This window comes from Rhodobacter calidifons (assembly GCF_011174775.1).
Lineage (GTDB): Bacteria > Pseudomonadota > Alphaproteobacteria > Rhodobacterales > Rhodobacteraceae > Tabrizicola > Tabrizicola calidifons.
On sequence record NZ_JAANHS010000005.1, the window covers coordinates 111,662 to 165,307 of the forward strand.

The following is a 53,646-nucleotide window of genomic DNA, read 5'->3' on the forward strand; positions in this document are numbered from 1 at the left end:
GCACCAGCGAGGACACCGCCAGAAGATAGGCCGCATTGATCCATTGCGCCTGCGCGAGGCTGGCCCCCAGCGCGGCGCGCATCGCGGGCATGGCGATCGAGGTCACGGAACTGTCGATGAAACCCATCGACGAGGCCAGGATCGCGGCCCAGAGGATGATCCTCCGGTCCCCCTCGGCACAGAAGGAAACGGGCACCGGAGTGCCCTCCGATGCCCGCAAGACGGTCATGTCGGATGCGGCTTACTCGGGGTCTTTGGCGGCGGCAGCCGCGTCCAGCCGCACGGTGCCGGCACCGGGGCGGCCGTTGGACAGCGGGTCTTCCTGCCGCTGGACCGAGCCTTCGAAATGCGCGCCGGATTCGATGGCGATGGTCTTGTGGATGATGTCGCCCTCGACCCGCGCGGTGGAGGTGAGCCGGACCTTCAGGCCGCGGACGCGCCCGATCACCCGGCCGTTGACGACGATGTCGTCGGCCACGATCTCGCCGCGGATGGTGGCGCTTTCGCCCACTGTCAGAAGATGCGCGCGGATGTCGCCCTCTACCGTGCCCTCGACCTGGATGTCCCCGGTGGTCCGCAGGTTGCCCACCACCGTCAGGTCCGAGGACAGGACAGAGGCCCCCGCCTTGCCCTTCGGCGCCGAAGGCGTGAAATCCATGGACGGCTTGGTCATCGGGGTCTCCGGGGCTTTGGGCTTCTCGGCCTCGGCCTTGGGGCCCGGCTCGTTGATGCGGCTCTTAGAAAACATTCTTCGCTGCCTTTATGAAGGTCATCGGGTTTACGGGGGTGCCGCCAAGGCGGACCTCGTAGTGAAGGTGGGTGCCGGTGGACCGGCCTGAATTGCCCATATCACCGATCCGGTCCCCGCGCGAGACCCTTTGGCCCACCTCGACCCGGATCTGGCTGAGATGCGCGTAGCGCGTCTCGACGCCGAAGTCATGGCGGATCGTCACCAGCCGGCCATAGCCGTTGTCCCAGCCGGCATGGACCACCACACCGTCCGCGGTGGCATAGATCGGTGTGCCGTAGCTGCCCGCCAAGTCGGTGCCCTCGTGCATCCTTATGCCCGCACCCTTGGGGTCGCGGCGATAGCCGAATCCGCTGGTCCAGCGGAACGCGCTCTTGACCGGCATCGCGAAGGGCAGCTTGAAGGCGGCGATGCGGTACATGTTCATCCGGTCCAGCCCGTTCAGGATCGCGTTGGCCCGGATTTCCTCGGGTGTCACGATCCCGCCCGAGGTCGAGAACGAGATCGGCGTCAGCGGGCCGCCCTGGCCGGAATAGCCCTTGCGCACGGCCTCGATCAGGTCGTCGGGGGACATGCCGGCCTCGCGGAACATCTTTTCCAGCGGCTCGACCGAAACGGTCAAGGCCTCTTCCAGTCGGGCGAAGATCGCCTCGTTACGCAGTTCCTGCGCCTCCTTCGCCTCGGCGATCAGGCGGGCTTCCTCGCGGGCGGCCTCGGCCTCGGCCAGTCCTTCGTTCCGCGCTTCGGCGGCGTCGCCCAGGGCGCCGGTCAGGAATTCCAGCGTGGCCATGGCATCCGCGACCCGTCCGGCCTCGGTCGCAACGCCGGACTGTTCGTTCAGCGCCAGCGTCACCCGCTCCACCTCGCCCCGGGCGATGTCGCGTTCCTTGATGACGTGGCGCAGCGTGTCCTGGATGGCCTCGATGCCGGTCTCCAGCTCGCGCCGGCGGTCTTCGGAGGCAAGCAGCTTTTCCTGCATCTCGGAGATCTGCGTCAGGGCGATGTTGAAGCGTTCCTGTGCCCGAGCGGCCTCTTCGGCGCGCAGGTCGCGGTCGGCGGACAGCGCGTTCAGCCGCTGTTCGTACAGCGCCTGCCGGCGCGCCGACTGTTCGCGCGCCGAACCGGCGCCGATCGAATCCATCATGATCAGGGCGGTGGCAACGATGGTCCAGGCCAGGGCCAGCGTGCCGCCCACCAGCGCCATGATCTGGGTGGCGGGCCGCAGGCGGATGAAGCGCGTCTCGGTGTCGGACTTCAGGAAAAGCCGCTGTTCGGGGAAATGCCGCTCGAGGATCTGGTGATAGCGATAGGCGAGACGATTCAGCACGTTGGGGTCATCCGTTCATAGCCCTGGCAGAGGCTTCGCTACGTTACCCCAAGGCGTAAAACCCCGGGCGTGGCCCTGCTTATCCACACCATTTCAGAGCCGCAACAATTTTGACCATATCACGGGACTTTCCGCGCGGGACAGGGTTTTCATCGGCAAGAAACCGCCGATCAGTCCGTCGCCTCGGCCAGGGGCCAGTAGAAGTCGGGCGGAAGCCCGGCATCGGCGCGCTTCTCCTCGTTGAACGGGGGTTTCAGGCTGCCGTGGAAATGCCGGCGGACAAGGGCGTGGAACACCTCCTTCGGGTCGGTCCCGTCGCGCCCGCACAGCCAGTTGAACCATTTGGAGCCATAGGCGACATGGGCGACTTCCTCGGCATAGATCACCTCCAGCGCGGCCAGCGCCCGGGTCTCGCCATGCTTGCGGAAGACCTCGATCATGCCCGGCGTCACATCCAGCCCGCGCGCCTCCAGCACCATAGGCACCACGGCCAGCCGGGCAAGCAGATCCCCGGCCGTGTCCTCGGCCGCGCGCCACATGCCGGCATGCGCGGGCAGGGCGCCGTAATGGCTGCCCATCGCCTCCAGACAGTCGCAGATCAGGTTGAAATGCCTGGCTTCCTCGTCGGCGGCCTTCACCCAGTCGTCGTAGAAGCCCAGCGGCATCGGCCGGTCGGCGAAGCGGGCGATGATGTCCCAGTGCAGATCCACCGCGTTCAGCTCGATATGCGCGACGGCATGCAGCAGCGCGATCCGCCCCTCGCGCGTGCCCGGGCGGCGGCGGGGCACGTCCTTCGGCGCCAGAAGCGCGGGCCGGTCGGGACGCGCCGGACGCAGGGGCGGCGTTGCCTGGCCGATGGGCAGGGGCTGACCGGCCTCGCGCGCGGCGAACCACCGCGCGGCATGGGCGCGTCCCAGTGCAGTCTTGGCGCGGCCATCGGCGGTGGTCAGCACCTCGACCGCCATTTCGGCAAGGGACAGGGGCATCAGGAGGCTCCCGCAAATCTTTTCGAAAAGATTTGCAAATTCCTTCGAAGGAATTTGCGCCCGGACTTATGTCACAGCGCCCTCGCCGCCGCCAGCACCTCGTCGGCATGGCCCTTGACGCTGACCTTGGGCCAGACCCGCGCCACCTTGCCCTCGCCGTCGATCAGCACCGTCGTCCTTTCGATCCCCATGTAGGTCTTGCCATACATGCTTTTCTCGACCCAGACCCCGTAGTCCTCGCAGGTCCGGCCCGCCTCGTCCGAGGCCAGGATGATCGACAGCCCGTGCTTCTTGCAGAACTTGTCGTGGCTTTTCACGCTGTCCTTCGACACCCCGATCACCGTGGTCCCGGCAGCGGCAAAATCCGCCAGGCGGGCGTTGAAATCCTGGGCCTCCAGCGTGCAGCCGGGGGTGTCGTCCTTGGGGTAGAAGTACAGCACCACCTTGCCCGGACGGAAGCCCGACAGCGTGACCGTGCCGCCGCCGTCGCGGGGCAGGGTGAAATCGGGGGCGGTCTGTCCTGCGGAAATCATGCGCTGCTCCTTGCCGAAAAGGAAAAGTGACTTCCCATCTAGTTGCCTTCGCGCAAAGATAAAGGCACCAGAGCAGCAATCGACAAGCCCCCGCACGGGGCGCGCGCACAGCACGGGCAGCGAGGCCCCAGCTCAGATGAACGACCAGAGGCCGGGACCGGAGGGCGGGACCATACCCGTCACCCCGCCCGAGCGCCAGAACCAGGCCACCCCCTCCCCCCGCCGCCCGCGGCGCGGGCGCGGAAGGTTCAGCCTGACCGTCGTGCTGAGCCTGGTCCTCATCGCGCTGGGCCTTGGCTATCTGACCCTGGCACACACGGGGCGGACGCTGCATCTGCCGACATGGGGGGTGGCCGAGATCGAGGCGCGGCTGAACAATAACCTGGCCGGGGCGCGGCTGCCGCCCGGGGCGGCGCTGTCGCTGGGCGAGGTCGAACTGGCGGTGGACCGCGATTTCTTTCCGCGCTTCCGGCTTAGGGACGTCCGGCTGATCGGAGCCAACGGCCGGTCCCTGCTGACCCTGCCCGAGGCCACGGTGGCCTTCGATCCGGCGGCGCTTCTGTCCGGGAGGGTCCGGCCCAGCCATCTGCGGCTGACCGGTGCCCGGCTGGCGGTGCGGCGGGACATGACCGGGGCCATCGACCTGCAACTGGACGAGCGCGACGCGGGCCCGGCACCGCGCGACCCGTCCGACCTGCTGACGGCGGCGGAGTCGCTGTTCTCCAGCCCCGCGCTGGCCTCGCTTCGGGTGATCGAGGCCGAGGGGCTGAGCCTGTCGCTGATCGACGAACGCGCGGGACGCAGCTGGCAGGTCGGCGACGGGCGACTGGTGATCGAGAACGCCGAAACGACGCTTCAGGCAGAGCTGGGGCTGACGCTTCTGGACGGGACCGATCCGGCGCAGGCGGTGCTGACGCTTGTCTCGGACAAGACCGCCGAAACCGCCCGGCTCAGCGCGAAGGTCGACAACATCGCCGCGACCGACCTTGCCGTCATGGCCCCGCCGCTGGCCTTCCTGGGCTTCGTGGACGCGCCGATCTCGGGCCAGCTTGCGGCGCGGCTGGACGAAGGCGGGCGCTTTGCCGGGCTGTCGGCGCGGCTGAGCCTGGCCGCGGGCAGCCTGGCGCCGGGGCAGGGCGCGCGGCCGGTGGCCTTCGACCGGGCGGCGCTCTCGCTGGGCTATGACCCCGCAGCCGCGCGCATCCGGCTGGACGGGCTGACGGTCGAAAGCGCCTCGCTTCGGCTGAAGGCCACGGGTCACGGCGACCTTCTGGGCCGCGAAGGCCAGCCGCTTGCGCCCGGTGCGCTGCCGGAAAGCATCCAGGCCCAGATCGCCTTCGAGGAGGTGATGGTCGATCCCGAAGGCCTGTTCGAGGCCCCGGTGCGGTTCGGCAAGGGGGCGCTGGACCTGCGGCTGAAGCTTGAGCCGTTCCGCGCCGACATCGGGCAGCTGGTGCTGGTCGAGGGGGAGGAGCGGCTCTTGCTGTCCGGCTCGGTCTCGGCCGCGGCCGAGGGCTGGAGCGGGGCGCTGGACCTGCACCTGAACCGGATCGCGACCGAACGGTTGTTGAAGGTCTGGCCGGTCTCGGCGGTGCCCAGAACCCGCGACTGGTTCGCCCGGAACGTCGGCGAGGGCCTGCTGACCGATGTGCAGGCGGCGCTGCGGCTGAAGCCGGGGGTGCAGCCGGTGTTCAACCTGGCCTACGAGTTCTCGGATACCGATGTCCGCTTTGTCCGCACCCTGCCGCCGATCCTGAACGGGCGCGGCCATGCCACGCTGGACAACCGCAGCTATGTCGTCGCGCTGGACCAGGGCCATGTCATCGCGCCCGAAGGCGGGCGGATCGAGGCGGACGGCACGGTGTTCCGGATCCCCGACATCACCCAGCGCCCGGCGACCGCGCAGGTCGATCTGGTCACCCGCGCCAGCCTGACCGCCACGCTGTCGCTGCTGGATCAGGAGCCGTTCAGCTTCTTCTCCAAGGCCGGGCAGCCCTACAACCTGGGCGACGGGCGGGCCGAGCTTCGGGCGCGCGTGGTGATGCCGCTGAAGCCGCAGATTCCCTTCGAAGAGGTCAGCTTTGCCGTTGCCGGCCGGATTCTCGACTTCACCTCTCCGGCGCTGGTGCCCGGTCGCATCCTCGCCGCGCCCGAGGTCGAGGTCGCGGTGGATACCGAGGGGCTGCGGCTGTCGGCGCAGGGCCGGCTGGACCGGATGCCCGTCGATCTGACCTATGTGCAGGGCTTCGGCCCCGAACAGAACGGGCGGGCGCGGGTCAACGGCACGGTGCTGCTGTCCGACCGGGTGCTGCGCGATTTCGGGCTGGAACTGCCCGCCGGCGCGGTCAAGGGCGAGGGGCCGGCGGCGATCGATCTGGCGCTGGTCAAGGGCGCGGCCCCGGAACTGACGCTGACCTCGAACCTGACCGGCCTTGCGCTGCGGCTGGATGCGCTTGGCTGGTCCAAGCCGGCACAGACGCGGGCCGCGCTGGACCTTGATGCGACGCTGTCGCGCCAGCCGGTGGTGACCCGCCTGTCGCTGAAGGGGCCGGGCCTGGAGGCGCGCGGCAAGGTCACCACGCGGGAAGGCGGCGGGCTGGACAAGGCGGTGTTCGACCGGGTGATCGCGGGCAACTGGCTGGATGCGGGCATCACGCTGACCGGACGCGGGCGGAATGCGGCGCCCGACGTTGCGATCACGAAGGGGACGCTGGACCTGCGCCGGATGCCGGACAGCGGCAGCGACACCGGGACCGGCGGGCCGGTGACGGTCCGGCTGGACGAACTGCGCATCTCGGACGGGATCCGGCTGACCGGCTTTCGCGGCGAATTCGCATCCAGGGGCGGGCTGAGCGGCCGCTTCACCGCCGGGGTGAACGGCGCGGCCGAGGTGGCGGGTACGGTCGGGCAGGTCAGGGGTGGCACCGCCGTCCGCATCACCTCGGAAAACGCGGGCGCGGTGATGGCGGCGGCGGGCATCTTCGACAAGGGGCGGGGCGGGTCGCTGGATCTGTCGCTGGTCCCGCGGGGGCCCAAGGGCGAATACAACGGCAAGGCCACCTTCTCGCGTCTGCGCGTCCAGGGGGCGCCAGCCCTGGCCGAGCTTCTGTCGGCGATCTCGGTCGTGGGGCTGCTGGAGCAGATGAACGGCGCAGGCCTTGCCTTCAACACCGGCGAGGTGACCTTCGTGATGACGCCGAAAGGGGTGGAGATCACCCAGGGCTCTGCCGTCGGCGCCTCGCTTGGCATTTCCTTCGCCGGGCTCTATCTGACCGGCAGCGGCAGGATCGACCTTCAGGGGGTGATCTCGCCGATCTATCTGGTCAACGGGGTGGGACAGATCCTGACACGGCGCGGCGAAGGGCTTTTCGGCTTCAACTACCGGCTGACCGGCACCGCCGAGGCGCCGAACGTCTCGGTCAACCCGCTGTCGGTGCTGACGCCGGGGATGTTCCGCGAGATCTTCCGCCAGCGTCCGCCAAGCCTGCGCGGCACGGAAGGGGCATCGGGCGGATGAAACTGTCCGATTTCGACTTCGACCTGCCCGAGCGGCTGATCGCCACCCGGCCCGCCCGGCCCCGCACCTCGGCGCGGCTTCTCCTGGCCGAGGGCGACCGGATCGCCGACCGGCATGTCTTCGACCTGGTGGACATCCTGCGCCCCGGCGACCGGCTGGTGCTGAACAACACCAGGGTCCTGCCCGCGCGCCTCTTCGGCACCCGCCAGCGGGGCGATGCGGTGGCGAAGGTCGAGGTGACGCTGCTGGATCCCCGCGCCGGTGGCGGCTGGCGCGCGCTGGCCAAGCCCTTGCGCAAGGTGCAACCGGGCGAGGTGATCCGCTTTTCCGATCGCCTTTCCGCGACGGTGGCCGACAAGTCGGACGCCGACCTGACGCTTGCCTTCGACCTGACAGGAGAGGATTTCGACGCCGCCCTGGCCGAAGCGGGGGTGATGCCGCTGCCGCCCTACATCGCGGCGAAGCGCGCGGCGGACGATCAGGATCGCACCGATTACCAGACGGTCTTTGCCCGTCATGCCGGGGCCGTGGCCGCCCCGACCGCCTCGTTGCATTTCGACGAAGATCTCCTGCGGCGGCTGGCGGCGAAGGGCGTGGCCTTCACCGAAGTCACCCTGCACGTCGGCGCGGGCACCTTCCTGCCGGTCAAGGTCGAGGACGTGACCACGCACCGGATGCACGCCGAATGGGGCCGGGTTTCGGCGGCGGCGGCGGCAGAGATCAACGCGACCAGACGGGCAGGGGGCCGGGTCATCCCCGTGGGCACCACGGCGCTGCGGCTGATCGAAAGTGCGGCCGATGCGGCGGGCGTCGTGCAGCCCTTCGAGGCCGAGACCGACATCTTCATCTACCCCGGCTATCGTTTCCGCGTCACCGATGCGCTGATGACCAATTTCCACCTGCCGAAATCGACGCTGATGATGCTGGTCGCTGCGCTGATGGGGCAGGACCGCATCCGCCGCATCTACGACCACGCGATCGACCGGGGCTACCGCTTCTTCTCTTACGGCGACAGCTCGCTGCTGGTGCCCGCGCCCTGATCCGCCCGGCGCAGGAAGCCCAGCCAACTGCCGTCGTCGCGTCCGCGCGGCGCAAGGCCAAGCTCGGCCCGGTCGCAGGCCCGGAACCCGCAGGCCTCCAGCAGCCGGACCGAGGCACGGTTCCCGGGGTGCACCCGCGCCGTGATCCGCCGGATCCCGGGCTGCTGCACGGCCAGCCGGTCCAGAAAGCGCCGCACCATCTGCCGCCCCAGCCCCCGGCCGCGCGCCGCAGCGCCCAGCCAATAGCTCAGCTCTCCCGCCGCGGGGTCGGCCCCGTACTCCAGCCGCACCTGACCCACCGGCCGCCCGCCCAGCGTGGCCACACGCACCTTGTGGTGCGTGCCTTCGGTGGACAGCGCGATCAGCGCGCGGCAGGTGTCGTCGTCCAGCCGCGCGGGCCGGTCCTCCAGCATCCAGGTCCAGAGCGAGGGGTCGCACAGAAGCGCGCGGTAGATCGGCAGGTCGTCCTCGACCCAGACGCGCAGTGTCAGGCTTTCCGGCCGGGGATGCACGGGGCGGCCCGGCACCTGCTTGAACAGGGGCAGCCGACCCACATGCCAGGACAGCGGCGGCGCAAGGTCGCCTTCCTCATCGGCGGCAAGCGGCACCCAGCCCTGTTGCAACGGGCAATAGGCAAGCTCGGTGCCCGCCGCACGGGCACGGGCCAGTTCCGCCGCGTCCAGCACGCCGTCAAATCGCTTGCGCAGAATCGTGTCGTCCTGTCGCGCCATGGCGTCCTCTCCGGAAAATGGTGAGGCAATCCTCAACAGATGGGGGCTGGGCGCCGGGATTCAACCGCCATTCAAGGAAACAATCCGTGCGCCCTCTCTGGGGGCGGTTCGTGGCCCGGCTCCGCGGTCCGGCTCTGGCGTCCGGCTTGCCTTGCGGGCGAAGTTCGGGCAGGCAGGGCGGGCAAGCGGCTGCGGAGATGCGAGGGGGCGATGCTGAAGGTTCTGACCCAGTCCTGGCCGCTTCTGATGGGTGTGATGCTGCTGATGGTCGGCAATGGCGTGCAGGGCACGCTTCTGGGCATCCGCGGCAATATCGAGGGCTTCTCGACCTATCAGCTGTCCTATGTGATGGCGGCCTATTTCCTGGGCTTCCTGTTCGGCTCCTGGGCCGCGCCCCGGATGATCCGGCGGGTCGGGCATGTGCGGGTCTTTGCCGCGCTCGGCTCGCTGATCTCGGCGGTGCTGGTGATCTACCCGGTCTATCCCGACTGGATGGCCTGGACGGCGCTGCGGGTGCTGGCGGGCTTCTGCTTTTCCGGCATCTACATCACCGCCGAAAGCTGGATCAACAACACCGCATCGAACGACACCCGGGGCCAGGCGCTGTCGGCCTACATGATCGTGCAGATGCTGGGCATCATCGCTAGCCAGGTGATCCTGAACCTGCCGGACCGCACGGGCTTTGCGCTGTTCATCATTCCCTCGGTGCTGGTCTCGCTGGCCTTCCTGCCGATCCTGCTGGCCCCCACGCCCGCCCCGGCCTTCGACGGCGCGCGCCGCCTTGCCTTCCGCGAACTGTTCCGCATCTCGCCGCTGGGCTGCGTGGGGATGCTGCTGACCGGCGGAGTCTTCTCCGCCATGTTCGGCATGGCGGCGGTCTGGGGCGCGCAGAAGGGGCTGTCGGTCGGGCAGATCTCGGTCTTTGTCGGCGCGATCTATGTCGGCGGCCTGGTCCTGCAATATCCGGTCGGCTGGGCTTCGGACCGGATGGACCGCCGCACGCTGATCATGGGCCTTTCGGCGGTTGCGGCGCTGGCCATGGCGGTGGCGGCCTTCGTATCCTTGCCCTTCCCGGCGCTGGTCGTGGTGGGCATGGTGCTGGGGGGCATCACCAACCCGGTCTATGCGCTGCTGATCGCCTATACCAACGACTTCCTCCCGCGCGAGCAGATGGCGGGCGCCTCTGCCGGCCTGATCTTCCTGAACGGCTTCGGCGCGGTCTTCGGCCCCACCGCGACCGGCTGGATGATGGAGACGACCGGCCCCTCGGGCTTCTTCCTGTTCATCGGCCTGCTCTATGTCGCCCTTGTCGGCTATGCCGTCTTCCGCATGACCCGCCGCGCCGCCCCCGCCGTCACCGGCGCCTACCGTTCGGTCACGCCGACCGCCTCGCCCCTGGCCGTCGAGGCAGTGCTGGACGAGGCCGCCAGGGACTGACGATCAGCGGTTGCGATATCCGCCGATCCCTGCAAGTCTCTGACCCAGCAGGGAGGCCGCCATGTCCGATCCGATCGCGCTTCTGGATTTCTGGCTGCACGAGGTCGGGCCGCAGGGCTGGTATGCGGGGGGCGACGAGATCGACACGCTCTGCCGCGACCGGTTCGCCGATCTCTGGCAGGCCGCGCAGGACGGCGGGCTGGATCACTGGGCCGAGGGCACGGTCGGCACTCTGGCCTATCTGATCCTGACCGACCAGATCCCGCGCAACATCCACCGCGGCACCGCGCTGGCCTTCGCCACCGATGCCCGCGCCCGCGCCGCCGCCCGCAGGGCGCTCGATGCCGGCTGGGACATGGGCGCGCCGGAACCCGAACGCCAGTTCTTCTACATGCCCTTCGAACATTCCGAGGACCCCGCCGATCAGGCCCTGTCGGTGCAGCTGATGACCGAGCGTCTGGCCTCCGACCCCGACATGGCGCTGCACGCCCGCGCCCATCGCTGGGTGATCGACCGCTTCGGCCGCTTCCCCACCCGCAACGCGGCATTGGGTCGGACCAGCAGCCCGAAAGAGCAGGCCTGGCTTGACGAAGGCGGTTATGCGGCAGTGGTGAACCGGCTGAAAAGCCATGCGCCGGACGCATAGGGCCACGGCAGCCCCGGCGTTGCCTGGGGTTTCCGGATAGTTTAATGGCAAACTACTTTTTCCAGGGAGGGAAGAATGGCTGCCCAGAACTTCGACGTGATCGTGATCGGTGCCGGACCGGGGGGCTATGTCGCCGCCATCCGGGCCAGCCAGCTGGGCCTGAAGGTCGCCATCGTCGAACGTGAACATCTGGGCGGCATCTGCCTGAACTGGGGCTGCATCCCGACGAAGGCGCTTCTGCGCAGTGCCGAGGTCTTCCACCTGATGCACCGCGCCAAGGAATTCGGCCTGAAAGCGGACGGCATCGGCTATGACCTGCCCGCTGTCGTCGCCCGGTCCCGCGCGGTGGCGAAACAGCTTTCGGGCGGCATCGGCCATCTGATGAAGAAGAACAAGGTCACGGTGTTCATGGGCACGGCGACCCTGCCGAAGAAGGGCACCGTTTCGGTGAAAACCGACAAGGGCACGGAAGAGCTCACCGCGAAATCGATCATCCTTGCCACCGGCGCCCGCGCGCGGGAACTGCCGGGGCTGGAGGCCGACGGCGATCTGGTCTGGTCCTACAGGCACGCCCTTGTCGCCAGCCGTATGCCCAGGAAGCTCCTCGTCATCGGCTCGGGCGCGATCGGCATCGAATTCGCCAGCTTCTTCAACACGCTGGGCGCGGATACCACCGTGGTCGAGGTGATGGACCGCATCCTGCCCGTCGAAGACGCCGAGATCAGCGCCTTCGCCAGGAAGCAATTCGTCAAGCAGGGGATGAAGATCCTGGAAAAGGCCGCGGTGAAGAAGCTGGACCGCAAGAAGGGCACAGGCGTCACCGCCCATATCGAACAGGCGGGCCAGGTCACCACGCAGGACTTCGACACCGTCATCTCTGCCGTGGGGATCGTCGGCAACGTGGAAAACCTCGGGCTTGAAGCCCTGGGCGTGAAGATCGACCGCACCCATGTCGTGACCGACGAATACTGCCGCACCGGGGTCGAGGGGCTTTATGCCATCGGCGACATCGCAGGCGCCCCCTGGCTGGCGCACAAGGCCAGCCACGAAGGCGTGATAGTGGCCGAACTGATTGCGGGCGGGCATCCGCATCCGATCAAGCCGAACTCCATCGCGGGCTGCACCTATTGCCACCCGCAGGTCGCCTCTGTCGGCCTGACCGAACAGAAGGCCAAGGACGCGGGCTATCAGGTGAAGGTCGGCCGTTTCCCCTTCATCGGCAACGGCAAGGCCATCGCGCTGGGCGAACCGGAAGGCATGGTGAAAACCGTTTTCGACGCCAGGACGGGGGAACTTCTGGGCGCCCATATGGTCGGCGCGGAAGTGACCGAACTGATCCAGGGCTATGTCGTCGGCCGCACGCTCGAGACGACCGAGGAAGACCTGATGAACACCGTCTTCCCGCATCCGACCCTGTCGGAGATGATGCACGAAGCCGTGCTCGACGCCTATGGGCGGGCACTCCACATCTGATGGCCTCCCTCAACCGGGTCGTCATGCAAAGGGAAAGCCGGGACTGGATCACCAGTCTTGGCCCCGAGAAGCTGGATGTGCTGGAACTGTCGGGAAAATGGGGGCAGGGCTTTCCGTTCCGCAGCTACCTTGCGCTGAACCGCTGGAAATTCGACCCCTGCAAGGGCCCGATGCTGGATGACCGCGGCAAGGTCGTCCGCTTCGATCTCATCCTGGCCAACCAGGTGTGGGAGCATCTGGACCGCCCCTATGCCGCCACCCGCAACATCTACCGGATGCTGCGTCCGGGCGGCTGGTTCTGGGTCGCGGTGCCGTTCCTTGCGCCCTTCCACGGCGCGCCGGTGGACTGCTCGCGCTGGACTGCGCGGGGTCTGAAGAACCTGCTGGTCGAGGCCGGCTTCGACCCCGACCGCGTGCAAGGCCACCAGTGGGGCAACCGCCATGTCGCGGCGCGCAACCTCGAGCTGCCCTGGCCGCCCGAATTGCGCGAGGACGACGACCTGAGCAACGACCCGGACTTTCCGGTCGTCGCCTGGGCCATGGCGCAGAAGGATGGCTCTCAGTAGTCGGTTGCCGCGCCGCAACGCCCCAACTGCTCGCCCAGCATCCGTGTGAACAGGGCATCCCGCGACAGTCCGGCAGCTTGAAGGAAGTCGGCCTGCACCCTGTAGGCTTCGGCCTCCAGCGCCGCCGGACAGCGCGCCGCCCGGTCCGCACCTTCGGCGAACTGTGCGGCATGGACCATCTCGTGCAGCAGGAAGCTCTGCCCATAGGCCGTGGTCAGGTCGAGGTCCGGGGCCAGCTCGATCCGGCCGCTGTCGGGGAAATAGGCCCCCGCCTGCGACCGCAGCCCCGGCTGGTCCTCCAGCAGCGCAAAGCCGATCTCGGGGCAGGCGACGGGCGCATGATCGGTGGTCCTGACCAGGGCAAGGTTGAGCTCGGCCACCAGCGGGCACAGGTCCCCGGCCTGCGCCGGGAGGGCACCGACAAACGCGGCAAGGGGCAGGGCGGCGCACAGGGCTTTCATGAAACCCATGCTGAACTGTCACGGAAAATTTGCAAGAGCGTCATGCACCTGTGACTGAAAGAGAAATCGCCCTCTGCTCCTTCGCGAATCGGAAGACGAGAGAGGTTAAGAAATCCTGAACGCCCGCAGCCAAGCCCTTGAAAACAAACGCCCCGCAAAACGCGCCACGCGCGGCGCCCCTCTGGCATCCCGCCGCCCTTCCCGCTACCACTGCCCCATGCGCCCGCTTCCCCCCATGCTGCTCGTCCTCCTCCTCTGGGCCGCCGGCCTCGGCGCGGCCGCCCAGTTCGGCAAGATCTCGATCCTGTACGATTCCCTCCGGGCGACCTATGGCGGGAACGGCGAGGTCGCCCTCGGCCTCGTCGTCTCCATCGTCGGCATGGTCGGCCTGATCTTCGGCACGACCGCCGGCCTCCTCGTCGCCCGCATCGGCCCCCGCCGCGCCATCGTGGTGGCCCTGGCCGCCGGGGCGGCGATGTCGGCGCTCCAGTCGCTGATGCCCGCCTACCCGCTGATGCTGGCCAGCCGGATCATCGAGGGCGCAAGCCACCTGGCCATCGTGGTTGTCGGCCCCACGATGATCGCCGCACTGGCGCCCGAACCGCGCAGGCCGCTGGCGATGACGCTGTGGTCCTCGTTCTTCGGCGTGACCTACACGATCCTGGCGCTGATCGGACCCCATGGCGGCCCGACCGCGCTGTTCCTGGGTCATGCCGCCTACATGGCCGCATTGGCCGCCGTCCTGGCGCTGACCCTGCCGCCCGATCCGCAAGGGCAGGCGCTGCCCCTCGGCAACCTTGCGCGCCAGCACGCCGACATCTACGCCTCACCACGCCTGGCCGCGCCGGCCATGGGGTTCTGCGGCTATACCTTCCTCTATGTCGCCGTCCTGACCCTGATCCCGCCCGAGACGCCCGAGTCCCACCGCGCCCTGATCGCCGCCGGGATGCCGCTGGTCTCGATTGCGGTGTCACTGACGCTGGGGGTCTGGCTGCTGGGCCGGATGAGCGCCGTCCGCCTGGTTCAGACCGGCTATGCGGTGGCGGTCCCCGGCTTCCTGATCCTGTGGCTGTTCTGGGGGCAGGGGGCGGGCATGGTGGCGGGAGGCTTCCTGCTGTCGGCCGCGTTGGGCATCGTGCAGGGGGCGAGCTTCGCCGCGATCCCCGAGCTCAACGCCACGGCCGAGGATCGCGCCCGCGCCGCCGGGGCGGTGGCCCAGCTGGGGAACCTGGGCACCACCACCGGCACGCCGGTGCTGGCAGTCCTGCTGGCCAGCGCCGGTCCGGCGGGACTTACGGTCGCCGCCGTCGTTCTATGTGCCTTCGGCATTGCGGTGCACGCCCTGCAAAAGGCCCGCCGCGCGCGTCAGGCCGCGTAGGGCACGACCGCACCGCCTCCCGCCACCCAGTCGCGCAGGCCCCCAAGGTTGGTGATCGGGCCATAGCCCAGCCGGGCCAGAGCATCGGCGGCCATCCCCGACCGCCCACCCGATGCGCAGTAGACCGCGATCGGCAAGCCTTGCGGAAGTTCACAGTTCGGCTGGTTCGGGTCGCATTTCAGGCCCAGAATCGACAGAGGGATCAGTTTCGCCCCCTTGGCCACGCCGGACGCCTTTGCCTCGGCCACTTCACGGACGTCCAGCAGCAGCATCTTGCCCTGGGCCACCTGGTCGGCGACCTCGGCCACGGTCAGGGGCGGAGCGGGGGCTTTGCGGAAAGCAGAGAACATGGGGCACCTCGGTTTGTTTTTCAGAAATATATATACATATTTGAAAGTGATAAATTAAAGCCCCCGTCGACGATTTTTGTGTTCATGGTCCGTTCACTTTTTCCGGTTGGAGACTCGGCAAAACCGTCCTATGTCTTGCCCCTGCACCTTTGGGGTCGGTCATGGCGGAACAGAAGTTCATCGAAGTGCGCGGCGCGCGCGAGCACAACCTCAAGGGCGTCGATGTCGCGATCCCGCGCGACAAGCTGGTGGTGATTACCGGGCTGTCGGGGTCGGGCAAGTCCAGTCTCGCCTTCGACACGATCTATGCGGAAGGCCAGCGGCGCTATGTCGAATCGTTGAGCGCCTACGCCCGCCAGTTCCTCGACATGATGGGAAAGCCGGATGTCGATCACATCTCGGGCCTCAGCCCCGCGATCAGCATCGAACAGAAGACCACCTCGAAGAACCCCCGCTCGACCGTCGGCACGGTGACGGAAATCTACGACTACCTGCGTCTGCTGTTCGCCCGTGTCGGCACACCCTATTCGCCCGCGACCGGCCTGCCGATCACCGCGATGCAGGTGCAGGACATGGTGGATGCGGTGATGGCCATGCCCGAAGGCACGCGCGCCTATCTGCTGGCCCCGATCATCCGGGACCGGAAGGGCGAGTACAAGAAAGAGTTTCTGGAGCTTAGGAAGCAGGGCTTCCAGCGGGTGAAGGTCAACGGCGCCTTCCACGAGCTGGAGGAACCCCCGACGCTGGACAAGAAATTCCGCCACAACATCGACGTGGTGGTGGACCGGATCGTGGTGCGCGAAGGTATCGAGACGCGCCTGGCCGACAGTTTCCGCACCGCGCTGAACCTGGCCGACGGGATCGCGGTGATCGAGCTGGCCGACGTGAAGGAAGGCGAGGAGCCCACCCGCATCACCTATTCCGAGAAATTCGCCTGTCCCGTCAGTGGCTTCACCATTGCCGAGATCGAACCGCGCCTGTTCAGCTTCAACGCCCCTTTCGGTGCCTGCCCGGTCTGCGACGGTCTGGGGGTGGAGCTGTTCTTCGACGAACGCCTTGTCGTACCCGACCAGAACCTGACCCTGCTGCAAGGCGCCATCGCGCCCTGGGCCAAGTCGAAATCGCCTTACCTGACGCAGACGATGGAGGCTTTGTCGAAGCACTACGGCTTCAACCTCAAGGCCAAGTGGAAGGATCTGCCCGACACTGTGAAGGACCTGTTCCTGCATGGCTCCAAGGGTGAGGAGATCGAGTTCCGCTATGACGAGGGCGGCCGGGTCTATCAGGTCAAGCGGGTCTATGAGGGGATCATCCCCAACATGGAACGCCGCTACCGCGAGACCGACAGCGCCTGGAGCCGCGAGGAGATGGAGCGCTACCAGTCCAACCGCGCCTGCGGGGCCTGCGGCGGTTATCGGCTGAAGCCCGAGGCGCTGGCGGTGAAGATCGCCGGGCTGCACATCGGCCAGGTGGTCGAAATGTCGATCACCGAGGCCCATGCCTGGATCGAAGGTGTCGCCGGAACTCTGACGAGACAGCAGAACGAAATCGCCAGGGCAATTCTGAAGGAAATCCGCGAACGTCTTGGATTCCTTGTGAATGTCGGGTTGAACTACCTGACGCTCAGCCGCGCGGCGGGCACGCTGTCGGGCGGGGAGTCGCAGCGGATCCGGCTGGCATCCCAGATCGGCTCTGGCCTGACGGGCGTCCTTTATGTGCTGGACGAACCGTCGATCGGCCTGCACCAGCGCGACAATGATCGGCTTCTGACCACGCTGAAGAACCTGCGCGATGCGGGGAACACGGTGCTTGTGGTGGAACATGACGAGGACGCGATCCGCGAGGCGGATTATGTCTTCGACATGGGGCCGGGGGCCGGGGTGCACGGCGGGAGGGTGGTCAGCCACGGCACGCCCCAACAGGTGGCTGCCGATCCCGCCAGCCTGACCGGACAGTATCTTTCCGGCGCGCGGGAGATCGCGGTGCCGAAGACCCGGCGCAAGGGGAACGGCAAGGTGCTGACCGTGGTCGGCGCGACGGGGAACAACCTGAAGAACGTGACGGCAGAGTTTCCGCTGGGCAAGTTCATCTGCGTGACGGGTGTCTCGGGCGGGGGCAAGTCCTCTCTCACCATCGAGACGCTGTTCAAGACCGCCGCCATGCGCCTGAACGGCGCGCATGAGACGCCCGCGCCTTGCGAGACGATCAAGGGCTTCGAGCATCTGGACAAGGTGATCGACATCGACCAGCGGCCCATCGGTCGGACGCCGCGTTCGAATCCAGCCACTTACACCGGGGCCTTCACCCCGATCCGCGACTGGTTCGCCGGTCTGCCGGAATCGAAGGCGCGCGGCTACGGGCCGGGGCGCTTCAGCTTCAACGTCAAGGGCGGGCGCTGCGAGGCCTGTCAGGGCGATGGTGTGCTGAAGATCGAGATGAACTTCCTGCCGGACGTCTATGTGACCTGCGAGACCTGCAAGGGCCAGCGCTACAACCGCGAGACCTTGGAAATCAAGTTCAAGAACAAGAGTATAGCCGATGTTCTTGACATGACATGTGAAGATGCGCGCGACTTCTTTCAGGCCGTCCCCGCGATCCGCGAGAAGATGGAGGCGCTGTGCGAGGTGGGCCTGGGCTACATCAAGGTCGGCCAGCAGGCGACGACGCTCTCGGGCGGCGAGGCGCAGAGGGTGAAGCTGTCCAAGGAACTGTCCCGCCGGGCGACGGGGCGGACGCTGTATATACTTGATGAACCGACCACGGGTCTGCACTTTGAGGATGTGAGGAAACTTCTGGAAGTCCTTCATTCCCTTGTCGATCAGGGGAATACGGTGGTGGTGATCGAACACAATCTGGACGTGGTGAAAACCGCCGACTGGGTCATCGACATCGGCCCCGAGGGCGGCGACGGCGGGGGCGAGATCGTGGCCACCGGCACACCCGAGGACATCGTGAAGGTCGAGGCGAGCCACACCGGCCGCTACCTGAAAGACCTGCTGCGGCCAAGGAAAATGGCGGCGGAGTGATCCGCCGCCGCACCGGTTAACCCACTCAGGCCTTCTTCATCGGGCAGGTCGAGATGCCGAGGATCGAGTAGAGCGGGCAGGTGCCGAACAGCCCCGTGGCAAGCGGCACGAGCCCGATCAGCTTGGCAAAGTGCCAGAAGCCCTGACCCTGATCGACGAAGAACCACACCAGAAGGGCAAGCCCCACCACGATCCGCAGCACGCGGTCGATACCGCCGACGTTGGTCTTGAACATGTCCGTTCTCCTTGGTTGACCGAATGTCGCCTTTATAGCGATTCGGGCGGTCGGGGTCTGTGACGTGGTCACACAGCCTGGTCGGCAAGGCGCTTCAATTCGGGCAGGTCGCGCAACCGGACATGGCCGCGTTCCACCGAGACCCAGCCCTGGCGCTCGAAGGCTTCCAGCCGCCGCGACACCACCTCGCGTGCCGAACCGATCCGGGCGGCCAGTTCGGCCTGGGTGGCGGCAACCGCGTCCCCCTCGGCCAGGTCGAGCAGGGCTGCGGCCAGACGCACCTCGATCCGCTCGAAGGCGACCCGCTCCAGCAACTGGGTCAGTTCGGCCATCCGCTGCCCGAAGGCGCGCAGGACAAAGCCGCGAAAGCCGGGGTCGCCGTCGATCAGGCGGCGGAACAGCGCGCGCGGGATGACCACGACACGAATGTCCGAGGCCGCGATCGCCTCGCCGGAATAGGGTTCGTCCCCCATCAGGCCCAGCGTGGTCTGCACGCAGCTTTCGCCGGGTTCGACTGCGTAAAGCAGGATCTCGCGGCCAGAAGCGGAGGTCAGGCGCACTTCGATCCGCCCCTCCAGCACCACGACGAAGCCTTGCGCCGCATCGCCGGGGCGGAACAGCACCTGACCCCTGGCGAGCTGCCGCGCAGGCAGGTCGGCCAGCAGGCGGCAGCTTTCGGGCAGAAGGCCGAGATCGTCGAACCACATGCCGCGATCATGGCGCAGGTGCGCCCGGGCGCAAGCGAAAAGGGGGGCCGAGGCCCCCCTTTCCCGTGGGGTAACGCAGATCAGTCCAGCGCCTTGAAATTCAGGCTGGCGCCTTCCTTGATGCCGCTGAACCAGCGCGCGGTGACGGTCTTGGTCCTGGTGTAGAACCGGAAGGCGTCCGGCCCATACTGGTTCAGGTCGCCAAAGGCCGACTTCTTCCAGCCGCCGAAGCTGAAATAGGACAGGGGCACCGGGATCGGGAAATTGATCCCGACCATACCCACGTTGACCCGGCTGGCAAAGTCGCGCGCGGTGTCGCCGTCGGCGGTGAAGATCGCGGTGCCGTTGCCGTATTCGTTGTCCATCACCAGCTTCAGCGCGTCGTCGTAGGACTTGGCGCGGACGGTGGACAGGACCGGGCCGAAGATCTCTTGCTTGTAGATCTCCATGTCCGGGGTGACATGATCGAAGAGCGACGGGCCGACGAAGAAACCGTTCTCGTAGCCTTGCAGCGTGAAGCCGCGGCCGTCCACCACCAGCTTCGCGCCCTGTGCGACGCCCGAGTCGATCAGGCCCAGAATCCGGTCCTTCGACGCCTTGGTGATGACGGGACCGAAATCCACATCGTTTCCAGCGGTATAGGGGCCGACCTTCAACTTCTCGATCCGCGGCACCAGCCGTTCGATCAGGGCATCGGCCGTCCTTTCGCCCACCGGCACCGCGACCGAGATCGCCATGCAGCGTTCGCCCGCCGCGCCATAGCCCGCGCCGACCAGCGCGTCGGCGGCCTTGTCGAGGTCGGCGTCCGGCATGATGATCATGTGGTTCTTGGCGCCGCCAAAGCACTGCGCGCGCTTGCCGTTCGAGGCTGCCCGCCCGTAGATGTATTGCGCGATGGGGGTGGACCCGACGAAGCCCACGCCCTGGATCACCGGATGGTCCAGGATGCCGTCCACCACTTCCTTGTCGCCGTTCACCACCTGCAAGACGCCATCCGGCAGGCCCGCCTGTTGCAGAAGCTCGGCCAGGAACAGCGAGGTCGAAGGCACGCGTTCCGAGGGTTTCAGGATCATCGCATTGCCCGAGGCGAGCGCCGGGCCGATCTTCCACAGGGGGATCATCGCGGGGAAGTTGAACGGCGTGATTCCGGCAACGACGCCAAGGGGTTGGCGGATGGCGTAAAGGTCGATGCCGGGGCCGGCCGAATCCATCGCCTCGCCCTTCAGCATGGCGGGGGCGCCCATGCAGACCTCGATCACCTCAAGGCCGCGCTGCACGTCGCCCCTGGCGTCGGGGATGGTCTTGCCGTGTTCGCGGGCCACCATCTCGGCCAGCTTGTCCATGTTCTGGTTGATGAGTGCCCCGAAGGCCATCATCACCCGCGCCCGGCGCTGCGGGTTGGTCGCGGCCCAGCCGACCTGGGCCTTGGCGGCCTCCTGGATCGCATGGTCGAGCTCTCGCGGTGTGGCCAGCGCAACCTTTGCCTGCACTTCGCCCGTGGCTGGGTTCATGACATCGGCAAAGCGGCCCGAGGTGCCGGCGACGCGCTTGCCGTTGATCCAGTGTCCGATCTCTTGCATGGAATTCTCCCGATTGTGCTGGCGGTCTTTTACCCTTGCACAATCGCCAGACAAAGCGGCAATCTTCCAAAAGCGTTTTGCAGAAATGCAGGGCTATGCGGCGCAGGTCCCGCGCCCGTCGGGGCGCCACGACGAGAAGCGCCAGCGCGGGAGGAGTGTTCGGTGGACTGGGACGATCTGCGCCTGTTCCTGGCCGTGGCGCGGACCGAAAGCCTGTCGGCGGCCGGGCGGCGGCTGAAGATCGACCCCGCCACGGTGGGCAGGCGGATCGCGCGGCTGGAAGAGGCGATGCGCGCGCGGCTTTTCACCAAGTCGCCGCAGGGCTATGCCCTGACCGAGGAAGGCGCGCGGCTGATCCCGCATGCCGAAGCGGCCGAACGCGCGGCCCTGGGCGCTGCGGAATGTCTGTCCGGCCCCGGCGGCCTGACCGGGCTGATCCGCCTCGGCGCGCCGGACGGCTGCGCGAACTACCTTCTGCCGCAGGTCCTGGCGCGCATCTGCGACGCGAACCCGGGGCTCGAGGTGCAGATCGTGGCGCTTCCCCGCGTCTTCAACCTGTCCAAGCGCGAGGCGGACATGGCCATCGCCGTCAGCCGACCCGAGGCCGGGCGTCTGACCGTGCAGAAGCTGACCGACTACCAGCTGCATCTGGCGGCCAGCCGCGCCTATCTGGCCAGGGTCGCGCCGATCCGCGACGTGCCGGACCTGGCCGGGCACCGCATCGTCGGCTACATCCCCGACATGATCTTCGACAAGGAACTGGACTATCTGGCCGAAATCGGGATCGGGCCGGCCACGCTCACCTCGAACTCGGTCTCGGTGCAATTGAACTGGCTGCGGTCCGGGGCAGGGGTGGGGGTGGTCCACGATTTCGCGCTGCCCTCTGCCCCCGGCCTGACCCGCATCCTGACCGACCGGATCAGCCTGACGCGCGCCTTCTGGCTGATCCGCCACGAAAGCGACGCGCGGCTTGACCGGCTGAACCGTTTTGCCGACCTGTTGACCCGCGAGACGCGGGCCGAGATGGCTCGGCTCGAGGCGGCGTTGCGGCTTGGCGAACGCCAGACTTGACAGAACACCCTTTCCGGACAGACCCTTGACCTCCGGTCAGAGGGAGGGGCCGTCCCATGCTCGTTCAGCAAATCCTCGCATCCAAGGGCGATCTCAAGGTGGTCACGGTGGCACCAGGCACCACGGTCCAGGAGGTCGCAGGGATCCTGTCGGCCAGGCGGATCGGGGCGGTGGTCGTCTCGGCCGACGGCAAGCATGCCCTTGGCATCGTCTCTGAACGCGACATCGTGCGCGAACTGGGCAAGCGTGGCGGGGCTTGCCTGACCGATCCGGTGGAATCGCTGATGACGACGAAGATCGTGTCCTGCACCCGCATCGAAGGGACCGATGCGGTGCTGGGTCGGATGACCGACGGCCGCTTCCGCCACATGCCGGTGATCGAGGACGGCGCGATGGTTGGCCTGATCTCCATCGGCGACGTGGTAAAGGCCCGGCTGATGGAACTGGCGGCGGAGAAGGAAGCGCTGGAAGGCATGATCAAGGGCTTCTGACGTCGGGAAACCGCTTGCGTCGGCGCGCGCAATATTGTTGCGTGCGCTGGTCATTGGGCCGCGGGGGGAGCCATGCGCATCGGTCTGTATCCTGGGACCTTCGATCCCATCACGCTTGGCCATATCGACATCATCCAGCGGGCGATGGCCCTGGTGGACCGGCTGGTGATCGGCGTCGCGATCAACCGCGACAAGGGTCCGATGTTCGGCCTTGAGGAACGGGTCGCGATGGTCGAGGCGGAATGTGCCGCGATCCAGGCCAGGACCGGGGGCGAGATCGTCGTCCACCCGTTCGAGAACCTGCTCATCGACTGCGCCCGCGATGTCGGCGCCGGGATCATCATTCGAGGGCTGCGGGCCGTGGCGGATTTCGAATACGAATTCCAGATGGTCGGCATGAACCGCGCGCTGGACGCCAGTATCGAGACGGTCTTCATGATGGCCGACGCGCGGCGGCAGGCGATCGCCTCGAAACTGGTCAAGGAAATCGCGCGGCTGGGCGGGGATGTCTCCAGTTTTGTCACACCCCCGGTGCAGAAGGCGCTGCGGTCCCGGCTGTCGGCGTCGGAATGATCTTTCCAGCCTTGGGTTCCCCGATCATTCATGCCAGATGATGCGGAATGTCAGGTGCAAGGGCGCGGGAGGACGGTCGTGACGCCTGTCCGGGGGATCAGCCAGTGGGATCCAGGCCTGCTGCCGATCTGGCTGCGCTGGTCATCTGCGGTCCTGACCTTTGCCCTGGCCTTCTGGCTTCGCCACAGGCTTGACGGCGCGCTGCCACCCGGCTTTCCCTATCTGACCTTCTTCCCGGCGGTTCTTCTGGGCGCCCATTTCCTGGGCACGCCGCAGGGCATCGCCATCGCGGTCGCGGGCCTGTTTGCTGCCTGGTATGCCTTTGTCCAGCCGGTCAACAGCTTTGCGCTGACCTGGGCCAGCGTCGTTGCGCTGCTGTTATACGTCTTCATCGTCACCACGATCATCCTGCTGATCCACATCATGCAGCGGGCGATGCGCGCGCTGGAGGCCGAGCGTCAGGCCAATGCCGCCCTGGCCGAGCAGCGCCGGCTGATGTTCCACGAGCTTCAGCACCGCGTGTCGAACAATCTGGCGACGGTCTCGGGTTTGCTGAAGTTGCAGCGCCGCACGGTCAGTGACGAGGCCGCAGGTGTCGCCCTGGACGATTCGGTGCGCCGTATCGATCTGGTCGCCCGGATCATGCGCAACCTGCACGACCCCTCCGGTCAGACCGTGGACATGGCGCGCTTCCTGGCGGATACCGGGCGCGACATCCTGGAAAGCGCCGGCGCCGGAGAGCGTATCCAGTTGCAGGTGCAGGCCGACCCGCTGCTGGTCGGCCCGGACGTCTCGGTTCCGCTGGGGCTGATCGCGACCGAACTGGTGTCGAACACGCTGGAACACGGCTTTCCCGGCAACAGCGCGGGGCGGATCGATGTCACGCTGGGGACAATATCCGATGCGGGAAGGGCGCTGCTGCGGATCCGCGACAATGGCAAGGGCCTGCCCGAGGGCTTCGACATCGAGAAGGCGCGCAGCCTTGGCCTGTCGATTGCCCGCCAGTTTGCCAGACAGTTGGGCGGCACCCTTGTCATGGAGCGCCGTCCGGAAGGCGGAACCGAGGCCCGCCTGGAATTCAGCTACAGAGCCTGACGGTCAGGCGGCCTTGCCGTAGACCGCCTCGCGCGCGATCCGGTCGGCGTCCGCCGGGAAGATCCCGAGGTCCAGCGCAATGTCGGCAGGCAGGTTTGCGATCTCGTCGCGGGTCTTGCGGTACAGCGCGTAATTGGTGGCTGCGGTCTTCAGCATTTCATAGACGGAAATCATCTTCATCATCCTTCCTCATCCGCGAGCGGTCTGCCTTTCCTGCTCGCATGATCGGAAGATAGGGGGCCCGTTAGCGCAAACAACGGATGATGCTGCGGTGCAGCTATGCAAAAATTGCATGGCTTCGGCATGAAAGAAGGCGCCCGAAGGCGCCTTTTCCACGGTATTTCAGAAGGTTCAGATCAGCTTGCCCATTGCCACGGCCGTATCCGCCATGCGGTTGGAGAAGCCCCATTCGTTGTCATACCAGCTCAGGATCGACACAAAGGTCCCGTCCATCACCTTGGTCTGGTCCATGTGGAACACGCTGGAATGCGGATCGTGGTTGAAGTCGGACGAGACCAGCTTTTCATAGGTGTAGCCGAGGATCCCCTTCAGCGGGCCATCGGCGGCGGCCTTGATCGCCTCGTTCACTTCCTCGACCGTGGTCGCGCGCCTGGCGATGAACTTAAGGTCCACCACGCTGACGTTCGGGGTCGGCACCCGCATCGCGAAACCGTCCAGCTTGCCCTTCAGCTCGGGCAGGACCAGCCCCACCGCCTTTGCCGCCCCGGTCGAGGTCGGGATCATCGACAAGGCCGCCGCGCGGGCGCGGTAGAGGTCCTTGTGCATCGTGTCCAGCGTCGGCTGGTCGCCGGTGTAGCTGTGGATCGTGGTCATCATGCCCTTCTCGATCCCGATGGCGTTGTGCAGCACATAGGCCACGGGCGACAGGCAGTTGGTGGTGCAGGAGGCGTTCGAGACCACGATGTCGTCCTTCGTCAGCGTGTGGTGGTTCACGCCATAGACGATGGTCTTGTCCGCGCCGTCGCCGGGGGCCGAGATCAGCACCCGCTTGGACCCGTTCTCCAGATGCGCCTGGCACTTCTCCTTCGAGGTGAAGATGCCGGTGCATTCCATCACGATGTCGACATCGCCCCAGGGCAGGTCGGCAGGGTTCCGCAGCGCCGTGACCCGGATCGGGCCGCGGCCCACGTCGATCGTGTCCGCGCCCGTCGTCACCGTGGCCGGGAACTTCCCATGCACCGAGTCATAGCGCAGAAGGTGGGCATTGGTCTCGACGGGTCCCAGATCGTTGATCGCGATGACCTCGATGTCGGTGCGGCCCGATTCGATGATGGAGCGCAGAATGTTGCGCCCGATGCGTCCAAATCCGTTGATGGCAACCTTGACGGCCATGTGTCTTCCTCCGAAGCAGGGACCCGTTCCCGATAGCGCTAACAATGCCATATCGCCGGGAAATGCAACCGCAGTTTGACGGTGTCAGTTCCAGAAATCCACCCATTCCACGAGGTCGAGGAACTTCCGCGCCAGAAACATCAGCGCCGACCCGCCGTTCAGGGCGATATCGGCGATGATGCCGGCGAGGATCACAAGGCCCAGCCAGAGCGCGATGGTATTGGTCACGGTCGGCCCCCTTCACGGGGGCCGACGCCCCCTTACTGCGCAAGCCGCCCCATGACCCCGGCCACATCGGCCATCCGGCAGGAGAAGCCCCATTCGTTGTCATACCACGCCAGCACGCGAACGGAACGGCCCGCAACCTTGGTCTGGTCAGGCGCGAAGATCGACGATTGCGGCGTGTGGTTGAAGTCGATGGACACCTTCGGTTCGGGGTCATAGGCCATGACCATGCCCATGTAGCCTGCGCAGGCTTCCCTTACGATTTCGTTGACGTCCGAGACCGTCACCGACTTCTGCGCGATGAAGGTCAGGTCCACCGCGCTGACGTTCGGGGTCGGCACCCGGATCGCGCTGCCTTCCAGCCGCCCCGCCAGTTCCGGCAGCACCTCGCCGATCGCCTTGCCCGCCCCGGTCGAGGTCGGGATCATCGCCATCGCCGCCGACCGCGCGCGATAGAGGTCCTTGTGCCGCCGGTCCAGCGTCGGCTGGTCGCCGGTATAGCTGTGGATCGTGGTCATGATGCCCGATTCGATCCCGATGGCGTCGTTCAGCACCTTGGCCAGCGGCGCCAGGCAATTCGTCGTGCAGGAGGCGTTCGAGACGACCTTGTGCTCGGGCAGCAGGCTGCGGTGATTGACGCCGTAGACCACCGTCAGGTCGGCGCGTTTCGCGGGGGCCGAGACCAGCACCCGCCTGGCCCCGCGCGTCAGATGCACGGCGGCCTTGTCGCGGTCGTTGAACTTGCCGGTGCATTCCAGCACCACGTCCACACCCTGCCAGTCCAGTTCTTCCGGGTTGTAGCTGGACATCACCCGGATCGGCCCGCGCCCCAGGTCCAGGCCGTCCTCCGTCACCTTCACGACGCCCGGAAACCGGCCGTGCACGCTGTCATAGCGCAGAAGATGGGCGTTGGTCTCTACCGGCCCTGTGGCGTTGATCGCCACCACCTGCACGTCATTGCGGTTCGATTCCGCGATATGCGCCAAGGTGCAGCGCCCGATGCGGCCAAAGCCGTTGATGCCGACAGTCACGGTCATGAAGAAAATCCCCCTCTGGTGCCTTGCCCCGCCTTAGCCGCTCCATCCCGGCGCGCAAGGCAGAAAACGACACCTTTTCAGCATGTTAGCGCAATCTTCGCCTGTTTGCGCTAACCTGATGCAGCGCTTTGCCGACTCCGGCGTTTCCGGCTACATCAGCGGTTGAACCGAACCGGGGCAGGGCATGAGCGGACTTCTCGCACTTCTCGACGACGTGGCGGCCATCGCCAAGGTGGCGGCAGCCTCGATCGACGACGTGGCCGCTGCGGCCGCCGAGGCCGGGACAAAGGCGGCGGGCGTGGTGATCGACGACGCCGCCGTCACGCCGAAATACGTCCACGGCTTTTCGGCCGACCGCGAATTGCCGATCATCTGGCGCATCGCTCTGGGGTCGCTGCGCAACAAGCTGGTGATCCTGCTGCCGGGGCTTCTGGCGCTGGATGCCTTCCTGCCGCAGGCGATCACGCCGCTTCTGATGCTGGGGGGGGCCTATCTCTGCTTCGAAGGTGCCGAGAAGCTGGTCCATGCCTTTGCCCCCCATGCCGATCATGAGATCGAGCAGGATTTCGACCCCAGGGACCCGACGCATCTGGAAGAGGAAAAGGTCGCCGGCGCGATCAAGACCGATTTCATCCTGTCGGCCGAGATCATGACCATCGCGCTGGCCACCATCGAAAGCCCCAGCTTCTGGCTTCAGGCGGTGACGCTGGCGGTCGTCGGCACGCTGATCACCGTCGCGGTCTATGGTGCCGTGGCGCTGATCGTGAAGATGGACGACGTGGGCCTGCACATGGCCGCCACGGGCCGCACCTCGGGGGGCAGGGCGCTGGGGCGGGGGCTGGTCAAGGCGATGCCGAAGCTGATGGCCTTCCTGTCCACGGTCGGGACGGCGGCGATGCTGTGGGTCGGCGGGAACATCGTAATCCACGGGCTTGAGGTGACGCATCTCTGGGAATGGCCCTACCAGACGATCCACCATGCCGCCGAGGTGGTGGCCCATGCCGTTCCCGTGGCGCAGGGTTTCGTCGCATGGCTGGTGACGGCGGCGCTGGACGGGGTGTTCGGGCTGATCCTGGGAGTGCTGCTGATCCCCGTGGCGACGCGCGCCATCGGGCCGCTCTGGGCCGCTGTCACCGGAAAGACGAAGGCCGCGCATTAGGCGCGGCCGGCCTTGGCTTGTCGAAGGGACCGGAGGTCAGAGCAGGGCCTTGGCCTTTGCCACGGTCGCCTCGGCGGTGATCCCGAACTCGGCATAAAGCCGCTCCATCGGGGCCGAGGCGCCGAAGGTGGACATGCCGACGAAATCCGCCTTCGCCTCGCGCCCGCGTTCGCCCAGAAGCCAGCGGTCCCAGCCCTGCCGGACGCCCGCCTCGATCGCCACGCGCACCGGGCCGGGGGGCAGGACCTTGCGGCGGTAAGCCTCGTCCTGCGCGGCGAACAGTTCCATCGACGGCATGGACACGACACGGGTGCCGATCCCCTCGGCCTCCAGCGCCTCGCGGGCCTTCAGCGCGATCTCCACCTCCGAACCCGTCGCCATCAGGATCACCTGACGCTTGCCCGTGGCTTCGGCCAGCACATAGGCGCCCCTGGCGACCATGTTCTGGTTGGTATGGGTCTTGCGTACGGCGGGCAGGTTCTGGCGGGAAAGGGCCAGCACGGTGGGCCGGGTCTTTTCGGTCAGGGCGATTTCCCAGGCCTCCGCGACCTCCACCAGATCGGCGGGGCGGATGACCAGCGTGTTGGGCGTCGCCCGGCTGATCGCCAGATGTTCGACCGGCTGGTGGGTCGGGCCATCCTCGCCCAGACCGATCGAGTCATGCGTCATCACATAGACCACCGGCACGCCCATCAGCGCCGACAGCCGCATCGAGGGGCGGGCATAGTCGGTGAAGCACATGAAGGTCCCGCCATAGGGGCGGATGCCGCCATGCAGCGCCATGCCGTTCATCGCGGCGGCCATGCCGTGTTCACGGATGCCGAAATAGACGTAGCGACCCTTGCGATCCTCGGGGGTGAACACGCCCAGGTCCGCCGTCTTGGTGTTGTTCGACCCGGTCAGGTCGGCCGAGCCGCCGATGGTTTCGGTCATCACCGGGTTCACCGCCGCCAGCACCTTTTCCGACGCCGCGCGGGTGGCAAGTTTCGGCAGGTCCGCCACCGCCTGCTTCTTCACCGCCCGGATGGCCGAGGCGAGCTTCGCGGGTGCCTCCAGCGCGAAGATGCGCCTGAACTCGGCCTGTTTCGCGGGCGAGAGCGCCGCCATCCGCGCCTCCCATTCGGCGCGGGCCTTTGCCCCACGGGCACCCAGCGATTCCCACCAGGCCTTGATCTCGGCCGGCACCTCGAACGGCCCGCCGGTCCAGCCATAGGCCTCTTTGGCGGCCTGCAATTGCGCCTTGTCGGTCAGCGCGCCGTGGCCCTTCGAGGTGTCCTGCGCCGCATGGCCAAGCGCGATATGCGTCTTGCAGGCCACCATCGCGGGCCGGGGGCTGGCCTTGGCCGCTGTCAGCGCCCGGTCGATGTCTGCCGGATCATGCCCGTCGCACTCGAACACATCCCAACCAGAGGCCGCAAACCGCGCCTTCTGGTCGGTGATGTCGGCGATGCTGACCTTGCCGTCGATGGTGATGCCGTTGTTGTCCCACAGCACGATCAGGCGGCTCAACTGCTGCTTGCCCGCCAGACCGATGGCTTCCTGAGACACCCCCTCCATCAGGCAGCCGTCGCCCGCGATGACCCAGGTGTAGTGGTCCTGCACCTTGGCCCCCCAGCGCGCGCGCAGGGATTCCTCGGCCATGGCAAAGCCCACGGCGTTGGAAATGCCCTGACCCAGCGGCCCCGTCGTCGTCTCCACCCCCGCGACATGGCCGTATTCCGGGTGGCCCGCGGTGATCGCGCCCCACTGGCGGAAATTCCTGATCTGGTCCAGCGTCATGTCCTCGTAGCCGGTCAGATAGAGAAGCGCATAGATCAGCATCGACCCATGGCCTGCCGACAGGATGAAGCGGTCGCGGTCCGGCCAGCGCGGCGCCTTGGGGTCGAACTTCAGGTGCTTCTCGAACAGGACCGTCGCCACATCGGCCATGCCCATCGGCATCCCCGAATGGCCCGAATTCGCCGCCGCCACCGCATCCAGCGTCAGAGTGCGGATCGCGGTCGCGCGCATCCAGTGGTCGGGGTTCTTCTGGCGCAGGGTCTGGATGTCCAAGGCGGCATTCCTTCGGGCTGAACAGGGCGGATGGCTTGGGCGTCGTCCTAACCAGCGCGGCCGGCAAGATCAAGCTTGGACCCCAAGGCCTTGGCAAGAAAGGCCGGTCGCCTTTCCCGGGTTTCGCGCTAAGATCGACGGAAGAATGGGGCGGGCGATTCGACTTGTCGTCGTCCGCCGGTGACCGGGTAGAGGGATGCTGCCCGGGGTCAGGGGGCAAGGGATGCAGGAAATCATCGAACTGGAAAAGCGGATCGCCGCGGCGCTGGACCGGATCGACAAGGGGCTCGACCGCCTGCCGGCACCGGGAAGGTCGGCGGCCTCTGGGGCGGGGGTCTCGGGGACGGATGCGCTGTTGCGCGCGCAGCTGGAAGAAGAGAAATCGCTGACCGCCCAGTTGCAGGCCCGGCTCCGCGCCGCCAGCGCCCGCGAGGCCCGGGGGGATCTTCAGGAAAAGATCGACCGGCTGACGCAAGAACTGGACGTGCAGGGGCTGGAACTGCAACGCATGCGCCGGCTGAACGCCGCACTGCGCGAACAGCTGGAAGCCCTGCGCTCGGCCCAGGTTGCCGGGGTCGCGGAACCCGGCCAGATCAACAAGGCGATGCAGGTCGAGCTGGAGGCCCTGCGCGCCCTGCGCCTGACCGAAATCGCCGAAATGGACGAGATTCTCACCGCGCTTGAACCCCATATCACGGAGGCCAGCCATGCCTGATCTTGAAGTCATCATCGGAGGACGACCGTTCCAGGTCGCCTGCCAGCCGGGAGAGGAACATTTCCTGCGAGCAGCCGCCGGGATGCTGGACGCCGAGGCGCAGCCCATCGTCGCCCAGCTGGGCCGGCTGCCCGAGTCGAAGATGCTGCTGATGGCCGGGTTGATGCTGGCCGACAAGACCGCCGCGATCGAAGACGAGCTGCGCAGCCTGCGCGCCCGCGTGGCCGAGCTGGAGGCGCGCCCCGTGGCGACGCGGGACGTGGCGGTGGTGCCCAAGCAGGTCTCGGACACCCTGGCCGAGATCGCGGCGCGCGCCGAAGCCATGGCTGCACGCATCGAAGAACAGGTGCGCGCATGATCCGCCCGGCCCTGATCGCTATGCTGATGCCCGGCGTAGCCCTTGCCGCGCCCGAGTTCCAGGCCGTCACCTATTACTGCGACCGCGGCGTGCAGGTCCCCGCGACCTATGTCAACACGCCCGAAGGCAGCCTTGTCGTGCTGATGGTGGACGGCCGCCAGATCACGCTTCTGGGCGAACAGGCCGCCTCCGGTGCGCGCTATGGCTGGCCCTCGGACGGGTCGACCTATGTCTGGTGGACCAAGGGACAGGAGGCGACGCTTTACTGGAAGACGCCCGAAGGCGAAAACCCGATCGCGACCTGTCTGGGCGACGGTTGACCGCACCGGGCCGGGCAGGGCAGGAGAACCCGCGCCCCGCCCGCTTTCGCACTGACCGGCACCGGATCAGGCGTTCGCTTCGCGGATCTTGTCCGCAGCGGCCTTGTCGAAGGCCACGCCCTTCGCTTCGAACAGCTGGTCCAGCTCGCCCGAAAGGGTCATCTCGGTAACGATGTCGCAGCCGCCGACGAATTCGCCCTTCACGTAAAGTTGCGGGATCGTCGGCCAGTCGCTGAAATCCTTGATGCCCTGGCGGATCTCCGGGTCGGCCAGGACGTTCACATCCTGATACTCGACCCCCATGAAGTTCAGCACCCCCGCCACGCGGGACGAGAACCCGCATTGCGGCATCATCTTGGTGCCCTTCATGAACAGGACCACATCATTCTTCTCGATCGTCTCGCGGATCGTCGCCTCGGCACTCATCGCCTGATCTCCTGTGCGTCATCCTCAAGGGCCTCATAGCCGCCCGACCGGCTTTGCGCCAGATAGGCCGCCATCCGGCGTTCGCTTTCCAGCGTTGCCGCGCGCCGCCGCTCGTAGGCCTCATCCGGTACCGGCGGATGTCCGTTCCGGCGCTGCCTGCGGGAGTGCAGCAGGCTGACGATCCCGATCAGCGGCAGAGCGGCGGTCAGCAGACCGCTCAGACCCGTCCCTCCCAGACCCGCCCCCATGGCCATCAGTCCGGAGCCTTTGTCGTCAGCGCCAGCGCGTGCAGCGCGCCGTTCGGGCCGTCCATCTTGCCTTTCAGCGCCGCATAGACCGCACGCTGCTGCTGGACGCGGTTCATCCCGCGAAAGCTTTCGTCGATCACCTCGGCCGCGAAATGCGCGCCGTCGTCACCCTGCACGCTGATCTTCGCGTTCGGAAAGGCCTCCCGGATCAGGGCTTCGATGTCGCGGGCTTCGATGGGCATGGGCGGTCTCCTTCTGGCCAGAACCTAGGCCCGCGCCGCCAGCGGTTCAAGGGCTTCCCATTCCGACCGCAGGATGCCGTAGAGCAGCCGATCGACCGTCCGGCCCAGCACCGGCACATAGTCGTGGTCCCGCTGCCGGGCCTCCAGCACGAAGCCCGCCCGGGCATAGACCTTCTGCGCGCGGAAATTCTCGCCGCTGCAATCCAGCCAGACGCGCCGCCCGCCCAGAGTGCCGAAGGCATGGTCCAGCAGCAGGCGCAGGAAGCGGTCGCCCTGGCCCTTGCCCGCCTCGTCCAGCGCAAGCCGCATCAGCTCGATCCGGCCCGAGGGGTCGCCGATCTCGCAGAAGATCGCGAACCCGGCGGGGCGGCCTTCCGGCTCCCAGATGCGGATCTCGCAGTCGGGGGCGTTCAGATAGGCCTGCAACCCGGCCTCATCCTCGTCAGTGATGAAGGGCCGGTATTCCGCCCGGCCCGCCAGCGCGCGGATGAAGGCAAAGTCGCCCGGTCCGCCCCGCCGCAGCATCAGAGCCCGACCTTGTCGGCAAAGGCCGTCCGGTAAAGCCGCGACAGCTCGGCCATCGGCGCGCTGTCGCCGCCCATGGACACGACCGCCCCCCCGAACTGCCCGACCCGCGTCAGGGGCACGCCCGCCGCCTGTGCCGCCGCCTGCAAGCCCGCCAGATCGCCCGGAGCCACTGCCAGCAGATAGCGCGCCTGATCCTCGCCGAAGAGGGCAGGGGTGCCGGTCACGTCAAGCGTCACGCCCAGCCCCGCGCCTTCCGCCATCTCGAAGGCCGCCAGCGCCAGCCCGCCGTCGCTGAGGTCGGTGCAGGCGCGGATCGCCTTGCGGTTCGCGCGGACAAACTCCCCATTCCGCCGCTCGGCCACCAGATCGACCGGCGGAGCATCGCCCGCCTCGATCCCAAAGGCCTCGGCCAGAAGCGCGGATTGCCCCAGATGGCCCCGCGTCTCGCCCACCAGCACCGCAAGGTCGCCCTCGGCAGGCCGGCCCGCGATCAGCTCGTCCATCGTCCGCAACAGCCCCACCGCGCCGATCGTGGGCGTCGGCAGGATGCCCTTGCCATCCGTCTCGTTGTAAAGGCTCACATTGCCCGACACGATGGGCATGTCGAGCGCCCGGCAGGCCTCGCCGATGCCTTGCAGGGCGCCGACGAACTGGCCCATGATCTCGGGCTTTTCCGGGTTGCCGAAGTTCAGGTTGTCGGTCGCGGCCAGGGGCAGGGCGCCCACCGCCGTCAGGTTGCGATAGGCCTCGGCCACCGCCTGCCTGCCGCCCTCGACCGGGTTCGCCTTCACATAGCGCGGCGTCACGTCGCTGGTGAAGGCCAAGGCCTTCCCCGTGCCATGCACCCGCACCACGCCCGCCGGCAGGCCCGGCGTCACCAGCGTATCGGCCCCCACCTGGCTGTCGTACTGTTCATAGACCCAGCCCTTGTGGGCATGGCTGGGCGAGCCGATCAGCGCACGCAGACCATCCATCGCCCCGATCTCGGGCACCTCGCCCAGAGGTGCCGGCGGAGGGGTCGGCACCCAGGGCCGGTCGTATTCCGGCGCAGAGGACGACAGTTTCGACAGCGGAATATCCGCCTTCACCTCGTTGCCGTGCAGGATCAGGAAGCGGTCCTCGGGGATCGTCTCGCCGACGATGGCAAAGTCGAGATCCCACTTCTCGAAAATCGCCCGCGCCTCGGCCTCCTTTTCCGGCTTCAGCACCATGAGCATCCGCTCCTGGCTTTCGGACAGCATCATCTCGTAGGCCGTCATCCCCGTCTCGCGCTGCGGCACGTCGTCGAGTTGCAGCTTGATGCCAAGCCCGCCCTTGTCGCCCATCTCCACCGCCGAACAGGTCAGCCCCGCCGCGCCCATGTCCTGGATGGAAATGACGGCACCCGACGCCATCAGCTCCAGACAGGCCTCCAGCAGGCGCTTTTCGGTGAAGGGGTCGCCCACCTGCACCGTGGGGCGCTTTTCCTCGATGGTGTCGTCGAATTCGGCGGATGCCATCGTCGCCCCGCCGACGCCATCGCGGCCCGTCTTGGCGCCGAGGTAGACCACCGGCATCCCCACGCCCGAGGCCGCCGAGTAGAAGATCTTGTCCGCATCCGCGAGACCGGCCGCAAAGGCGTTGACCAGACAGTTGCCGTTGTAGGCAGCGTGAAACCGCACCTCGCCGCCCACCGTGGGCACCCCGAACGCATTGCCGTAGCTGCCGATGCCTTCCACCACGCCCTTGACCAGATGCGCGGTCTTGGGGTGATCGGGCAGGCCGAAGGACAGCGCGTTCATCGCCGCGATGGGCCGCGCGCCCATGGTAAAGACGTCCCGCAGGATGCCGCCGACACCGGTCGCCGCGCCCTGATGCGGCTCGATGTAAGAGGGGTGGTTGTGGCTCTCCATCTTGAAGATCACCGCCTGCCCGTCGCCGATATCGACCACGCCCGCGTTTTCCCCCGGCCCGCAGATCACCTGCGGCCCGGTGGTCGGCAGCTTCTTGAGGTGGATCTTCGAGGATTTGTAGGAACAATGTTCGTTCCACATGGCGCTGAAGATGCCCAGTTCGGTGAAGGTCGGCTCGCGCCCCAGGATGTCCAGCAGACGCTCCCATTCATCGGGCTTGATGCCATGCGCGGCCACGACGTCGGCGGTGATGAGCGGTTCGGCCACGGCGGTCCTCCTGACGAATTGATCCGGCCCCGCTAGTAATCCAAGCGCGCAAGGGCCGAAAGGGGCCTTCCCGACTTTCCAGTGCCATGCTAGCCCTTGGGGCGGGAGGACATCATGCGGATTTCACGCAATACGCTCTGGCAGTCGCTGTCGGACCGCTTGCGCCCGGTCGTGGCCACGCTTTTTGCCCGCATCTGGCCGGGCCTCGACCAGAAGGGGGCCGAGGCGCGTTTGGCGGCCCTGTCTCCTCGCGACGAGGCGACGGTGATCCTGTCCGTGCTGCTGCTGCTTTTCCTCTGCGCCGTCCTTGCCGCACAGTTCGGCTGGCTGGGCATGGCCGTGTATTTCCTGGCCGTGATCCATCTCGCCAGGTGACGGTATGCCGCCGCATACGGTATGCGGCAGTATGCGATTGAAAATACTAGACTTTTTGTCGCACCTCTGATCCGGCCACGGTGACGCGGCGTAACCCCTTCACGACATCACGCAAGGAGAGGTACATGGACGGCGCACTTGGTTTCCTGACTTTCGGCACGCTCGGCTTCGTGGCGGCCTTTGCTTATCTTTCCGCCCGCGCGACCGAAAAGCGGCGCCGCGAGGGGGGGCCGAAATCGGCACTGGCCCGCGGAAAATACGCGAAGATCGAAGAAGAGGCGGCAGCCCGTCGCGTCTGACCGCCCGGCAGCACGTCAGAGGGGCCCGGCACGGGAACGTGCCGGGCCCTTCCTTGTGATGCCTGACGCGTCGCGTTGCGCGACCGACCATGGCGTGCCGACCTGCAACCGGGTGCTGGGGCGCGAACCGGACACCGCTCCCGGTCGGGGATCTTCGGGCAAGCCCGCCCCGGCCGCCATGCAGAAAAGCCGCGCGGCACCGTGACGAAAAAAAAGGCCGAGCGTTGCGCTCGGCCAAGTCCAACAGGGAGGTACGAAGGGGCAAGAGCCAAGCTCATCGCCACTTCGGATGTTCAAATAGTGCCCCATGCTTGCGCAAACAAGTCCGGAATGCCCGACGTTTGGGCAAGGCCGCTATGCAGATGCTGCATGGCAGCATTTCAGGCGGCGGCATCCTCGGACTGGCGGCGGCGGAAGGCCATGATCTCGTCGACCACGAAGTCGCGGAAGGCCGCGACGCGCTTGGAATGGCGCAGCTCTTCGGGATAGGCCAGGAACACCGGCACCTCGGCGCTTTCGACATCGGGCAAGACCCTGACAAGGTTCGGGAAATCCTCGGTCAGATAGTCCGGCAGCACCCCGATCCCAAGATGGTTCAGCACCGCCTGCAACACCCCGAAATAGTTGTTCACCGTCAGCGTCGAGGGGATGTCATGCGTCATCAGCTCTGCCACCAGCATCGCGCCCGCAGCGACCTGCGGCGTCCCGGCATGTTGCGCGATCAGCCGGTGGCTGCTGAAATCATCCATCGTCTCGGGCGTGCCGTGCGTGGCCAGATATTCGGGCGTCGCGAACAGCTGCATCCTGATGTTCATCAGCCGCTTGCGGATCAGGTCGGCCTGGGACGGCTCCTTCATCCGGATCGCCACATCCGCCTCGCGCATCGGCAGGTCCAGAACCCGCTCCTCCAGCATCAGGTCGATCTTCAGCGCCGGATACTTCTCGTACAGTCGCGCCAGCCGCGGGGCCAGCCACAGCGTGCCGAACCCCATTGTCGTCGTCACACGCAGCTCGCCGAAGACCTCGTCCTCGCTGTCGCGGATCCGCGCCGCCGTCGCATCCAGCCGCCGCACCATCTGCTGTGTGGCATCATAGAGCAGCTCGCCCTGTTCGGTCAGGATCAGCCCCCGCGCGTGGCGGTGGAACAGAGTGACCGACAGGCTTTCCTCCAGCGCGCGGATCTGGCGGCTGACGGCCGACTGCGACAGGTGCAGCACGTCGCCGGCATGGGTCAGGCTGCCCTTCTCCGCCACGGCGTGAAAGATCCTCAGCTTGTCCCAATCCATGCCAACCCTCGTCCCTGCCGCAATCGTCACCGTAACACGCCCTGCGTCAGATAGGGAAACTTCCACCGATGTAAAGCCACAGCTTCCGGTCCTGACCTCCGCGCTTGGCCCTTTCACCCCCTGCCGCTCCGCCCTATGATCCGCGGAAAGGCAACCTGCGCACGGGATGCGCCACAGGCGAAAGAGGCAGGCATGGCGGTTGGCGTCTTCGATTCGGGCCTTGGCGGGCTGACTGTTCTGGATGCGTTGACAAGGCGCCTTCCTGACGTCCCCTTTGTCTATTTCGGTGACAATGCCCATGCGCCTTACGGCGTCCGTGACGCCGACGACATCTTCCGCCTCACCTGTGCCGCCACCGAACGGCTCTGGGGCGAAGGCTGCGACCTGGTGATCCTTGCCTGCAACACCGCGTCCGCCGCTGCCCTTCGGCGCATGCAGGAAACCTGGCTGCCGCCCGACAAGCGGGTGCTTGGCGTCTTTGTTCCACTGATCGAGGCCTTGACGGAGCGCCAGTGGGGCGACAATTCCCCCCCCCGCGAGGTGGCCGTCAAGCATGTCGCGCTCTTCGCCACGCCCGCCACCGTCGCCAGCCGCGCCTTCCAGCGCGAGCTTGCCTTCCGCGCCATCGGCGTCGATGTCGAGGCCCAGCCCTGCGGCGGCGTGGTCGATGCCATCGAACAGGGCGACGAGATCCTGGCCGAGGCGCTTGTCCGTTCCCATGTCGAGGCGCTGAAGCGCCGGATGCCGAACCCCGAGGCCGCGATCCTGGGCTGCACGCATTACCCCCTGATGGAAAAGGTGTTTCAGGACGCGCTGGGGCCGGCGGTCAAGGTCTATTCCCAGGCGGATCTGGTGGCCGAGGCGCTGGCCGATTACCTGAACCGCCGCCCGCAGTTCCTGGGGACGGGCACGGAGTCGAAGTTCCTGACCACGGGCGATCCGGCCTCGGTCTCGAACAAGGCGACCCAGTTCCTGCGCCGGAAGATCGCCTTTCAGGCGGCCTGACCTCCGGAAACGAATTCGGGGTGGGCAAGGATGCCCACCCCACGCAAGAGGTCCGATCCGGGCGTGTCCTGACGGAAGTCAGTCCTTGGCGCGCTCGACGTAGGAGTCGTCGTCCGTGTTGATGACAATCCGCGTGCCCGGCCCGATATGCGGCGGCACCATGACGCGAAGGCCGTTCGAAGTCATCGCGGGCTTGTAGGACGAGGATGCCGTCTGCCCCTTCACCACGGGCTCGGTCTCGACGATCTCGACGGTGATCTTCTGCGGCACTTCGATTGCGATCGGCACGCCTTCGAAGGTCTTGAGGTAGCAGCGCATGCCTTCCTGAAGATAGGGCTTGTTGCCCCCCATCACGTCTTCGGTCACCACGACCTGCTCGTAGGTATTGGGCTCCATGAAGTGGAAACCCTCGCTGTCCTCGTAGAGGAAGTCATATTCCCGTTCGTCGACGGTGGCCTTCTCGACCATCTCGGTGGTCCGCCAGCGTTCCGACACCTTCACCCCGTCCGAGATCCGGCGCATGTCCACCGAGGTGGTGGGGGTGCCCTTGCCGGGGTGGAAGTTCGAGGCGGTCAGGACGACATAGAGCTTGCCGTCCATCTCGACGACGTTGCCCTTGCGAAGCGAGGAGGCGATGACTTTCAAAGGTCGGGTCCTTGTTGTAACGGGGACCGGTCCCCAAAGACCGGCATCTGCCCGGGCCCCTAACCGATCCGAACCGGAATTTCCAGATGAATCCCGCATCCCCCCCGTCCACCCCGTGGTGGAGCCCCTCCCGCCACGCCGACCGCCGCCCGATCCTTCTGGCGCGCAACCGGATTCAGGCGGCGATCCGGGCCTGGCTGGCGGGGGAGGGCTTCACCGAGGTCGATCCGGCGGCGCTGGCGGTCAGCCCGGGCAACGAGGCGCATCTGCACGGGTTCGCGACCCAGGCGATCGGGAACGACGGGGTGGGGCGGCAGATGTATCTCCACACCTCGCCCGAATTCGCGATGAAGAAGCTGCTGGCGGCGGGAGAGCGCCGGATTCACGCCTTCTCGCACGTCTGGCGGAACCGGGAGCGCGGGCCGCTGCACAGCCCCGAGTTCACGATGCTGGAATGGTATCGGGTGGGCGAGGGCTACGAGGTCCTGATGGACGACACGATGGCCTTTCTGCGGCTGGCGGCGCGCGAGGCGGGGGCTTCGGTGCTGCGGTTCCGGGAGCGGACCTGCGATCCTTTTCTGGAGCCGGAGCGGCTGTCGGTGGCAGATGCCTTCCGGGCGCATGCCGGGGTGGATCTGATGGCCTCGATCCGGGCGGATGGCACGACGGATGCCGGGCGGCTGGGGGCGGAGCTGGACCGGATCGGGGTCAGGCGCGCGGCGGATGACACCTGGTCGGACATGGCAAGCCGGGTCCTGTCGGAGAAGGTCGAGCCGAAACTGGGCGAGGGTCGGGTGACGATCCTCGATCTCTACCCTGCGGCGGAAGCGGCTCTGGCCCGGAAGGTGCCGGGGGATGCCCGGGTCGCGGAGCGGTTCGAGGTCTATGCCTGCGGGGTGGAGCTGGCGAACGGCTTCGGAGAGCTGACCGACGCGGGCGAGCAACGGCGGCGGTTCGAGGCGGAGATGGCGGAGAAGGCCCGGGTCTACGGGGAGAGCTACCCCCTGGACGAGGAGTTTCTGGCGGCGTTGGAGATCATGCCGGCGGCTGCCGGGATCGCGATGGGGTTCGACCGGGTGGTGATGCTGGCCACAGGCGCGCCACGGATCGAGGAGGTGATGTGGACTCCCGTTCCCTGATCTGTCTGCTCCGTCAGCCGTCCACGCGCGGGCAGAAGCCGGTAGCCGTTGATTTCAGGGGGTTGGCTGAGGGCGTTCAGGTATTCTTGACCTTTGGCCGCTTGCTTGCTGGGGGCGGTTTTCGAATTGGGCGCTGACGCGCGAAGCCCTTTTGTCTCGTCGTCGGGCTGCGCCTCCTCCTCGGGCACTGGGGGTTTTCCACCCCCAAACCGCCGGAGAGTATTTGGCACATGAGCAAGTTGCCTGGACCGGATTTGTGCCGGTTGCACGCTGTCGTCTTGCATTGAGCGCATGCACGGCGCAAAGAGGGCGCGTTTCTGTGCAGGAGCCGCGCCATGACCCATCGCATCGCCATCCTCGGGGCCTCGGGCTATACGGGGGCAGAGCTTGTCCGCCTGATCGCGACGCATCCGTCGATGCGAATCGTGGCGCTTTCGGCAGACCGCAAGGCGGGGATGAGCATGGCCGAGGTGTTTCCGTTCCTGCGGCATCTGGACCTGCCGAAGCTGGTGAAGATCGACGAGATCGATTTTGCCGATGTCGATCTGTGCTTCTGCGCGCTGCCTCATGCCACGACGCAGGAGGTGATCGCGGTTCTGCCCAGGTCCTTGCGGATCGTCGATCTGTCGGCGGACTTCCGGCTGCGGGATCCGGCAGAGTACGAGAAGTGGTATGGGCAGCCCCACGCGGCGGTCGAGATTCAGAAGGAGGCGGTCTATGGGCTGACCGAGTTCTACCGCGACGAGATCAGGGCGGCGCGGCTGGTGGCGGGGACGGGCTGCAACGCGGCAACCGGGCAGTACGCGCTGCGGCCCCTGATCGCGGCCGGGGTGATCGATCTGGACGATATCGTGATCGACCTGAAGGCGGGCGTTTCGGGGGCGGGGCGGTCGCTGAAGGAGAATCTGCTGCACGCGGAATTGTCCGGCGGCACGCACAGCTATTCGGCGGGCGGAAAGCATCGGCATCTGGGCGAGTTCGATCAGGAGTTCTCGAAGGTCGCGGGCCGCAAGGTCGAGGTGCAGTTCACACCGCATCTTCTGCCGATGAACCGGGGGATCCTGGCCACGGTCTATGTGAAGGGCGATGCGAAGATCGTCCACCAGACGCTTGAAAAGGCTTATGAAAACGAGCCTTTTCTGCAAGTGCTGCCCTTCGGGTCGCTGCCGTCCACGCGCGACATCGCGGGGTCGAACTTCTGCCATCTGGGGGTGATCGGCGACCGGAAACCGGGGCGCGCCGTGGTGGTGGCGGTGCTGGACAACCTGACCAAGGGGTCCAGTGGCCAGGCGATCCAGAACGCCAACCTGATGCTGGGCCTGCCCGAGACCGAAGGCTTGATGCTGGCGCCGGTCTTCCCCTGACGACTCGTCCTGCGCCTTCGGCTTGTCCTCGCGGGGGCGACGCGGGACGAAGGCACCGAGGAACGGGGGTTGACCAGGGTCAAGGCATACCCACCTTTGAGATGAGACAAGGCCGCGACGGCAAAGGGTGCAGGCAATGACGGGCAGGCAGGAATTCCGCGGGTTGAAGGGGCTGAAGAAGCAGCGGCGCATCCAGGTGATCCTGCTGGCCGTGGTGGCGCTGATCGCAGCGACGGGGCTGGTCGGTTATGCGATGCGGGACGGGATCAACTTCTTCCGCTCGCCGAGCCAGGTCGTGCAGGCGCCGCCACCGCCGGGCGAGGTCTTCCGCATCGGCGGGCTGGTGGTCGAAGGCTCGATCCGGCGGGGCGAAGGCACCGAGGTCAGCTTTGCGGTGACCGACACCAATGCGACGGTTCCGGTGCGCTATTCGGGCATCCTGCCGGACCTGTTCGGCGAAGGGCAGGGCATGGTGGCACTGGGGCGGATGGAGGGCGATACCTTCGTGGCAACCGAGGTGCTGGCCAAGCATGACGAGACCTACATGCCGAAGGAAGTGGTCGACGCGCTGAAGGAGCAGGGGGTCTATGTCGACCCCAAGGCCAGGCCCGAAAGCTGAGCGCACGGTCGGGCAGGGCGGCGTTAAGGCTGCCCGGGCAGGCTGTCCCCGTCAAAGGGGGTGCCCATGCCGAATGTCCGTCAGATTGCCGAAGAGATCGTTGCCCGCGAGGGCGGTTTCGTGAACGACCCGGACGATCCGGGCAGGGCGACCAACCACGGGGTGACGATCGGGACGCTGCGGCGTCTGGGGATCGACGTGAACCGCGACAGCCGGATCGACGTGGCGGATGTGAAGGCCTTGACCCGGGCGCAGGCGGTCGAGATCTATCTGGAGCATTACTACAGGCGGCCGGGGATCGCGGCCTTGCCGGAGGTTGTGCAGGCCAGCGTCTTCGACATGTATGTGAATGCGGGCGCCAATGCGGTGAAGATCCTGCAACGCCTGCTGACCGACATGGGGTTCCCCTGTGATCCCGACGGGGTGATCGGGCCGCAGACGATCCGGGCAGCGCAGATGGCCTGGGAGGCCGCGCCCGCGCATCTGGCGGATGCCTACGGGATCGCGCGGCGGAACTACTACTACGCGCTGGCCGACAGCCGCCCGGCAAGCCGCAAGTTCGCCCGCCGGAAGGATGGCGGCAAGGGCGGCTGGATCACGCGGGCCGAGGAGTTCATATCACCGAAATACCATCTGACCGAGGCGCAGCATCGGGCGAGGGTCGCCGCATGGGGCTGATGGGCAAGTTGGTCGGCGGCGCCGGGTCGGTTGCGGCTCTGGGCGAGGCTGCGAAGGGGGTGGCAGAGGTCTTCGTGCCAAGCGCCACCAGGCGGATGGAGTATTCCGCCGAGGCGCAGATGGCGGCGCTGCGGCAGTTGGGTGAGGAGTATCAGCATCCCGCGTTGTCCTGGTTCGACCGGCTGGTGAACGGGTTGAACCGGCTGCCGCGGCCGTTTCTGGCCTTCGGGACAATCGGGCTGTTCGTCTATGCGATGGTGGACCCCGAGGCTTTCGCCTTCCGCATGGTGGGCCTGAACGCGGTGCCGGAGCCCCTGTGGTGGCTGCTGGGGGCGATCGTCGCCTTCTACTTCGGGGCACGGGAGACGCATTACTTCCGCAACCGGACCGTCGTCTCGCCCTTCGCGGCATCGCCGGTTGCGCCAGAGGAGAACGCGGCGCTGGAGGAATGGCGGCGCGGCTGATGCCACTGGTGATCCTTGACCTCTGATCGGGCCTCTGGCATGGCCAAGGGCATCAGAGGATGTGATCAAATGAACCTGTTCGCCGATATCCGTGAGCTTGTGGTGGCCGAGCTGGAGGCGCTGATGGCCGAAGGCGTCCTGCCCTCGGGGCTGGACCTTTCTGCCGTGGCAGTCGAGCCGCCGCGCGATGCCGGGCACGGTCACATGGCGACCAATGCGGCGATGGTGCTGGCGAAACCGGCCGGGATGGCGCCGCGGGCGATCGCGGATGCGCTGGCGGTCAAGCTGATGGAGGATCCCCGGATCGCGGGGGCCGATGTGGCGGGGCCGGGGTTCCTGAACCTGCGGCTGGAACCGGCGGCCTGGCAGGGGCTGGTGCGCGAGGTGCTGGTGCAGGGGATCGGGTTTGGCCGGTCCCGGCTGGGCGCGGGGCGCAAGGTGAACGTGGAGTTCGTCAGCGCCAACCCCACGGGGCCGATGCATGTGGCCCATGCCCGGGGCGCGGTGGTGGGCGATGCGCTGGCCGCTTTGCTGGACTTTGCGGGCTATCAGGTCACGCGGGAATACTACATCAACGACGGCGGGGGCCAGGTCGATGTGCTGGCCCGGTCGGCCTATGAGCGCTATCGCGAGGCGCATGGCCTCAGCCCCGAGATCGCCGAGGGGCTGTATCCCGGCGACTATCTGATCCCGGTCGGCCAGGCGCTGAAGGACAGGTACGGCGACAGTCTTCTGGACCAGCCGGAAAGCGTCTGGCTGGCCGATGTTCGGACCTTTGCCACCGACATGATGATGGCGATGATCCGCGAGGATCTGGCGGCGCTGGGCGTCACGATGGATGTCTATTCCAGCGAGAAGGCGCTGTATGGCACGGGCCAGATCGAGGCGGCGATCGAGCGGCTGAAGGGGCTGGGGCTGATCTATCAGGGCGTGCTGGAGCCTCCGAAAGGCAAGGCGCCGGAAGACTGGGAGCCGCGCGAGCAGACGCTGTTCCGGTCAACCGCCTTCGGAGATGATCAGGATCGTCCGGTGCAGAAATCGGACGGCTCATGGACCTATTTCGCGCCGGATATTGCCTATCACTACAACAAGGTGCAGCGCGGCTTCGATGAGTTGATCAACATCTTCGGCGCCGACCATGCGGGCTATGTCAAGCGGCTGAAGGCGATCGTCAGCGCGCTGTCCGAGAACAGGGTCGCGCTGGACATCAAGCTGATCCAGCTGGTCAAGCTTCTGAAGGGCGGGCAGATCGTCAAGATGTCCAAGCGCGCGGGCACCTTCGTCACCCTGCGCGACCTGATCGACGAGGTGGGCCCCGATGTCGTCCGCTTTGTCATGCTGACGCGGAAGAACGACGTGCCGCTGGACTTCGACTTCGACAAGGTGACGGAACAGTCGAAGGACAACCCGGTCTTCTATGTCCAGTATGCCAATGCCCGCGTGAACTCGATCCTGCGGAAGGCGCGCGAGGCGGGGCTGGATGTGAGCGATGCCTCGCTTTCGGTCGCGCATCTGGCACATCTGGGCCACGAGGCGGAACTGGAGGTCATCCGCAAGCTGGGCGAATGGCCGCGGCTGGTGGAAATCGCCGCCAGAGGGCACGAGCCGCACCGGGTGGCCTTCTACCTGTATGAACTCGCCTCGGACTTCCACGGATTGTGGAACAAGGGCAATGACGACGACAGCTTGCGGTTCATCCAGGAGGATACCGCAAAATCTCTGGCGAAAATCGCCCTTGCTCGGGCCGTGGGCGTTGTTATTTGCGCAGGCCTTGGTATCCTTGGCGTGACTCCGGCCGAGGAAATGCGCTGACCACAGGCGCCCAGGCCGATGCAGGACGATGCGAGGGGCGGAACAACCACCCCGCAGGCAGGGGCAGCAGATGGCGGACGCGGATTATGATCTCGGCGGCGGCTTCCCACATGATGGGGCCGCGTCGTCGCGGTCCCTGCTTGACCCCGACCGCGCCGCGCGGGTGCAGCGCATCGTCAACATCGGTGGGGCGCTGACCTCTCTGGCGCTGGTCGTCGGCCTGGGGATCTGGGGCTACCGGCTGGCCGTGCGCGATGTGAACGGCGTTCCGGTGATCCAGGCGATGGAAGGGCCGATGCGGATCGCCCCGGCCGACCCGGGCGGCGCGATTGCCGACCATCAGGGCCTTGCGGTCAACGAACTGGCCGAGACCGGCGCCGCGACGCCGCCGCCCGAGCGGCTGGTTCTGGCGCCGCGTCCGATCGATCTGTTGCCCGAGGATGCTGCGGGTCTGGCGGGGATGCTGCAACCGGGGCTGACCGAGGCTTCGGCGCCGACCGGGGCGCTCCCCGCAGGGCAGGATCTTGCGCTGGCCGCGGCGCCGCCCACCGAAAGCGCCGATCCGACCGAGATCGCCATTGACGCCGCCCTGGCCGAGGCGCTGGGCGAAATCCCCGATGCGGCCCTTTACGATCCGTCCGTCGAGCTTGCGCTGGACCTGGACGCGCCGGAACCGGCCCCGGCGGGGGCAATGGTCGTCTCGATCCGTCCGAAGGCGCGGCCCGGGGCGCGTGCGGCGGTGGCACCGGCGCCCGTCGCGGCGCTGCCTGCGGCCAGCGAGGTCGATCCCGCCACGATCCGGCCCGGCACGCGCCTGGTGCAGTTCGGGACCTTCGACACCGCCGAAGAGGCGCGGGCAGCCTGGGCGCGGTTGCAGGGCCGCTTCGGCGAGGTGATGGCGGGCAAGTCGCCGGTCGTCCAGCCGGCCGAAAGCGGCGGGCGGACCTTCTACCGTCTGCGCGGCCATGGCTTCGAGGGCGAGGACGACGCGCGCCGGTTCTGTTCGGCCTTCGTGGCGGAGGGCGCGACCTGCATCCCCGTTCCGCACAAATGACCCTTGGGGCAGGTGTCGGAACCGGGGCGGCGATCTTCGGCTGTGCGGGGCCGGAACTCTTGCCCGACGAACGCCGCTTCTTTCGCGAGGCCGATCCGTTCGGCTTCATCCTCTTTGCCCGCAATGTCGAGGATCCCGCGCAGCTGCGCCGCCTGACCGATGACCTGCGCGCGGCGGTGGGCCGTGCGGCGCCGATCCTGGTTGATCAGGAAGGCGGCCGCGTCCAGCGCCTGCGCGCGCCGCACTGGCGCGAATGGGCCCCGCCTCTGGATACGGTGGCGGCTGCGGGCTCGGTCGCGGCGGCCGAACGGCAGATGCGGCTGCGGGCCATGGTCATCGCGGCGGAACTGGCGGCGGTGGGGATCGATGCCGACTGCATCCCGACGCTGGACGTGGCGCGGCCCGGGACGCATCCCTTCCTGCTGAACCGCTGCTATGGGCGCGACCCGGAGACCGTGACGCGGATCGGGCGCGCGGTGGCCGAGGGGCTGATGGCGGGCGGCGTCCTGCCGGTGATGAAGCACATGCCGGGGCACGGACTGAGCCAGGTCGATACCCACCACGATCTGCCCAGGGTCACGGTGTCGCGGGCAGAGCTGGAATCCGTCGATTTCGCGCCGTTCCGCGCCTTGTCCGACCTGCCGATGGCCATGACTGCGCATCTGGTCTTTGCCGCGCTGGACCCGGATCGGCCGGCGACGCAATCTCCGGAAATGGTCCGGGTGATCCGCGAGGAGATCGGGTTCCAGGGGCTTCTGATGTCGGACGACCTGAACATGCAGGCCCTGTCGGGCAAGCTGGCCGAGCGCACGGCGCGGACCATCGCTGCGGGGGTTGACATCGCGCTGCATTGCAAGGGCGACCTGGACGAGATGATTGCGGTTGCCGGGGCCGCCGGGACCATGGGTCCGCAGACCCGCGCCCGGGCCGAGGCGGCCCTGGCCGCGCGCCGGTTGGCTAAGGTCGATCTGAAGGCGGCGCTGGCGGAACTGGCGCATGGCTGAGGCAGACTGGGACCAGCCCGAACGCATCGCGCCCGAGGACCGGCTGGCCTCCGAGGCGCTGATCGTCGATGTCGACGGATTCGAGGGGCCACTGGACCTGCTGCTGACGCTGAGCCGCACGCAGAAGGTGGATCTGCGCAGGATTTCCGTTCTGAAGCTGGCCGAGCAGTATCTGGGCTTTGTCGAACGGGCGCGGTCGCTGCGGATCGAACTGGCGGCGGACTATCTGGTGATGGCGGCCTGGCTGGCCTTCCTGAAATCGCGGCTGCTGCTGCCGCCGGAACCGGGAGACGAGGGGCCAAGCGCAGAGGATCTGGCGGCGCATCTGGCCTTTCAGCTGGAACGCTTGCAGGCGATGCGCGATGCGGCGGCGCGGCTGATGGGGCGCGACCAGCTGGGGCGCGACTTCTTCGCCCGCGGCATCCCCGAGGACATGACGCATCATCGCAAGGTCGTCTGGACGGCCACGCTTCTGGACCTGATGCGCGCCTATGCCCGGATCCGCACCAGGGACGAGTTCCGCCCCTTTGTGCTGGACCGCGAACATGTCTACACCATGGAACAGGCGCTGGAGCGGATGCGCGGGCTGATCGGCTATGCCGGCGACTGGGCGACGCTGGTCAGCTTCCTGCCCGAGGGCTGGGATGTCAGCCCGATGGCGCGGCGTTCGGCTCTGGCAGCGCATTTCGCCGCGGTGCTGGAACTGGCGAAAAGCGGGCAGGTGCGCCTGCGCCAGAGCGAGACCTTCGCGCCCATCGAACTGCGGCTGAAGGACGGCAGATGACCTCGGACCCGACGACCCCGGCAGACAGCCTTTTCGACGCCCCGCCCATGGGCGAGCAGGAGCGGATGGTCGAGGCGATCCTCTTTGCCAGTGCCGAGCCGGTGCCGCTGGCCGAACTGGTGGCGCGGATGCCGCATGGCTCGGACCCGGCCGAGGCGCTGGCGCATCTGCGCCGCCGCTACGAGGGGCGCGGGGTGAACCTGGTCCGGGTGGGCGATGCCTGGGCCTTCCGCACCGCGCCGGACCTGGGGTTCCTGATGCGGCGCGAGACGGTCGAGACGCGCAAACTGTCGCGCGCGGCGATCGAGACCCTGGCGATCATCGCCTATCACCAGCCGGTGACGCGGGCGGAAATCGAGGAGATCCGTGGGGTTGCGGTCAGCCGCGGCACGGTGGACCAGCTCTTGGAGCTGAACTGGATCCGCCTGGGCCGGCGCCGGATGACCCCCGGCCGCCCGGTGACCTTTGTCGTCACCGAAACCTTTCTCGATCATTTCGGCCTGGAATCCGCCCGCGATCTTCCGGGGCTGAAGGAGCTTCGCGCCGCCGGGCTTCTGGACAACCGGCCCGCGCCCGGCCAGTCCTTGCCCGGCGACGACGAGGACGAGGCCACGACCGGCCAGAGCGAACTCTTCGAGGACTGAACGGAGGCAGGCATGGACCTGAACCGGCTTTTCAACATGCTGACCCGGATGTTCATTCGCAGCGCGACCAAGGCGGGCGTCGATCATGCCGCGCGCAAGGGCAAGCCCGAGGCTGGGATGACGCCCGAAGAGCGCCAGCAGGCCCGGCGGGCGCGCGATCTGGCGACACGGGCGCAAAAGGCGCAGCAGCTGGTGCGCCGGCTGTGGCGCTAGCCCTGCCGCGCCGACTGGGCCGCCGTCAGCCCGACCGGAACTGCTTGGCAAGCTTCAGCCCCTGGCCCTGATAGTTCGAGGCGATGCCCGCGCCGTAAAGGGTCTCGGGCCGTTCGGCCATGCGTTCATAGACCAGCCGGCCCACGACCTGCCCGTGTTCCAGCACAAAGGGCGCCTCATGGCAGCGCACTTCCAGCACCCCGCGCGAACCCGCACCCCCCGCAGCCGCATGGCCGAAACCGGGGTCGAAGAAGCCCGCGTAATGCACGCGGAATTCGCCCACCATCGCCAGATAGGGCGCCATTTCGGCGGCATAGTCGGGGGGGATCGTCACCGCCTCGCGGCTGACCAGGATGTAGAAGGCGCCGGGATCCAGGATGATGCGGCCTTCGCTTGTGTGCAGCTCCTCCCAGAAATCCTGCGCCGGGTAATGGCCGATCCGGTCCAGATCGACGACCCCGGTATGCGGCTTGGCCCGGTAGCCGACCAGCGTGCCGGTGGCGGGTTTCAGATCGACGGAAAAGCCCAGGCCTTCGGAAATCACCGCCGCGCCCGAGACCAGCGGATCGGCGGCATGCAGCGCCGTCAGCTCGGCATCCGAAAGTACCGCATGACCCCGGCGGAAGCGGATCTGGTTCAGGCGCTGACCTTCGCGCACCAGGACCGAAAAGCTGCGCGGGCAGACCTCGGCATAAAGCGGGCCGGTGTAACCTTCGGGAATCCGGTCGAATTCGCTGCCGCCATCGGTGATGGTGCGGGTCAGAAGGTCCAACCGGCCGGACGAGCTTTTGGCATTGGCAACCGCTGTCACGCCCGGGGGCAGGGCCAGGCTTTCGGCCAGCGGGATGACATAGACGCAGTTCTTTTCCAGCACCGCGCCCTCGGCAAGGTTCACCCGGTGCATGGTGAATTCCGCCAGCCGGTCCTGCACCCGGCGACCGTGACCGGCCAGGAACGAGGCCCGCACGCGGTAGGCCACCGGGCCGAGCCGCAGGTCAAGGCTGGCGGGCTGGATCTGGTCGTCGCGGATCGCGGGGCTGGCGGACAGCGCGCCCCGACTGATCAGCTGGCGCAGCGCCTGGGCGGGCAGGACTCCGGATGTCATGACGCCCTCCCACAGGCCGGATGTGAAACCGCCCGCGCTGCCGGATGGCAGGCGGGCGGGTTTTCGATGGTCGGGCCGGAGAGATTCGAACTCTCGACCTCCCGCCCCCCAGACGGACGCGCTAACCAGGCTGCGCTACGGCCCGACACGGGGGGATACATACCCGTATTCCGGGCCGGTGCAAGCGGGAAAGCGCATCGGCGGGTCAGTCGGCGCTGCCTTCGGCACGGGCGGCCAGACGCGCGCGCAGGGCGCGGATCCGCAGCGCGATCCCGGCGATCTCGGGCGTCCGCGGTTGCAGGGCGCCGGGTTTCAGCGACCGGATCAGGCCGGCGAAAGTGACGTCATCGCGCCGGCTGGGCTTGCGCGCGGCGGCGGTGGCTGCGGTGGCTGCTCCAAAGGCGGGCGGGGCGTCGAACAGCGGCAGGCCGGTTGGGGCCGGGGCAGCCGGCTGGGCGGGCGATCGCGCGGGCGGCTCGGCCACAGCCTCGGGTTCGGGGACTGTTTCGGGGGCCGTTGCAGGGGCCGTCGCGGGGGCCGTTGCGGGGGCCATGTCCCTGACAGCGACGACGCCGGCTTCGGCGACCGGATCGGCAGCCGGGGCGGGCGCGGCAGGGGTGACGGACAGATCGCCCAGCGTCACGCTGTCGTCGGTCAGCCCGGCGACCTGGCGTACGCCGTGATCGCGCAGGATCTTCTGCACACCGCGAATCGTCAGGCCCTCGTCATGCAGAAGCCGCTTTATCCCGGTCAGGAGCGCGACATCCGAGGGACGATAATAACGCCGCCCGCCCGCGCGCTTGACCGGCTTGATCTGCGGAAATCGGCTTTCCCAGAACCGCAGCACATGCGCAGGCGTGTCGAGATGCTCGGCAACCTCGCTGATGGTGCGGAAAGCCTCTGGCGACTTGTCCACCCGTCAGCCCCCCTTTCAGCGCTTCTTCCCGGCTGCCACGCGGTCCTTCATCAGATGCGAGGGACGGAAGGTCAGCACGCGGCGGGGGGAAATCGGGACTTCCTCGCCGGTTTTCGGGTTGCGGCCGATGCGCGCGGTCTTGGAGCGGACCGAGAAGGTGCCGAAGGATGAGATCTTCACCGTCTCGCCCGCCACCAGCGCGTCGGACATGTGTCGCAGCACGGATTCGACCAGGTTGGCGGATTCGTTGCGGCTAAGACCGACTTCGCGAAAGACGGCTTCGCTGAGGTCCATCCGGGTCAGTGTCTTCTCGCTCATCTCATCCCCCCGACTGTGATCGCGTGAGGATGCGGCGGATGGATTTACGAGTCAATATCAACCACTTGGGAAGCGGTGTTAAAGGCGCCTACCAGCGCAGGACGACCGAGCCCCAGGCCAGGCCGCCACCTATGGCCTCCATCACCAGAAGGTCGCCGGGCTTGATCTGGCCGCGCTGCTTGCCCACCGACAGCGCCAGCGGGATCGAGGCGGCCGAGGTGTTGCCGTGGTCCTGCACGGTGACGACCACGCGCTCCATCGGCACCTGCATGCGTTTCGCGGTGCCCTCGATGATGCGGATATTGGCCTGATGCGGCACGATCCAGTCCACATCCTCGGGCGTAAGGCCCGCCCTGTCCAGCGCGGTGCGCGCGGTTTCGGCAAGCTTTTCAATGGCATGGCGAAAGACTTCCTTGCCTTCCATCACCAGATGCCCGGTGGTCCCGGTCGAGGTGCCGCCATCGACGTAAAGAATGTCCTTGTAGCGCCCGTCCGAATTCAGGTCGGTCGCCAGGATGCCGCGGTCCGCGGTGGTGCCGGTGCCCTCCACCGCCTCCAGCACCACCGCACCGGCGCCGTCGCCGAAAAGGACGCAGGTCGTGCGGTCCTGCCAGTTCATCAGCCGGCTGAAGGTCTCGGCACCGATCACCAGCACCCGGGTCGCCTGGCCCGAGACGATCAGCGCATTGGCATTGGCCAGCGCATAGACGAATCCCGCGCAGACGGCCTGGATGTCGAAGGCGAAGCCCCTGGTGATCCCAAGTGCGGCCTGCACCATGGTGGCGACCGAGGGAAAGGTCAGGTCCGGAGTCGAGGTGGCGACGATGATCGCGTCGATCTGGGAGCCGTCGATCCCGGCATCGGCAAGCGCTGCCTGGGCGGCGCGGGTGGCAAGGTCGCTGGTCGTCTGGCCATCGGCGGCGAAATGGCGCCGTTCGATCCCGGAACGCGAGCGGATCCATTCATCCGAGGTATCGACAATGGCCTCGAACTCGGAGTTGGGGACGACACGTTCGGGCAGATAATGCCCGACGCCCCTGACTGCGGCGCGTATCGTCATTCGGTCGGATAGCCTCCGGTCGCTGGCCCCGCGGCGTCACGGTCGGCCTCCTCACGTGCGGCATCCTGCCCCGCGGCCTCGGCGGATGCAACCCGCGCGGCGAGACGTTCGAGGAAACGCACCTGCGCCAGCTGATAGGCCAAGCCGATCGCGGCCGCGATCCCGGTGGCATCGGCCGAGCCGTGCGACTTGACCACGGTGCCGTTCAGACCCAGGAACACGCCCCCGTTCACCCGGCGCGGGTCGATCCGCATCTGAAGCCGCCGGAAGGCGCCCGAGGCCAGCACCGCGCCAAGCTTGGCCATCAGCGTCGAGGTCAGCGTCTGGCGCAGCAGATCGCCGACCAGCCGCGCCGTGCCCTCGATGGCCTTCAGCGCGACATTGCCGGTGAAACCGTCGGTGACGATCACGTCCACCCGGTCGGAGAGAATGTCGGTGCCCTCGACAAAGCCGATATAGGCAAAGCTTCCCGCATCCGCGCTGCGCGAGAGAAGCGCATGCGCCTCGTGCAGTTCGGCACGGCCCTTGTGTTCCTCGGTGCCGACGTTCAACAGGCCGACCCGCGGCCGCACGATGGCCAGGCCGTTGCGGGCGTAAGAGGCGCCCATGAAGGCATATTGCAGCAGGTCGGCGGCGTCGGCCTTCACATCTGCCCCCATGTCCAGCATCACGTTCATCTTGCCGGGGGTGGGCGTCGGAAAGAGGCTGGCGATGGCGGGGCGGTTCAGGCCGGGCAGCTTGCGCAGCCGCAGCATCGACACCGCCATCAGCGCGCCGGTATTGCCGCAAGAGACGGCCGCGGCCGCCTCGCCGTCCTTCACCGCGTCGATGGTGGCGAACATCGAGGTGCCCTGGCCGTGGCGCATGACCTGGGCGGGCTTGTCCTCCATCTTCACCACGCGCTCGGCATGGCGCAGCGTGATCCGCGACGAGAGCGCGGGATGGCGGTTCACCAGCGGGCGCAGCACGGCCTCGTCGCCGTGCAGGATCACATCCATCCGCGGATGCCGGGCCAGGGAATCGGCAAGGCCGGCAACAACGGCTGCCGGCCCGCGATCGCCACCCATGGCGTCAACCGAAATGACGACGCGCTCGGTGGCCGGGGCAGACGCAGACTCGGGTCCGAGTGCCATCGGGGCGCGGGCGCGATAGGCGCGGCTTACGCCGCGTCTTCGTCCAGATCGACTTCCCGCGCCATCGAGACGACTTCGCGCGAATCGTAATGGCCGCAGGCGCTGCACACATGGTGCGGGCGCTTCAGCTCGCCGCAGTTCGGGCATTCGTTCGGGTTGGCGGCAACCAGGGCGTCATGCGCACGGCGCATGTTGCGGCGGGAGCGGGTGGTGCGGTTCTGCGGGACAGCCATGTCTCAACCTTCGGTCAGTGGGGACATGCGCCCCGGTTTTCCTTTTCGTCGCAGCACCGTCCACCGGATTCGGCATCGGGAACCTGTGCTGCAGAGCAGCTTGAACGAGGCGCGGAACATACTCGGATTTCGGGGCGGTGCAAGCCCCTTTTCGCGCCCCCGACGCAAGGTCCGGGCGGTGGGCTGCCTAGCCTTCCTCCGGCCCCGGATCGGCCTTCGCGGCAAGCTTCGCGGCCAGGTCCTGAAGGCCGGCAAAAGGCTTCAGATCGCGGTCCGACAGGGGCGTGACGCCTTCGGCGGCGTGCAGGGCCTGGCCGAAGTCGGCCCCCGGCGCGCGCGGATAAAGCGGCAGGGAAAGGGCCAGCGCCTCGGCGGCGATCTCGGCCAGGTCGATCACTTCGGGCATGGGCTCGGTCGTGTCGTCCTCGGGCATCTCGACCTCATCGCCCTCGGGCGCGGCCAGGCCGGCGACATAGCGCCGCTGCACGGGTTCGTCGATCAGCGCGGGCACCGGCGCGAGGGTGATCCCGCAGGGCTGATCGGCGCGCGCGGTCAGTTGCGCCACAAGCAGAAGTTCGTCCCGCCCGACAGGCCGGATTTCCCCGGTCAGCTCCAGCGCATGAAGCGCGAGAAGGTCGAGGTCCGCCGCCAGCGCCGCCCGCGCCTCGGCCTCGGGACGAAAGCGGAAGCGGGTGGGCTTGCG

The 53,646-nt window shown here is 67.2% G+C and carries 60 protein-coding genes and 1 tRNA gene (2 of these 61 only partly in view); 30 read left to right on the plus strand and 31 right to left on the minus strand.

Annotation, left to right across the window (positions count from 1 at the left end):
• The 5 genes from G8O29_RS08535 to G8O29_RS08555 form a co-directional block, all read right to left on the minus strand.
• A protein-coding gene (locus G8O29_RS08535; RefSeq protein WP_367890153.1) for an MFS transporter crosses the window boundary here: on the minus strand, nt 1-196 show its 5' portion. Its footprint begins 1,211 nt before the window's first position; only the first 196 of its 1,407 coding nucleotides appear in the window; it begins with the start codon at nt 194-196; its stop codon lies off the left edge, out of view.
• Between the two features lie 45 nt (nt 197-241).
• On the minus strand, nt 242-748 hold the full coding sequence (locus G8O29_RS08540) for a bactofilin family protein (RefSeq protein ID WP_166402822.1): 507 nt from the start codon (nt 746-748) through the stop codon (nt 242-244).
• Nucleotides 738-2,075 carry a DUF5930 domain-containing protein gene (locus G8O29_RS08545; protein WP_166402823.1) on the minus strand — a complete coding sequence of 446 codons (1,338 nt, stop codon included), beginning with the start codon at nt 2,073-2,075 and terminating at the stop codon, nt 738-740. The genes G8O29_RS08540 and G8O29_RS08545 overlap by 11 nt, the downstream gene beginning before the upstream one ends.
• A 170-nt stretch (nt 2,076-2,245) precedes the next feature.
• Nucleotides 2,246-3,061, minus strand: coding sequence for a ferritin-like domain-containing protein (locus G8O29_RS08550; RefSeq protein ID WP_242678999.1), 816 nt, complete (start codon nt 3,059-3,061; stop codon nt 2,246-2,248).
• 71 nt (nt 3,062-3,132) lie between these two features.
• On the minus strand, nt 3,133-3,594 hold the full coding sequence (locus G8O29_RS08555) for a peroxiredoxin (protein ID WP_166402824.1): 462 nt from the start codon (nt 3,592-3,594) through the stop codon (nt 3,133-3,135).
• A gap of 136 nt (nt 3,595-3,730) precedes the next feature.
• Between G8O29_RS08555 and G8O29_RS08560 the strand changes: the two genes are divergently transcribed.
• Both G8O29_RS08560 and queA read left to right on the plus strand, forming a co-directional pair.
• A complete protein-coding gene (locus tag G8O29_RS08560; RefSeq protein ID WP_207623732.1) occupies nt 3,731-7,111 on the plus strand; it encodes a hypothetical protein in 3,381 nt (1,126 codons plus the stop codon).
• On the plus strand, nt 7,108-8,151 hold the full coding sequence (gene queA / locus G8O29_RS08565; protein WP_166402825.1) for a tRNA preQ1(34) S-adenosylmethionine ribosyltransferase-isomerase QueA: 1,044 nt from the start codon (nt 7,108-7,110) through the stop codon (nt 8,149-8,151). Before G8O29_RS08560 ends, queA begins: the two co-directional genes overlap by 4 nt.
• Here queA and G8O29_RS08570 read toward each other — a convergent pair.
• Nucleotides 8,115-8,882, minus strand: a complete 768-nt coding sequence (locus G8O29_RS08570; protein WP_166402826.1) for a GNAT family N-acetyltransferase — start codon at nt 8,880-8,882, stop codon at nt 8,115-8,117. The genes queA and G8O29_RS08570 overlap by 37 nt on opposite strands.
• Before the next feature lie 210 nt (nt 8,883-9,092).
• Here G8O29_RS08570 and G8O29_RS08575 point away from each other — a divergent pair, with 210 nt between their 5' ends.
• The 4 genes from G8O29_RS08575 to G8O29_RS08590 all read left to right on the plus strand — a co-directional run bounded on the left by G8O29_RS08575 (nt 9,093) and on the right by G8O29_RS08590 (nt 13,004).
• On the plus strand, nt 9,093-10,319 hold the full coding sequence (locus tag G8O29_RS08575) for an MFS transporter (RefSeq protein WP_166402827.1): 1,227 nt from the start codon (nt 9,093-9,095) through the stop codon (nt 10,317-10,319).
• Nucleotides 10,320-10,380: 61 nt separating this feature from the next.
• A complete protein-coding gene (locus G8O29_RS08580) occupies nt 10,381-10,965 on the plus strand; it encodes a DUF924 family protein (RefSeq protein WP_166402828.1) in 585 nt (194 codons plus the stop codon).
• Between the two features lie 75 nt (nt 10,966-11,040).
• Nucleotides 11,041-12,438, plus strand: coding sequence for a dihydrolipoyl dehydrogenase (gene lpdA, locus G8O29_RS08585; protein ID WP_166402829.1), 1,398 nt, complete (start codon nt 11,041-11,043; stop codon nt 12,436-12,438).
• Nucleotides 12,439-12,461: 23 nt separating this feature from the next.
• Nucleotides 12,462-13,004, plus strand: a complete 543-nt coding sequence (locus G8O29_RS08590) for a class I SAM-dependent methyltransferase (protein ID WP_242679000.1) — start codon at nt 12,462-12,464, stop codon at nt 13,002-13,004.
• Here G8O29_RS08590 and G8O29_RS08595 read toward each other — a convergent pair.
• On the minus strand, nt 12,998-13,474 hold the full coding sequence (locus G8O29_RS08595; protein WP_207623733.1) for a DUF6647 family protein: 477 nt from the start codon (nt 13,472-13,474) through the stop codon (nt 12,998-13,000). The genes G8O29_RS08590 and G8O29_RS08595 overlap by 7 nt on opposite strands.
• Before the next feature lie 208 nt (nt 13,475-13,682).
• Between G8O29_RS08595 and G8O29_RS08600 the strand changes: the two genes are divergently transcribed.
• The gene (locus G8O29_RS08600) at nt 13,683-14,843 is read left to right on the plus strand and encodes an MFS transporter (protein ID WP_166402832.1); all 1,161 of its coding nucleotides are present in this window, start codon (nt 13,683-13,685) and stop codon (nt 14,841-14,843) included.
• Here G8O29_RS08600 and G8O29_RS08605 read toward each other — a convergent pair.
• The gene (locus G8O29_RS08605; protein WP_128514316.1) at nt 14,831-15,193 is read right to left on the minus strand and encodes a rhodanese-like domain-containing protein; all 363 of its coding nucleotides are present in this window, start codon (nt 15,191-15,193) and stop codon (nt 14,831-14,833) included. The two genes, G8O29_RS08600 and G8O29_RS08605, sit on opposite strands and share 13 nt — an antisense overlap.
• 161 nt (nt 15,194-15,354) lie before the next feature.
• Here G8O29_RS08605 and uvrA point away from each other — a divergent pair, with 161 nt between their 5' ends.
• Entirely contained in the window at nt 15,355-18,219 is a 2,865-nt protein-coding gene (gene uvrA, locus G8O29_RS08610) for an excinuclease ABC subunit UvrA (RefSeq protein ID WP_166402833.1), read from the plus strand.
• Nucleotides 18,220-18,244: 25 nt separating this feature from the next.
• Here uvrA and G8O29_RS08615 read toward each other — a convergent pair whose 3' ends face one another.
• From G8O29_RS08615 to G8O29_RS08625, 3 genes are all read right to left on the minus strand, one after another.
• Nucleotides 18,245-18,454: a YgaP family membrane protein gene (locus G8O29_RS08615; protein ID WP_166402834.1), complete on the minus strand. Its 210-nt coding sequence runs from the start codon at nt 18,452-18,454 to the stop codon at nt 18,245-18,247.
• A 68-nt stretch (nt 18,455-18,522) separates the two neighbouring features.
• The gene (locus G8O29_RS08620) at nt 18,523-19,161 is read right to left on the minus strand and encodes a Crp/Fnr family transcriptional regulator (protein WP_166402835.1); all 639 of its coding nucleotides are present in this window, start codon (nt 19,159-19,161) and stop codon (nt 18,523-18,525) included.
• An 80-nt stretch (nt 19,162-19,241) separates the two neighbouring features.
• Nucleotides 19,242-20,741, minus strand: a complete 1,500-nt coding sequence (locus tag G8O29_RS08625; RefSeq protein ID WP_166402836.1) for a CoA-acylating methylmalonate-semialdehyde dehydrogenase — start codon at nt 20,739-20,741, stop codon at nt 19,242-19,244.
• 162 nt (nt 20,742-20,903) lie between these two features.
• Here G8O29_RS08625 and G8O29_RS08630 point away from each other — a divergent pair, with 162 nt between their 5' ends.
• The 4 genes from G8O29_RS08630 (at nt 20,904) to G8O29_RS08645 (ending at nt 23,971) form a co-directional block, all read left to right on the plus strand.
• Complete coding sequence (locus G8O29_RS08630) at nt 20,904-21,812, plus strand: LysR family transcriptional regulator (RefSeq protein WP_166402837.1); 909 nt, start codon at nt 20,904-20,906, stop codon at nt 21,810-21,812.
• A 56-nt stretch (nt 21,813-21,868) separates the two neighbouring features.
• Complete coding sequence (locus G8O29_RS08635; RefSeq protein WP_166402838.1) at nt 21,869-22,303, plus strand: CBS domain-containing protein; 435 nt, start codon at nt 21,869-21,871, stop codon at nt 22,301-22,303.
• Between the two features lie 72 nt (nt 22,304-22,375).
• The gene (coaD, locus tag G8O29_RS08640; protein ID WP_166402839.1) at nt 22,376-22,876 is read left to right on the plus strand and encodes a pantetheine-phosphate adenylyltransferase; all 501 of its coding nucleotides are present in this window, start codon (nt 22,376-22,378) and stop codon (nt 22,874-22,876) included.
• Nucleotides 22,877-22,954: 78 nt separating this feature from the next.
• Nucleotides 22,955-23,971 (plus strand): sensor histidine kinase, encoded by a 1,017-nt coding sequence (locus G8O29_RS08645; protein WP_166402840.1) that lies wholly within the window; start codon nt 22,955-22,957, stop codon nt 23,969-23,971.
• 3 nt (nt 23,972-23,974) lie between these two features.
• Here the strand turns inward: G8O29_RS08645 and G8O29_RS08650 are convergent, their stop codons facing one another.
• The 4 genes from G8O29_RS08650 to gap (G8O29_RS08665) form a co-directional block, all read right to left on the minus strand.
• Nucleotides 23,975-24,151 (minus strand): hypothetical protein, encoded by a 177-nt coding sequence (locus tag G8O29_RS08650; RefSeq protein ID WP_166402729.1) that lies wholly within the window; start codon nt 24,149-24,151, stop codon nt 23,975-23,977.
• A gap of 171 nt (nt 24,152-24,322) precedes the next feature.
• On the minus strand, nt 24,323-25,324 hold the full coding sequence (gap, locus tag G8O29_RS08655) for a type I glyceraldehyde-3-phosphate dehydrogenase (protein ID WP_166402841.1): 1,002 nt from the start codon (nt 25,322-25,324) through the stop codon (nt 24,323-24,325).
• 84 nt (nt 25,325-25,408) lie between these two features.
• A complete protein-coding gene (locus tag G8O29_RS08660) occupies nt 25,409-25,552 on the minus strand; it encodes a glyceraldehyde-3-phosphate dehydrogenase (protein ID WP_128516919.1) in 144 nt (47 codons plus the stop codon).
• A 32-nt stretch (nt 25,553-25,584) separates the two neighbouring features.
• Complete coding sequence (gene gap, locus G8O29_RS08665) at nt 25,585-26,586, minus strand: type I glyceraldehyde-3-phosphate dehydrogenase (protein WP_166402842.1); 1,002 nt, start codon at nt 26,584-26,586, stop codon at nt 25,585-25,587.
• 184 nt (nt 26,587-26,770) lie between these two features.
• On the opposite strand from gap (G8O29_RS08665), the gene G8O29_RS08670 reads away from it, so the two are divergent.
• Nucleotides 26,771-27,745 carry a DUF808 domain-containing protein gene (locus tag G8O29_RS08670; protein ID WP_166402843.1) on the plus strand — a complete coding sequence of 325 codons (975 nt, stop codon included), beginning with the start codon at nt 26,771-26,773 and terminating at the stop codon, nt 27,743-27,745.
• 36 nt (nt 27,746-27,781) lie between these two features.
• Here G8O29_RS08670 and tkt read toward each other — a convergent pair whose 3' ends face one another.
• Nucleotides 27,782-29,797: a transketolase gene (gene tkt / locus G8O29_RS08675; protein WP_166402844.1), complete on the minus strand. Its 2,016-nt coding sequence runs from the start codon at nt 29,795-29,797 to the stop codon at nt 27,782-27,784.
• Between the two features lie 223 nt (nt 29,798-30,020).
• Here tkt and G8O29_RS08680 point away from each other — a divergent pair, with 223 nt between their 5' ends.
• Genes G8O29_RS08680 through G8O29_RS08690 form a run of 3 tightly spaced genes read left to right on the plus strand, consistent with a single transcriptional unit; the run spans nt 30,021 to nt 31,190 of the window.
• Nucleotides 30,021-30,512, plus strand: a complete 492-nt coding sequence (locus G8O29_RS08680) for a hypothetical protein (RefSeq protein WP_166402845.1) — start codon at nt 30,021-30,023, stop codon at nt 30,510-30,512.
• A complete protein-coding gene (locus G8O29_RS08685; protein ID WP_166402846.1) occupies nt 30,505-30,870 on the plus strand; it encodes a cell division protein ZapA in 366 nt (121 codons plus the stop codon). Before G8O29_RS08680 ends, G8O29_RS08685 begins: the two co-directional genes overlap by 8 nt.
• Nucleotides 30,867-31,190, plus strand: a complete 324-nt coding sequence (locus G8O29_RS08690; protein WP_166402847.1) for an MliC family protein — start codon at nt 30,867-30,869, stop codon at nt 31,188-31,190. The genes G8O29_RS08685 and G8O29_RS08690 overlap by 4 nt, the downstream gene beginning before the upstream one ends.
• Nucleotides 31,191-31,256: 66 nt before the next feature.
• On the opposite strand, the gene grxD is transcribed toward G8O29_RS08690, so the two are convergent.
• The 5 genes from grxD to purL are packed head-to-tail and all read right to left on the minus strand — an operon-like array spanning nt 31,257 to nt 34,793.
• Complete coding sequence (gene grxD / locus G8O29_RS08695) at nt 31,257-31,616, minus strand: Grx4 family monothiol glutaredoxin (RefSeq protein ID WP_166402848.1); 360 nt, start codon at nt 31,614-31,616, stop codon at nt 31,257-31,259.
• A complete protein-coding gene (locus G8O29_RS08700) occupies nt 31,613-31,870 on the minus strand; it encodes a hypothetical protein (protein ID WP_166402849.1) in 258 nt (85 codons plus the stop codon). Before G8O29_RS08700 ends, grxD begins: the two co-directional genes overlap by 4 nt.
• Nucleotides 31,870-32,106 (minus strand): BolA/IbaG family iron-sulfur metabolism protein, encoded by a 237-nt coding sequence (locus tag G8O29_RS08705; protein ID WP_149586679.1) that lies wholly within the window; start codon nt 32,104-32,106, stop codon nt 31,870-31,872. The genes G8O29_RS08700 and G8O29_RS08705 overlap by 1 nt, the downstream gene beginning before the upstream one ends.
• Nucleotides 32,107-32,130: 24 nt before the next feature.
• Entirely contained in the window at nt 32,131-32,631 is a 501-nt protein-coding gene (locus tag G8O29_RS08710) for a GNAT family N-acetyltransferase (RefSeq protein WP_166402850.1), read from the minus strand.
• The gene (gene purL, locus G8O29_RS08715) at nt 32,631-34,793 is read right to left on the minus strand and encodes a phosphoribosylformylglycinamidine synthase subunit PurL (RefSeq protein ID WP_166402851.1); all 2,163 of its coding nucleotides are present in this window, start codon (nt 34,791-34,793) and stop codon (nt 32,631-32,633) included. The genes G8O29_RS08710 and purL overlap by 1 nt, the downstream gene beginning before the upstream one ends.
• Before the next feature lie 114 nt (nt 34,794-34,907).
• Between purL and G8O29_RS08720 the strand changes: the two genes are divergently transcribed.
• Both G8O29_RS08720 and G8O29_RS08725 read left to right on the plus strand, forming a co-directional pair.
• A complete protein-coding gene (locus G8O29_RS08720) occupies nt 34,908-35,168 on the plus strand; it encodes a hypothetical protein (protein ID WP_166402852.1) in 261 nt (86 codons plus the stop codon).
• Nucleotides 35,169-35,293: 125 nt separating this feature from the next.
• The gene (locus G8O29_RS08725; RefSeq protein WP_166402853.1) at nt 35,294-35,467 is read left to right on the plus strand and encodes a hypothetical protein; all 174 of its coding nucleotides are present in this window, start codon (nt 35,294-35,296) and stop codon (nt 35,465-35,467) included.
• A 380-nt stretch (nt 35,468-35,847) separates the two neighbouring features.
• On the opposite strand, the gene G8O29_RS08730 is transcribed toward G8O29_RS08725, so the two are convergent.
• Nucleotides 35,848-36,753 (minus strand): LysR family transcriptional regulator, encoded by a 906-nt coding sequence (locus G8O29_RS08730; protein ID WP_166402854.1) that lies wholly within the window; start codon nt 36,751-36,753, stop codon nt 35,848-35,850.
• 192 nt (nt 36,754-36,945) lie between these two features.
• Between G8O29_RS08730 and murI the strand changes: the two genes are divergently transcribed.
• Nucleotides 36,946-37,758: a glutamate racemase gene (gene murI, locus G8O29_RS08735; RefSeq protein WP_166402855.1), complete on the plus strand. Its 813-nt coding sequence runs from the start codon at nt 36,946-36,948 to the stop codon at nt 37,756-37,758.
• 78 nt (nt 37,759-37,836) lie between these two features.
• On the opposite strand, the gene efp is transcribed toward murI, so the two are convergent.
• Nucleotides 37,837-38,403 carry an elongation factor P gene (efp, locus tag G8O29_RS08740; RefSeq protein WP_166402856.1) on the minus strand — a complete coding sequence of 189 codons (567 nt, stop codon included), beginning with the start codon at nt 38,401-38,403 and terminating at the stop codon, nt 37,837-37,839.
• Between the two features lie 86 nt (nt 38,404-38,489).
• Between efp and epmA the strand changes: the two genes are divergently transcribed.
• The 11 genes from epmA (at nt 38,490) to G8O29_RS08795 (ending at nt 48,178) form a co-directional block, all read left to right on the plus strand.
• Nucleotides 38,490-39,542 carry an EF-P lysine aminoacylase EpmA gene (gene epmA / locus G8O29_RS08745; protein ID WP_166402857.1) on the plus strand — a complete coding sequence of 351 codons (1,053 nt, stop codon included), beginning with the start codon at nt 38,490-38,492 and terminating at the stop codon, nt 39,540-39,542.
• Nucleotides 39,543-39,877: 335 nt separating this feature from the next.
• Entirely contained in the window at nt 39,878-40,906 is a 1,029-nt protein-coding gene (gene argC / locus G8O29_RS08750) for an N-acetyl-gamma-glutamyl-phosphate reductase (RefSeq protein ID WP_166402858.1), read from the plus strand.
• Between the two features lie 163 nt (nt 40,907-41,069).
• Nucleotides 41,070-41,525, plus strand: a complete 456-nt coding sequence (ccmE, locus tag G8O29_RS08755) for a cytochrome c maturation protein CcmE (RefSeq protein WP_166402955.1) — start codon at nt 41,070-41,072, stop codon at nt 41,523-41,525.
• A gap of 66 nt (nt 41,526-41,591) precedes the next feature.
• On the plus strand, nt 41,592-42,203 hold the full coding sequence (locus tag G8O29_RS08760) for a holin-associated N-acetylmuramidase (RefSeq protein WP_166402859.1): 612 nt from the start codon (nt 41,592-41,594) through the stop codon (nt 42,201-42,203).
• Complete coding sequence (locus tag G8O29_RS08765) at nt 42,194-42,667, plus strand: holin family protein (RefSeq protein WP_166402860.1); 474 nt, start codon at nt 42,194-42,196, stop codon at nt 42,665-42,667. The genes G8O29_RS08760 and G8O29_RS08765 overlap by 10 nt, the downstream gene beginning before the upstream one ends.
• A gap of 69 nt (nt 42,668-42,736) precedes the next feature.
• Nucleotides 42,737-44,479 carry an arginine--tRNA ligase gene (gene argS, locus G8O29_RS08770; protein WP_166402861.1) on the plus strand — a complete coding sequence of 581 codons (1,743 nt, stop codon included), beginning with the start codon at nt 42,737-42,739 and terminating at the stop codon, nt 44,477-44,479.
• A gap of 70 nt (nt 44,480-44,549) precedes the next feature.
• Nucleotides 44,550-45,533: an SPOR domain-containing protein gene (locus tag G8O29_RS08775; protein ID WP_166402862.1), complete on the plus strand. Its 984-nt coding sequence runs from the start codon at nt 44,550-44,552 to the stop codon at nt 45,531-45,533.
• A complete protein-coding gene (locus G8O29_RS08780; RefSeq protein ID WP_166402863.1) occupies nt 45,530-46,537 on the plus strand; it encodes a glycoside hydrolase family 3 N-terminal domain-containing protein in 1,008 nt (335 codons plus the stop codon). Before G8O29_RS08775 ends, G8O29_RS08780 begins: the two co-directional genes overlap by 4 nt.
• The gene (locus tag G8O29_RS08785) at nt 46,530-47,321 is read left to right on the plus strand and encodes a segregation and condensation protein A (protein ID WP_166402864.1); all 792 of its coding nucleotides are present in this window, start codon (nt 46,530-46,532) and stop codon (nt 47,319-47,321) included. Before G8O29_RS08780 ends, G8O29_RS08785 begins: the two co-directional genes overlap by 8 nt.
• Entirely contained in the window at nt 47,318-47,965 is a 648-nt protein-coding gene (gene scpB, locus G8O29_RS08790; RefSeq protein ID WP_166402865.1) for an SMC-Scp complex subunit ScpB, read from the plus strand. The genes G8O29_RS08785 and scpB overlap by 4 nt, the downstream gene beginning before the upstream one ends.
• A gap of 12 nt (nt 47,966-47,977) precedes the next feature.
• A complete protein-coding gene (locus G8O29_RS08795) occupies nt 47,978-48,178 on the plus strand; it encodes a hypothetical protein (protein ID WP_166402866.1) in 201 nt (66 codons plus the stop codon).
• Between the two features lie 25 nt (nt 48,179-48,203).
• Here the strand turns inward: G8O29_RS08795 and G8O29_RS08800 are convergent, their stop codons facing one another.
• The 8 genes from G8O29_RS08800 to G8O29_RS08835 form a co-directional block, all read right to left on the minus strand.
• Nucleotides 48,204-49,283, minus strand: a complete 1,080-nt coding sequence (locus tag G8O29_RS08800) for a 2'-deoxycytidine 5'-triphosphate deaminase (RefSeq protein WP_166402867.1) — start codon at nt 49,281-49,283, stop codon at nt 48,204-48,206.
• A gap of 67 nt (nt 49,284-49,350) precedes the next feature.
• Nucleotides 49,351-49,428 (minus strand) — tRNA-Pro (locus tag G8O29_RS08805).
• Between the two features lie 60 nt (nt 49,429-49,488).
• A complete protein-coding gene (locus tag G8O29_RS18450) occupies nt 49,489-50,199 on the minus strand; it encodes a MerR family transcriptional regulator (RefSeq protein ID WP_166402868.1) in 711 nt (236 codons plus the stop codon).
• Nucleotides 50,200-50,214: 15 nt separating this feature from the next.
• Nucleotides 50,215-50,517, minus strand: coding sequence for an integration host factor subunit alpha (gene ihfA / locus G8O29_RS08815; RefSeq protein WP_166402869.1), 303 nt, complete (start codon nt 50,515-50,517; stop codon nt 50,215-50,217).
• 88 nt (nt 50,518-50,605) lie between these two features.
• On the minus strand, nt 50,606-51,577 hold the full coding sequence (locus G8O29_RS08820; RefSeq protein ID WP_166402870.1) for a beta-ketoacyl-ACP synthase III: 972 nt from the start codon (nt 51,575-51,577) through the stop codon (nt 50,606-50,608).
• Nucleotides 51,574-52,710 carry a phosphate acyltransferase PlsX gene (gene plsX, locus G8O29_RS08825; protein ID WP_166402871.1) on the minus strand — a complete coding sequence of 379 codons (1,137 nt, stop codon included), beginning with the start codon at nt 52,708-52,710 and terminating at the stop codon, nt 51,574-51,576. Before plsX ends, G8O29_RS08820 begins: the two co-directional genes overlap by 4 nt.
• A gap of 26 nt (nt 52,711-52,736) precedes the next feature.
• Nucleotides 52,737-52,943, minus strand: a complete 207-nt coding sequence (gene rpmF, locus G8O29_RS08830) for a 50S ribosomal protein L32 (RefSeq protein ID WP_149586702.1) — start codon at nt 52,941-52,943, stop codon at nt 52,737-52,739.
• 187 nt (nt 52,944-53,130) lie between these two features.
• Nucleotides 53,131-53,646: the 3' portion of a YceD family protein gene (locus G8O29_RS08835; protein ID WP_166402872.1), read on the minus strand. 81 nt of this gene lie beyond the right edge of the window; the window shows 516 of its 597 coding nt (coding positions 82-597); its start codon lies beyond the right edge, outside the window; it ends in the stop codon at nt 53,131-53,133.

Bases quoted from the DNA above. Each gene is read 5' to 3' on its own strand.
- G8O29_RS08540 (WP_166402822.1), bottom strand. From the start codon at position 748: ATGTTTTCTAAGAGCCGCATCAACGAGCCGGGCCCCAAGGCCGAGGCC.
- G8O29_RS08550 (WP_242678999.1), bottom strand. From the start codon at position 3,061: ATGCCCCTGTCCCTTGCCGAAATGGCGGTCGAGGTGCTGACCACCGCC.
- G8O29_RS08555 (WP_166402824.1), bottom strand. From the start codon at position 3,594: ATGATTTCCGCAGGACAGACCGCCCCCGATTTCACCCTGCCCCGCGAC.
- G8O29_RS08560 (WP_207623732.1), top strand. From the start codon at position 3,731: ATGAACGACCAGAGGCCGGGACCGGAGGGCGGGACCATACCCGTCACC.
- queA (WP_166402825.1), top strand. From the start codon at position 7,108: ATGAAACTGTCCGATTTCGACTTCGACCTGCCCGAGCGGCTGATCGCC.
- G8O29_RS08570 (WP_166402826.1), bottom strand. From the start codon at position 8,882: ATGGCGCGACAGGACGACACGATTCTGCGCAAGCGATTTGACGGCGTG.
- G8O29_RS08575 (WP_166402827.1), top strand. From the start codon at position 9,093: ATGCTGAAGGTTCTGACCCAGTCCTGGCCGCTTCTGATGGGTGTGATG.
- G8O29_RS08580 (WP_166402828.1), top strand. From the start codon at position 10,381: ATGTCCGATCCGATCGCGCTTCTGGATTTCTGGCTGCACGAGGTCGGG.
- lpdA (WP_166402829.1), top strand. From the start codon at position 11,041: ATGGCTGCCCAGAACTTCGACGTGATCGTGATCGGTGCCGGACCGGGG.
- G8O29_RS08590 (WP_242679000.1), top strand. From the start codon at position 12,462: ATGCAAAGGGAAAGCCGGGACTGGATCACCAGTCTTGGCCCCGAGAAG.
- G8O29_RS08595 (WP_207623733.1), bottom strand. From the start codon at position 13,474: ATGGGTTTCATGAAAGCCCTGTGCGCCGCCCTGCCCCTTGCCGCGTTT.
- G8O29_RS08600 (WP_166402832.1), top strand. From the start codon at position 13,683: ATGCGCCCGCTTCCCCCCATGCTGCTCGTCCTCCTCCTCTGGGCCGCC.
- G8O29_RS08605 (WP_128514316.1), bottom strand. From the start codon at position 15,193: ATGTTCTCTGCTTTCCGCAAAGCCCCCGCTCCGCCCCTGACCGTGGCC.
- uvrA (WP_166402833.1), top strand. From the start codon at position 15,355: ATGGCGGAACAGAAGTTCATCGAAGTGCGCGGCGCGCGCGAGCACAAC.
- G8O29_RS08615 (WP_166402834.1), bottom strand. From the start codon at position 18,454: ATGTTCAAGACCAACGTCGGCGGTATCGACCGCGTGCTGCGGATCGTG.
- G8O29_RS08620 (WP_166402835.1), bottom strand. From the start codon at position 19,161: ATGTGGTTCGACGATCTCGGCCTTCTGCCCGAAAGCTGCCGCCTGCTG.
- G8O29_RS08625 (WP_166402836.1), bottom strand. From the start codon at position 20,741: ATGCAAGAGATCGGACACTGGATCAACGGCAAGCGCGTCGCCGGCACC.
- G8O29_RS08635 (WP_166402838.1), top strand. From the start codon at position 21,869: ATGCTCGTTCAGCAAATCCTCGCATCCAAGGGCGATCTCAAGGTGGTC.
- coaD (WP_166402839.1), top strand. From the start codon at position 22,376: ATGCGCATCGGTCTGTATCCTGGGACCTTCGATCCCATCACGCTTGGC.
- G8O29_RS08650 (WP_166402729.1), bottom strand. From the start codon at position 24,151: ATGAAGATGATTTCCGTCTATGAAATGCTGAAGACCGCAGCCACCAAT.
- gap (WP_166402841.1), bottom strand. From the start codon at position 25,324: ATGGCCGTCAAGGTTGCCATCAACGGATTTGGACGCATCGGGCGCAAC.
- gap (WP_166402842.1), bottom strand. From the start codon at position 26,586: ATGACCGTGACTGTCGGCATCAACGGCTTTGGCCGCATCGGGCGCTGC.
- G8O29_RS08670 (WP_166402843.1), top strand. From the start codon at position 26,771: ATGAGCGGACTTCTCGCACTTCTCGACGACGTGGCGGCCATCGCCAAG.
- G8O29_RS08680 (WP_166402845.1), top strand. From the start codon at position 30,021: ATGCAGGAAATCATCGAACTGGAAAAGCGGATCGCCGCGGCGCTGGAC.
- G8O29_RS08685 (WP_166402846.1), top strand. From the start codon at position 30,505: ATGCCTGATCTTGAAGTCATCATCGGAGGACGACCGTTCCAGGTCGCC.
- G8O29_RS08690 (WP_166402847.1), top strand. From the start codon at position 30,867: ATGATCCGCCCGGCCCTGATCGCTATGCTGATGCCCGGCGTAGCCCTT.
- grxD (WP_166402848.1), bottom strand. From the start codon at position 31,616: ATGAGTGCCGAGGCGACGATCCGCGAGACGATCGAGAAGAATGATGTG.
- G8O29_RS08700 (WP_166402849.1), bottom strand. From the start codon at position 31,870: ATGGCCATGGGGGCGGGTCTGGGAGGGACGGGTCTGAGCGGTCTGCTG.
- G8O29_RS08705 (WP_149586679.1), bottom strand. From the start codon at position 32,106: ATGCCCATCGAAGCCCGCGACATCGAAGCCCTGATCCGGGAGGCCTTT.
- G8O29_RS08710 (WP_166402850.1), bottom strand. From the start codon at position 32,631: ATGCTGCGGCGGGGCGGACCGGGCGACTTTGCCTTCATCCGCGCGCTG.
- G8O29_RS08720 (WP_166402852.1), top strand. From the start codon at position 34,908: ATGCGGATTTCACGCAATACGCTCTGGCAGTCGCTGTCGGACCGCTTG.
- G8O29_RS08725 (WP_166402853.1), top strand. From the start codon at position 35,294: ATGGACGGCGCACTTGGTTTCCTGACTTTCGGCACGCTCGGCTTCGTG.
- G8O29_RS08730 (WP_166402854.1), bottom strand. From the start codon at position 36,753: ATGGATTGGGACAAGCTGAGGATCTTTCACGCCGTGGCGGAGAAGGGC.
- murI (WP_166402855.1), top strand. From the start codon at position 36,946: ATGGCGGTTGGCGTCTTCGATTCGGGCCTTGGCGGGCTGACTGTTCTG.
- epmA (WP_166402857.1), top strand. From the start codon at position 38,490: ATGAATCCCGCATCCCCCCCGTCCACCCCGTGGTGGAGCCCCTCCCGC.
- argC (WP_166402858.1), top strand. From the start codon at position 39,878: ATGACCCATCGCATCGCCATCCTCGGGGCCTCGGGCTATACGGGGGCA.
- G8O29_RS08760 (WP_166402859.1), top strand. From the start codon at position 41,592: ATGCCGAATGTCCGTCAGATTGCCGAAGAGATCGTTGCCCGCGAGGGC.
- G8O29_RS08765 (WP_166402860.1), top strand. From the start codon at position 42,194: ATGGGGCTGATGGGCAAGTTGGTCGGCGGCGCCGGGTCGGTTGCGGCT.
- argS (WP_166402861.1), top strand. From the start codon at position 42,737: ATGAACCTGTTCGCCGATATCCGTGAGCTTGTGGTGGCCGAGCTGGAG.
- G8O29_RS08775 (WP_166402862.1), top strand. From the start codon at position 44,550: ATGGCGGACGCGGATTATGATCTCGGCGGCGGCTTCCCACATGATGGG.
- G8O29_RS08780 (WP_166402863.1), top strand. From the start codon at position 45,530: ATGACCCTTGGGGCAGGTGTCGGAACCGGGGCGGCGATCTTCGGCTGT.
- G8O29_RS08785 (WP_166402864.1), top strand. From the start codon at position 46,530: ATGGCTGAGGCAGACTGGGACCAGCCCGAACGCATCGCGCCCGAGGAC.
- scpB (WP_166402865.1), top strand. From the start codon at position 47,318: ATGACCTCGGACCCGACGACCCCGGCAGACAGCCTTTTCGACGCCCCG.
- G8O29_RS08795 (WP_166402866.1), top strand. From the start codon at position 47,978: ATGGACCTGAACCGGCTTTTCAACATGCTGACCCGGATGTTCATTCGC.
- G8O29_RS08800 (WP_166402867.1), bottom strand. From the start codon at position 49,283: ATGACATCCGGAGTCCTGCCCGCCCAGGCGCTGCGCCAGCTGATCAGT.
- ihfA (WP_166402869.1), bottom strand. From the start codon at position 50,517: ATGAGCGAGAAGACACTGACCCGGATGGACCTCAGCGAAGCCGTCTTT.
- G8O29_RS08820 (WP_166402870.1), bottom strand. From the start codon at position 51,577: ATGACGATACGCGCCGCAGTCAGGGGCGTCGGGCATTATCTGCCCGAA.
- plsX (WP_166402871.1), bottom strand. From the start codon at position 52,710: ATGGCACTCGGACCCGAGTCTGCGTCTGCCCCGGCCACCGAGCGCGTC.
- rpmF (WP_149586702.1), bottom strand. From the start codon at position 52,943: ATGGCTGTCCCGCAGAACCGCACCACCCGCTCCCGCCGCAACATGCGC.